The following is a 55748-nucleotide window of genomic DNA, read 5'->3' on the forward strand; positions in this document are numbered from 1 at the left end:
GGAGTCCTGCTCGGCCATCGCCGCAAGATGCTGCGTGCGATCGCCAATTTCAATCAAGCCGAACTGAGCGTCGAGCCGGCCTTGCCACACGACGCCGAGCGCCGCCATCTCACGGTGATGTTCTGCGATCTGGTCGGCTCGACGGCGCTCTCCGCGCGTCTCGATCCCGAGGATATGTGGGAGGTGATCCGTGTCTATCGGGCGGCCTGCGCGAGGGTGATCGCAGCCTACGATGGCGTGATAGCCAGATTCATTGGCGACGGGATCCTCGCTTATTTCGGCTATCCCTGCGCCCACGAGGATGACGCGGAGCGCGCGGTGCGCGCTGGCCTCGACGTCATCGCGGCCATCGGCACGCTCGAGACCCGCGCGAAAGAAGAAGTCGCGGTACGGATCGCGATCGCGAGCGGGCTCGTGGTGGTTGGCGACCTCGTCTCCGGCGGCGCGTCGGAGGAGCAGGCGCTGGTCGGCGACGCGCCGAACATCGCCGCGCGGCTGCAAGGACTGGCGGAGCCGGGCGTGGTCGTTGTGGCCGCCTCGACGCGTCGGCTGCTTGGCAATCTGTTCACGCTGCGCAACCTCGGCCGCCGCGAGGTCAAGGGCATCTCCGAGCCGATCGCGGTTTGGGCGGTGGAGGGCGAGCCGGCGTCGGAGAGCCGTTTCGAGGCGGTGCGCACGGCGCGCTCGATCGGCTTCGTCGGGCGCAAGGCGGAGATCGAATTTGTGCTCTCGCGCCAGCAGCTGGCGTGGCAGGGGCAGGGGCAGGTGGTGTTGATTTCCGGCGAGGCGGGAATCGGAAAATCGCGCATCGTGGCGACGCTCTCCGAAAGCCTCGAGTCCGGGACGCACCGCCGCGTCCGGTACCAGTGCTCGCCCTACCACACGAACAGCGCGCTGCATCCCTTCGTCGCCCAGCTCGAGCGCGCAGCCGGTATCAGGTCGGAAGATGCGCAGCGACAGAAGCTGGACAAGCTTGACGCCATGCTCGCGCTTGGAAAGCAACAGGTGGCCGCGGCGGCGCCGCTGATCGCGGCATTGCTATCGATTTCAACCGGCGACCGCTATCCACAGCTGGCCTTGAGTCCCGTGCAGCAGCGACGGCAAACCTTTGCCGCGCTGCTCGACCAGCTCGAGGGGCTGGCGCGGCAGCAGCCCGTGCTCGTCATCTGCGAGGACATGCATTGGGCCGATGCCACCTCGCTCGAGTTGCTCGACCTCGCGGTCGACCGTATCAGGAGCCTGCCGATCCTGATGCTCATGACATTCAGGCCCGACTTCGAGCCGCCTTGGGAGGGGCTTGCCAATGTCAGCCTGCTGCGGCTCGATCGACTCGACCGGCAGGACACGCGCGCGCTGATCGAGCAGGTGACCGCCGGTCGGCTGCTGCCGGGCGAGATGGTGACGCGGATCATCGAGCGGACCGATGGAGTCCCGCTGTTCGTCGAGGAACTGACGAAGATGGTGCTGGAGTCGGGTCTGCTCGTCGAAAATGCCGGGCGGTATCGCCTCGACCAACCGCTGCCGGCGTCTGCGATCCCGGCGACCCTGCAGGACTCGCTGATGGCCCGGCTCGACCGGCTGGCGCCGGTCAAGGAGGTGGCGCAGATCGGTGCGGCGATCGGCCGTGACTTCTCCTATGCGCTGCTGCGCAATGTGGCTGGTCGCGATGACTTAACGCTCAGCGCCGCGCTTGCACAGCTCGAGGAAGCCGAGTTGCTGTTGCGCCGGGGTACCGCGCCGGACGCGAGCTACAGCTTCAAGCACGCGCTGGTTCAGGAGGCGGCCTACGCGAGCCTGCTCAAGAGCCGCCGGCAATTGCTCCATAAGCGGATCGGCGACGTCCTGCGCGACAAGTTCGCGGCCATCGCCGAGACTGAGCCGGAAGTCGTCGCCTACCACTTCACCGAAGCGGGGCTTGGCGAGGCAGCGCTGGCGTGGTGGCGCAAGGCGGGTCAGCTGGCGCTGAAGCGCTCGGCCTATTCCGAGGCGATCGCGCATCTCGGCAAGGCAGTCGCCATCGCCGATGAGCTGCCCGACGAGCCGGGCCGCATGATCAACCGGCTCCACCTGCAGATCGCCTATGGGCGCGCGCTCCGCGGCAGCCTCGGGCACAGTGCCCCCGAAACGGTGGCGGCGTGGACGCGCGCGCGGCAATTCGCGTCGGACATCGATGATCCGATCGAACTGGCGCCGATCCAGTCAGGCCTTTTCAATGCCTGTTTGACCCACGGCGAACTCACGCCGATGCGCGAGCTGGCGGAGACCATCAAGGGCGTCGCGGAGCGGCATCCGGATTCGCCGGTGGCAGCCATCGTCGCGCGCTGGAGCAGCGGCGTGACCTGTTGGTTTGCGGGGGACTACCTGAACGCACGCACCCATCTCGAGCAGGCGCTCGCGGCTTACGCGAGCGAGCCGGATCCGGTGATCTTCAAGGCGTCGACGCTGGACTTGCCGTTCGTCATCATGAGATTTCTGGCGCTCGTGCTTTGGCCGCTCGGCGAGATCGATCGAGCGCGGCAGCTCGCCGGCGCGGCCGTGAACGCCCCCGGGGAGCATCGCGCACTCGCCCGTGCCAATGCGCTGGTTCACAAGGCTGTCTTCGACGGGCTGTGCGGGAGCAGGTTGCAGCAAACCGAGACGATCCTTGCCCTTGGGCTGGCGCGCGACCACACGATGCCGCTCTACGTCGCCGCCGGGACCTATCTCAACGGTCTGGCGAAGTGGCGTGCCGGCGAGGGAGCGGTAGGCCTCGCCGAGATGCAACGCGGCTGGACATTGCTTCATGAGAACGACTGCTACCTCTGTGAACCGTTCTGGGGGATGCAAATTGCACTGGCGAATGCGCAGGCCGGACAAATCGAGGCGGGGCTCGACATCCTCAGGGGGCTGATCGGCGCGGGTGAGCAGTCCGGGCAGCATTGGCTGGATGCCGAATTGTTGCGCGTGCAGGGTGAGCTGTTGTCGCGTCGTAATCCTCCCGACGTTTCCGGCGCCGAGGATGCCTACCGCCGCGCTCTCGGGATTGCCCGAAGCCAGGAGACGAGGACGTTCGAGCTGCGCAGCGCGCTGGGACTTGCACGCCTGTATAACGACGATGGCCGGGTGGACGCGGTATCCGAGCTGCTCGCGCCGGTGCGCGCCCGTTTCGATGCGGGGCAGGATCTCGCCGAAATCGCGGATGCCGACGAACTGCTCGGACAGACGCATTGGCCAGTCCGCCACTCCCGTGCGTCCTGACTGGTGTCGGTGCTCTTGGATTTCGGGCAATGACCGGCGCAGTCGCGAGGAGGCCGACAATGGAAGCGGTTTCTTGCTTGAGTCACTACTGGTTGCGGAGGAGATGCCATGACTGAGATCAGGTTGGCCTCGCTGCAGGGCGAGGCGGTGACGCTTGGAAGCGATGCGATTGCGGCCCTTCGCCAGACGTTACGCGGCGATCTCTGCCTGGCCGGGGAGCCGGGCTATGACGAGGCGCGCACGATTTGGAACGCGATGATCGACCGTCATCCCGGTGCGATCGTGCGCTGCAAGGGGACCGCCGACATCATCCGCGGCGTGCGGCTTGCGCGTGAGCACAACCTGTTGCTGGCCGTTCGCGGTGGCGGACACAACATTGCCGGCAATGCCGTTTGCGAGGGTGGGCTCTTGCTCGACCTTTCGCCGATGCGTTCGGTCAGGGTTGATCCGTTCCACCGCACGGCACGGGTCGAGCCGGGCGCAACGCTCGGCGAATTCGACAAAGAGGCGCAGGCTTTCGGCCTCGCCACCCCGCTCGGGGTCAACTCGACGACAGGCGTCGCCGGGTTGACGCTCGGCGGCGGCTTCGGATGGCTGAGCCGCAAGTTCGGGCTTAGTGCCGACAACCTGATCTCGGCTGACGTTGTGACCGCCGAGGGCGAACTCGTGCACGCAAGCATCGCCGAGAACGTCGAGCTGTTCTGGGCGTTGCGCGGCGGCGGCGGCAATTTCGGTGTGGTGAGTTCATTCGAGTTCCGCCTGCATCCGGTCGGTCCAATGGTTTTGGCGGGACTCATCGTCCATCCCTTTGGGCGGGCCAGGGAGCTGCTTGCGGGCTATCGCGAGGTCGCCGCGAAAGCGCCCGATGAGCTGACGGTCTGGGTGGTGCTCAGACAGGCGCCGCCGCTGCCGTTCCTCCCTCCCGAGGTTCATGGCAAGGAGATCGTCGCGTTCGCCGCCTGCTATGCGGGTGAGGAGAACGAGGGTAAACGCGCACTCGAACCCTTGCGCGCGCTTGGAGAGCCGATCGCCGACGTGATCGGCATGTCGCCTTATTCGGCCTGGCAGACCGCGTTCGACCCGTTGCTTGCGCCAGGCGCCAGCAATTACTGGAAGTCGCACAATTTCGCGGAGCTCAGCGATGGCTTCCTCGATACTCTCATTGATCAAGTGGCGAGCCTGCCGACCGGGGAGTGCGAGATCTTCATCGGTCAGCTCGGCGGCGCCACCAGCCGCAAGGCGATCGACGCCACGGCCTTCCCGCACCGCGATGCCAACTTTGTCATGAACGTCCACACGCGATGGCGCGATCCGGCCGACGAGCAACGCTCAATCGCCTGGGCGCGGAAACTCTTCACCGACGCTGCGCCGTACGCGACCGGCGGCGTTTATGTCAACTTCATGCCGGCGGACGAGACCGATCGCGTGGCCGGCGCGTACGGAGAGAACTACGCTCGCCTGGCCGCGCTGAAAGCCAAGTACGATCCGGGTAACCTGTTCAGGCTCAATCAGAACGTTCGGCCATCGGGCGTGCAGCGATCGGCGGCCTGAGACGACGGGGAGCTGACCGCCGTGGGTGCACGTCGGCCGGTCTGCCGTGCAATGCGCTCGAGGGCAGCTTCCGGCATTGCCGCCGGGGGTTGCATTTCTGCAACTACCACGCCCTGCGCGCGATCGAGCCGACCCGATTGGGAGACTCGCGATACCCGCGTAATCCCGTGCAGCGTCTGCCATTTCCGCCATGGAACTTCCGGGTTCCCATGATGCTACCATACGATCCCATGTGCATTTTCTTGTTGCGTCCGGCGGCGCATTTGCATCTAACAAATGCTGCGTATCGAAATTCCGTCTTGACCATCTGGAGTTGGTTTTTTGAAACGGTATTTAAGTGAGTTGGTTCTCGTTGCGCGTCGCTTCACTACGGGCCTCCGCTAGTGAATCTACCAGGCGCAATCGGTAATCGCCTTCTCGCAACACTGCCGGCGGCGGACCTCGATCTTCTGAGGCCCGAATTGGAGACCGTCGCGCTCGAGCAGGACGCGGTCATCTCGCGAGCGGGTGACCAAATCGACCAGGTTTTCTTTCCACATAGCGGCGCCATCTCGCTCATGATCGAAATGGCGGATGGACGCACCGTTGCCACCGGGGTCATCGGGCGCGAGGGGGTTGTGGGCAGTCTCTCGGTGCTCGGGTCGTCACTGTCGGCCATTACCGCGCTCGTCTGCACGGCGGGCTCGGCGTCGCGGATTCCTGCGTCACGATTCTACATGGCGTTCGGCCGCAGTCCGGCAATCCGGCAGGCGATCCGGAATCACGTCAGGGCAATGCTCATGCAGTTCCAGCTCGGTTCAGCCTGCAATGCGCTGCATCCGGTCGAAGCCCGCATGGCGCGCTGGCTGCTCCAGCTTCGCGACCGCGTCGACAGCGACGTCCTCCCGCTGACCCAGCAGGCGTTGTCGCAGATCCTCGGTGTGCGACGAACGACAGTGACGCTGCTGATGCGCAATCTGCGCGCGAGCGGCGCGATCAGGTCCGATCAACGAGGCCGGATCGAGATCGACCGGTCGCGGCTATCTGCGGTAGCGTGCGAGTGCCACCGCGTCATGCGTCTAGAGGCCGAGGAGATCTTCTCGAACCATAAGAGCCGATCTCGCGCGGCGGCTCTGCCTGACGATCCGCGCATCCCGGAGATCGAAGCGGACGACGCGCTGTAGGAATGTTTCGGGCGTGACCATCCGCGGCGGGAGGATCAAAGCTCCCGTGCGGGTCCGGACGCCGTCTCGAGCTTCGCAATCTCGCGCAGCACTTTCGCCGTCTGGCGCAACTCATTGCGCTCGGGGCCCGGCTTCAGCCGTCGTGCTTCCTTGAGAAAATCCTTGGCCTGGAGCAGCCAGGCGGACGTTTCGGTCGAGGTCTGCATGCGCGCCATGGTGTCCCTCCATCGCGATCATCAATGCTCTGTATCGAGGTTCAGGCGGGTGAGCCGCCGCCGCACGCCGATGCCCGGCTCATCGACCCAGGCATCCTTCGCGAACCAGGAGTGATCGGTACGGCAGAATGGGCACCGGGTGCGCGAGAAGAACACCGCGCTGCGTCCAAAGCTTTCGCGATCAATCTTGATTCCGGTGGGAATCGCGTGCGCGGTCTGCGGACATTTGACCATGAGCATGCCCATCTGGGCCCTCCCTCGAGATTGCACCTTTTTATTTGCAGAAAGTACCGGCCGGTTGGACCCTGTAGGTGCGACCACGTTGGGGGGCATCGCACACCTGCGGCGTTGATGGAGCATGGGGCAGGGGGGCTGCATGCTCGTCACTGCGCCAGTTCCAACCGGCCGGATCCCTCCTCAATGAATCCTCGACGTGAATTGTGCGCCGTTAGCCAGCCGGCTTCGTTGAGGACCTTGGCGGAGCGCTGCCGACCGGCGCCATTTCTGTCGCCAGGTCGCATATCGCATTGCACGAATACGTTTCGCCCAGGGCCTCGGTGATCTGTTCGGCCGCACGCGCGCGGCAACACCCGACTCGGCAGGATTCCCGGTCATGCCGGGCGCCGCGATCGGGAAGCTCAACCACGACGTGTCGTTCATCAAGGCTGCCATTTCCCTTTCACTCAAGGCACAATTCCCTTCTCGAGCGAAAGCGTTCCTCGCAACGCTCGCGCGCGTCGCGGGAGCTGACGCTCCGTGTCCGGTTCAAATTCTGGGTAAGATTGATCCAGCCCGAGCTTACTTTGCGGAAGGAAAGCAGGACTGTCGGTTCGGTTTGCGACTCTCGCGAAGAAATTTTTTCAAAATTGTCAACCCAAACCTACGTATATTTACGGGCGCCGCTGTGCATAAGGGGGATATCGTGAGCAACCGAAAGATTCTCCCTCAGCGTAAGGTTGTGCGAGGCGCCGAGCATCGCGGCCACCCCGCCGCGAGTACCCAGGTAGTTTGCCGCAAACAACGTTCGCCGACTATCGCATAGATAGCAATCAAGATTGATACAATCGTGCGATCGAGGTTGCGACGCACTCGGCCCTGGGACGGCCATGTGCGCGGTGACTTCGGATCAAATGCGATCTCCTCGGCTCATTGGAATCATTTTCCAGCCCTGGCCCTTAGGGCGCCGCAATTTGGGATATTTTTGTGTATGCAAGAGCCGTAACATCACACGCCAAGAAACAAGAAAATCGAAAGTGGAGGAACGCCGATGGGTCGAACGGCGCGCTTCGTTTGGGCATCCCTCGCATCCAGATCCCGGCTAACTGAACATCTGCTGGACTACGGGCCGGCCGAAAAATAACCGATGGTCGCCCGGGCGACATCGGGTTCCGATCGCGCACGCTCGGCGCGATGCGGCCGGGTTGTGCTTGCCAGCATGCCGCGGTCGCTTGCGATTGGGCTGATCGCTTTCGGACTTGCCCTCGTGCCCCATTTCGCCGCGGCGGGCGATGCCTTGCAGGTCACGAACGCTCGCGTGCCCGCGTCGGACGAGATCGGTGTCAACCTCCCGCTGCTGATGACGATCAGGAACGAGGCCACCGAGGCGGATGCCATTCTGCGCGTCCGCTGTCCGTTTGCCAATTTCTCCGAAAGGCACACCGTCGATCGTGGCGAGGGCGCTCCCGCAATGCGTGAGGTCAGATCGATTCCGATCCCGCAGGGACAGACGACCGACCTCAAGCGCGAGGGATATCACGTGATGCTGCTGCAGACGCGGCAGAAACTCGTCGACGGCGAGAAGTTCACATGCGTCGTCGTCTTCCAGAAGGCCGGTACCAGAGAAACGGAGGTGCAGGTTACCCGAACGCCCTGATCGCGACAGCGGACCTTTGGCCCGCTGGAGGAGGCTTTCCAAGCCGAACGCCCGGATGTGCCGGACGCTCGAAACAACAAGAACTTGTCAAGGAGGACATTGATCATGGAGCGCTTATCAGGCCACGCAAGAGTCTCCTCGCGAGCACGGCTGCTCGCCGTCGTCGTTGCCGCCGGAGGCATACTGGCCGTGACGCCGGTCTCCGCGGCCGACGAGGTCACCCAGGACCGTCTGCTCAATCCCGGCAAGGAGGCAGGCAACTGGATTCATCATCACCAGAACTACTCCGCGCATCGCTTCTCCAGCCTGAAGGAGATCAACCGCGATACGGTGAAGAACCTGAAGGTCGCCTGGACCATGCATCTCGGCGGCATCGAGCCCGGGGGCATCTGGAGCCATGGCGGACTGGAAGGCACGCCGATCGCCGAAAACGGCTTCCTCTACGTCACCGACGGCTGGGGCTCCGTCTACAAGATCGATGCGCATGGCGGGCGCGGTACGCTGGCCTGGAAGATGGATCCCAAGACCGACCGCGACTGGGCCGGCGCTGTGGCGTGCTGCGGCGTCGACAATCGCGGCGTCGCATTGTGGGGTGATCTGGTGATCTCCCACACGCTCGATGGCCGCTTGATCGCGACCAACAAGGAAACCGGGCAGGTTGCCTGGCAGCGCAACGTGGCCGATCCCGACAAGGGCGAAGTGATCACCGGCGCGCCGCTGATCGTCAAGGACATGGCGATCACAGGGGTGGCCGGCGCCGAATACGGCATCCGCGGCTGGATCGCCGCGACCGACCTCAAAACGCAGAAGGAAGTCTGGCGCACCCATACCATTCCAGGCAAGGGGGAGCCGGGCAGTGAGACCTGGAAGGATGCCAATAATTCGGCGGCCGCCGGCGGCGGTTCGACTTGGGTGACAGGCAGCTACGATCCCTCGACGGACACCATCGTCTGGGGCGTCGGCAACCCGGGACCGGACTGGGACAATGCGTACCGGCCGGGCGACAACCTGTACACCGACAGCTCGCTGGGGCTGGACGCCACGACCGGCAAGATCAAGTGGCATTATCAGCACACGCCGAATGATCCCTACGACTACGACAGCGTCGCGGAGAACGTGCTGGTCGATATCCCCGGTCCCAGCGGTCCGCTCAAGCTTGCGCTCGAGGCCGACCGCAACGGCTTTGCCTATGCGATCGACCGCTCCAACGGCAAGTTCGTCTGGGGCCTTCCGTTCGTAAAGAAGGTCACATGGACCAAGGGGCTCGATGCCGAGACGGGTAAGCCGATCGAGTATGACTCGAGCAAGCAGGTGCAGACCTACGTCGCGTCGGTGACACCGAGCCGCACCAACATGGAAACCGACATCTGTCCGGGCAACATGGGCGGCAAGAACTGGCCGCCGACGGCGTACAATCCGGACCTGAAGCTCTGGTACATCCCTGTCATCGAGAGCTGCAACCGCATCAAGGTCGAGGTCGCGACTCCCGACAAGCTGAAGCCGCGCGAATTCTGGACCGGCGGCGGCCCTAGCCAGCCGTTCACGATCACCGGCAGCGTGACGGCGATCGACGTCACCACCGGCAAGGTCGCCGGCAAGATGGAAACGCCGTTCCCGAACCTCGGCGGCATCCTCGCAACTCCCGAGCTCGTCTTCTCCGGTCAGCCCTCCGGAGAAGTGATGGCGCTTGATGCGAAGACGTTGCAGAAGCTCTGGGAGTTCAACACCGGCGGCGGCGTCAACGCCCCGCCGATGACCTTCTCGGTCGACGGCAAGCAGTACGTCGCCATTCTGGTCGGCCTCGGCGGCGCCTGGGACAAGTGGTTCATCGACGCGACGCCCGAGCTGAAGAAGATTCAGCCGGGATCGATGCTCTACGTGTTCGCGCTCTGAGACCCATGACAAAGGAGGGCCCGCAAAGGCCGGGCCCTCCTGCCTCCTCAACAAGAGATGGAAATGATGAGCTTCAAATCAGCTCGGACGGCGGCGTCGATGCTGCTCGCAAGCGTCGTTGCGCTCAATCTTTCGATGCCGGGCGTGGCCTACGGCCAGTCGTCGCAGGCGCCGGCGTCCGATCCGACCAGTGCCGGCAAGGCGGTTTTCGCCAAAGCCAATTGCATGGGCTGCCACAAATGGCACGGCAATGGCGGCGGCGGGTATGGCGGTGACGCGCTGTCGCTGCGCAAGACCGAGCTGACGCGGGAGCAGATCATCGAAACGGTCAGCTGCGGACGGCCGGGCACCGGCATGCCGTTCTTCATGCGCGGCGCCTATGACGAGACCAAATGTCACGGCATGAATCGGCGGGAGGCGAGCGCGCAAATGCCGCCCGAAGGGGGCACCTTCCTGCGAACGAAAGATGTCGAGGCGGTCGCCGACTATGTGATCGCGCACATCAAGGGCGCCGGCGAGCCGACCTACGCCGAGTGCGTTGCCTTCTTCTCCAATACGTCACGGGTCTGCGACATCTACAAGACACAGGCACAGAAGCCGGAGGACGCAGCCGTCGGCGCTGCGAGAAGCCAATGATACGCAGGCTGAGGCTTTCAGGGATTGCCGCCGTCGTTCTCGTCGCCTTGCAGGTGCTCGCGGGCGCTCCCGCGCATGTCGAGGAACTCAGCGGCAATGATCTGCGCGACATCCGTCTTGGAATGGCCGCGAGTGATTTGCCGGAAGCCGGTTATGTCGGCTTCTACTGTGCGACAGACACCGGCCATCTCCTGGCCGGCTGGAGCAAGTGGCGCGACTGTCCGCCCGACGCGAACGGGATGCGCGCGATCCGGTTCGGATACGATCCTGCGACCAGCCGCGACGGCACGATGGTGGCGGGACACCCGGCGATACTCACGTTGTTGATCGACGACACCGGCCATGTCGCCGGCCTGCAGATCGTGACCGATCCGAAGGCGCGGCTCTATATCCGCAAGAAAGCCTTTCTCCTGGGAATGCAGGCCCGGTCGCGCTACGGCGCCGAGGGCTGGGCATGCAGCGAAGGTCAACCCGGCGCGGGCGACCAGCCGGTCGGCGGCGTCTATCTCAGGGAACGCTGCACCAAGACGGTCGACGGCCGCTCGCTCACGGTCGAGCGCAGGCTATTCCGCCGGGCCGATCAGGACCTCAAGGATTTCGTCGACGAGACGCGGATCAGCATTTTGCGGGCAAGGAACTAAAGCGTGATCCGGAAGAGTGCGTAACGGTTTTCCCTTGCGACAAACGCGAAGCATTTGCGCGGAGATCATGCGCAAACGACAAGGTAAAGCGCGATGATGCTTCATCCTGATCTCATTGCGCGTTAACTAGCGGCGGCGCCGGTGCAAGGCGGCGTTCGTCCAAACAAAAACCCCGGCATCGCCGCCGGGGTTTCGCATTTTCTGGATCGCTGGAAAGCGGGACCTTAGAAGTCCATGCCGCCCATGCCGCCGCCCGGAGGCATGGCGGGACCGGCAGCGGCCTTCTTCGGCACTTCGGCCACCATCGCCTCAGTGGTGATCAGCAGCGCAGCAACGGAGGCTGCGTTCTGGATCGCGGTGCGCACGACCTTGGTCGGGTCGATGATGCCCTTCTTGACGAGATCGGCATATTCGCCGGTCTGGGAGTCGAAGCCGTGGTTGTACGACTTGTTCTCCAGGATCTTGCCGACGATCACCGAACCGTCCTCGCCGGCATTGATGGCGATCTGGCGGGCCGGGGAGGAGAGCGCCTTGCGCACGATCTCGACGCCGGTCTTCTGGTCGTCGTTCTTGGTGCGCAGGCCCTTGAGCTGCTCGGAGGCACGCAGCAGGGCGACGCCGCCACCCGGGACGATGCCTTCCTCGACCGCCGCGCGGGTCGCGTGCATCGCGTCATCAACGCGATCCTTGCGCTCCTTCACCTCGACTTCGGTCGCCCCGCCGACGCGGATCACCGCGACGCCGCCCGCGAGCTTGGCGAGACGCTCCTGCAGCTTCTCGCGGTCGTAGTCCGAGGTGGTCTCCTCGATCTGCGCCTTGATCTGGGCGACGCGGGCGTCGATGTCGGCCTTCTTGCCGGCGCCGTTGACGATCGTGGTGTTCTCCTTGTCGATCATCACCTTCTTGGCACGGCCGAGCATCTGCAGCGTGACGTTCTCGAGCTTGATGCCGAGATCTTCCGAGATCGCCTGGCCGCCGGTCAGGATCGCGATGTCCTGCAGCATGGCCTTGCGACGATCGCCGAAGCCCGGAGCCTTGACGGCCGCGACCTTCAGGCCGCCGCGCAGGCGGTTGACGACGAGGGTGGCGAGGGCTTCGCCTTCGACGTCCTCGGCGACGATGACGAGCGGCTTGCCGGTCTGCACCACGGCCTCGAGCAGCGGCAGCAGCTCGTTCAGCGAGGAGAGCTTCTTCTCGTTGATCAGGATGTAGGCGTCGTCCATTTCGACGCGCATCTTGTCGGCGTTGGTGACGAAGTAGGGCGAGATGTAGCCGCGGTCGAACTGCATGCCCTCGACGACGTCGAGCTCGGTCTCGAGCGACTTGGCTTCCTCGACCGTGATCACGCCCTCGTTGCCGACCTTCTTCATCGCGTCGGAGAGGAACTTGCCGATTTCAGCGTCGCCGTTGGCCGAGATCGTGCCGACCTGGGCGATCTCCTCGTTCGAGGTGACCTTCTTGGAGTTTTTCTGCAGGTCCGCAACCACAGCTTCGACCGCGAGGTCGATGCCGCGCTTTAGGTCCATCGGGTTCATGCCGGCGGCAACCGACTTGGCGCCTTCACGGACGATCGCAGCGGCGAGCACGGTGGCGGTGGTGGTGCCGTCGCCGGCCGCGTCCGCGGACTTGGAGGCGACTTCGCGCACCATCTGGGCGCCCATGTTCTCGAACTTGTCCTCGAGCTCGATCTCCTTGGCGACGGTGACGCCGTCCTTGGTGATGCGGGGAGCGCCGAACGACTTGTCGAGCACCACGTTGCGGCCCTTCGGACCGAGGGTGACCTTCACTGCGTTATTGAGGATGTCGACGCCGCGCAGCATCTTGTCGCGCGCATCGACGGAGAACTTGACTTCTTTGGCTGCCATCTGAGTTGTTCCTTGAGAGATTTACCTGGGAGGGAAAGAGGCGCTCAAGCGGCCTTCTTCTTGGAAGCGGGAACGTCGAGGACGCCCATGATGTCGCTTTCCTTCATGATCAACAGGTCTTCACCGTCGATCTTGACCTCGGTGCCGGACCACTTGCCGAACAGCACGCGGTCGCCCACCTTGAGGTCGATCGGGATCAGCTTGCCAGCTTCGTCGCGGCCGCCCGGGCCGACGGCGATGACTTCGCCCTGGGAGGGCTTTTCCTTGGCAGTGTCCGGGATGATGATGCCGCCAGCGGTCTTCTCTTCGGCGTCGATGCGCTTGACCACGACGCGGTCGTGAAGCGGACGGAATTTCATGCAGTCCTCCTAAACATTTGCAGATGTTGTCGAATTTTTGGAGTGTTAGCAGTCTGGACTACCGAGTGCTAGTCCAGCCGCGCTGGAGATAGGCCACTCCCGGCTCGCCGGCAAGGGCTTCTAGCAGAAAAATTGGCACTCAGAGCAGATGGTTGCCAGCATCGCCGGTCATCCTTAACGGCACCCGACGAACCTGCCGACCCCGTATTAGCACGTGCGGTAAGCTGCTGCTAACGCGCGAAATTTCAACAACTCATTAAACATTTGGGCTTGTGATGGGTTAGTCGCGTGCGTCACATTTCAATCATGTGAGTGCATCTATTGCCGGCGTGGCCCCGGCACGTCGGCCACCTCGCGCAAATGCGCTCCGTCACAGGAGGTTGGCATGGTCTCGCGAGTTGGTCGGGTAGTTTCCGACGATTTCCGGAAGCAGTTGCTGGGGTACGGGCTGACGACGGCGCAAATCCTTTACCGGATGCCGGATCATCCCTCGTTACTGCAGACCTATGTCTGGCAGAACTACGATCTCTTCCCGAAATTTCCGGCGCTTCAGGATTTCCTCGCGTTCTGGCAGGAGAAGCTCGAGGGCCCGCTGTTTTCGGTCACGGTGGCGCATTCCAAGCTCATCAAGCCGGCCGAACTGCGCGCTGTCGACGGCGTCTTCCGGCTGCACTGAGGCATCAGGCCTGATTGCCGCTGCGCCCGACTGTGGATAACCTCGCGCAGGTCGCGTCCGCGCCTCGCGGACGCCCGCACGATCAGGGAGGTCGGCAATGGCAAAACAAAAGGCGACATCAAGACCTTCGGCCAAGACCGCGGTGAGGAAGAAGTGGACGGGACATCTGACCGCCGACAAATCCACCGCGCGCAAGACCATCAAGTCCAAGGGGCGCGTCTCGACGACGAAGGCGAAGACGCCGAAAGCGCGGCCGAAGCAGCGCATCGCCATCAGCCATCACCGCGAAGAGGATTTCAAGTGCGATGGCCTGCGCGCCTACGCGCAGTATCGCGACCTCGGCATCGCGGACGCCACCCATGGTCTGGCGCGGGCGCATGTGATCCGGCTGGTGGGGCCGTGCAATCCGGAGGAAGTCTCGAAGCTGCACTACCACGATGTCGAGTTTCAGATGGTCTACGTGCTCAAGGGTTGGGTGAAGACCTATATGGAAGGCGTTGGCGAGACGATGTTCCAGGTTGGCAGCGCCTGGACACAGCCACCCAGGATCCGGCACCTGATCATGGATTATTCTGATGACGTCGAACTGCTCGAAGTGATCCTGCCGGCGGAGTTCAAGACGGTGGAGCTGACGACGTAGTCCTCACCGTCACGTCAACACCCCCACGATCGCGCCCATCAGGCAGGTCGTCAGCGTGCCGGAGACGATCGACTTCAGCCCGAGTGCGTTGATCTCTTCGCGCCGCTCGGGCGCCATGGTGCCGAGGCCACCGATCATGATGCCCAGGCTCGCGAAGTTCGCGAAGCCGCACATCGCGTAAAGCATGATCAGCCGCGAGCGCGGATCGAGCGCATCGGTGCCGAGCTTCGCGAGATCGACATAGGCAATCAGCTCGTTCAGCACGGTCTTGGTGCCCATCAGGCTTCCCGCCGTGACCGCCTGCGGCCACGGCAGACCCATCAGCCAGCACACCGGCGCCATCAGATAACCCAGCAGCCGTTGCAGCGAGATCCTGGCGCCGCCGATCTCCGGCAACAGGCCGATGATCGCGTTCGCGAGATAGACCAGCGCAACCAGCACCAGCAGCATGGCGACGATGTTGAGCAGCAGCTCAAGCCCCGTGGTGGTGCCTTTGGCAATCGCGTCCATCGTCGAGGACGCTCCGACTTCGGGATCGGCAAGCAAGGCGCCGGTGCGCTTGTCCGATGTCTCCGGCACCATGATCAGGCTCACCAAAATGGCGGCCGGCGCGCCCAGCACCGAGGCGATGACGAAATGCGCGGCCGCATCCGGGATCAGCGGCGCGAGCAGGGTGGCGTAGAGCACGAGCACCGTGCCGGCGATGCCGGCCATGCCGCCGGTCATCACGAGGAACAATTCGCTGCGCGTGAGTTGCGCGAGATATGGGCGGATGAACAACGGCGCTTCCACCATGCCGAGGAAGATGTTGGCCGCGGTCGAGAGCCCGACCGCGCCGCCGGCGCCGAGCGTGCGCTCGAGCAGCGAGGCCATGCCGCGCACGACCGGCGGCAGCACACGCCAATAGAACAAGAGCGTCGTCAACACGCTCATCACGAGGACGATCGGCAGCGCCTGGAAGGCGAGGATGAAATCGGAGCCCGGTATCTTCGGATCGAAGGGCAGGGGGGCGCCGCCCACATAGCCGAACACAAAGGCAGTGCCGGCGCGGGTGGCAGCGGCAATGGTCCCGACGGCGTCGTTGATCGCCCCGAAGACTGTTGTCACCAACGGCACCTTGATCAGCACCAGCGCGGTCGCGATGGTAACGGCAAGCCCGATTGCCGCCTGGCGGACCGATACCGCGCCGCGGTTTTCGCTGAGCGCCCAGGCGATCGCCAGCAGCGCCGCTACACCGAACGCCGATTGTAACTGCAGCATCAAGCCCCCGAACAAGTCCCGCGGGATTATGGCAGGGGCCGCACGCAGCGCAATGCCGTTGCGTCTCGGGAGCCATCGCCATTGACAAGTTGCCGGCCGCCGTCCACGGCTCCAACATGTCCCACACAAAGCCGGTCCGGGCCCGCGATCTTCTCGTCCAGCGGCCGTTTCTTTTCTTCCTTTCGTCGCGCAGCCTGTCGCGCTTCTCCAGCCAGATCGGCGCGGTCGCGATCGGCTGGCAGGTATACGAGCTGACTGGCAGCGCGTTCGATCTCGGCATGGTCGGCCTGGTGCAGTTTCTCCCCACTGCACTGCTCGTGTTCGTCGCCGGCCATGCAGCCGACCGGTTCGAGCGCAAGCGCGTGGTTCAGGCCTGCCAGCTCGCCGAGGCGCTCACTGCGCTGTTCCTCACGGTGAGCACCTTTGCCGGCACCATCTCCGAGGTGCAGATCTTCATTGCGACCTTCGTTTTGGGGATCGCCGGCGCATTCGAGAGCCCGGCGACCGCGGCGCTGCTGCCGCTGATCGCCCCGCAGGGGTCGCTGCAGCGGGCGACCGCGATCTCGAGCGGCGCCGCGCAGGTCGCGACCATTACGGGCCCGGCGCTCGGCGGTTTCGCCTACGCCGTGATGCCAGGGCTGCCCTATGGCGTCATGGTGGTGTTCTGGCTACTCGGCGCGATCCTGACCGGCGGCATCGGCCGCTTGCAGCAGGCGGCGGTCAAGGACACGGCATCATCCGATGACCTGTTCGCCGGCGTCACCTTCGTGCGCGGTAATCCGGCGATCCTCGGCACCATCTCGCTTGATCTGTTCGCGGTGCTGTTCGGCGGCGTCACCGCGCTGCTGCCGATCTATGCCCGCGATATCCTTATGACAGGCCCGCTCGGCCTCGGCATCCTGCGCGCCGCACCCGCGGTCGGCGCGCTGTTCATGACGGTGGTTTTGGCGCGGCACACCATCAGCAGCCATGTCGGCTTGCGCATGTTCCAGGCGGTGATTGTGTTTGGCGCCGCTACCGTGGTGTTCGCGCTGTCGCAATGGATGTGGCTGTCGGTGCTGGCGCTGGCGGTGCTGGGCGCGGCCGACACGATCAGCGTCGTGATCCGCTTCTCGCTCGTGCAGCTCTCGACGCCGGACGAGATGCGTGGTCGCGTCGGCGCGGTGAATTTTCTGTTCATCAACGCCTCAAACCAGCTTGGCCAGTTTGAGAGCGGCGTCACCGCGGCGCTGTTTGGCACAGTGCCGGCGGCCGTGCTCGGCGGTGTCGGCACCATCGCGATCGCGCTGCTCTGGATGAAACTGTTCCCGGCACTGCGCAACGTGGAGAGGCTGGAGTAGGGGACGAGCAGCGCCTGTCCCCGTACCTCGTCCCGCTTGCGGCGAGAGGTTGGATCGCATCGTCAGATGCGATCCAAGTGAGCGGGAATCTCCGCACGTTAGTTGCTTACCTTCTTCGCGGGCCCGGCCCCTCACCCCGACCCTCTCCCCGCAAGCGGGGCGAGGGAGAAGAGAGATCGCTAGCCCCGGCCCACGAACGGCATCTTGCTCGCCATGACCGTCATGAACAGCACGTTGGCGTCGAGCGGCAAGCTCGCCATGTAGGCGACTGCATCGCCGACCGCCTTCGCGTCCATGCGCGGCTCCGGCATCTTGCGGCCGTCGGGCTGCAGCACGCCGTCGACCATGCGATCGGTCATCGGGGTTGCGGCGTTGCCGATGTCGACCTGGCCGACCGCGATGTCGTACATCCGGCCGTCGAGATTGGATGCCTTGGTGAGGCCGGTGATGGCGTGCTTGGTCGAGGTATAGGCTGCCGAGAACGGCCGCGGGGCGTGCGCGGAGATCGAGCCATTGTTGATGATGCGACCGCCACGCGGCTTCTGGTCCTTCATGATGCGGAAGGCGTGCTGGGTACACAGGAACGGGCCGGTGAGATTGGTGTTCACCACCGCCTGCCATTGCTCGAGCGAAAGATCCTCGAAATTGACCGGCGGCGCGCCCATGCCGGCATTGTTGAAGAGCACGTCGAGCCGGCCGTAGGTGTCCTTCACCTTGTCGAACAGCGCGGCGATCGAGGCCGGGCTCGTCATGTCGGCGGAGACGCACATGCTCTTGCCGACATTGTCCCCGAGCTTCTTGGTCTCTTCCAGCATCTCCATGCGCCGTCCGGCGAGCACCACTGTGAAGCCTGCGTTCATCAGAGCGAGCGACGCCGCCCGCCCGACGCCTGTGCCAGCTCCGGTGACGACGGCGATCTTGTTGGTTGCTTCGGCCATTTGGTTTCCTCTGTTTATTGGGCTTTTGATTCGGTTTCGGTTTTGTAGGGTGGACGCGGAATATTCTGATGCGCCGCGCGCAGCGCTGCGGACCAGCGCGAGCGCAAGTCGTGAAAATAGGGCTCGCCGGCCTCGATGCGGTGGTTGAGGTCGGCCTCGCAGGCATCCGACCGCACCACCAGCACGTCGATCGGCAGGCCGACGCCGAGATTGGAGCGCATGGTGGAATCCATGGAGATCAGGCCGGTCTTCAACGCCTCATAAAGCTCGACGTCGTAATGCATGGCACGGTCGAGCACGGGCTTGCCGTATTTGTGCTCGCCGATCTGCAAGTAGGGCGTATCGGTGGTGCATTCGATGAAATTGCCGGCGGTGTAGATCATGAACAGCCGCATCCGCGAGCCCTTGATCTGGCCGCCGAACAGGAACGAGACGTCGAAGGAGACGTCTTCCGACCGCAACGCGTCGCCTTCGGTGGCGTGCACGGCGCGGATCGCGCGGCCGATCCGCTGCGCGGCCTGGAACATGGTCGGCGCATTCATCAGCGTTTCGAGCTCGCCGGTTTGCGGATCTTCCATCCCTTCGGTGAGGGTCGACAGCACCGACTGGCTGATCGCCAGATTGCCCGCGCTCGCGATCGCCATGATGCGCTCGCCGGGCTTTGAGAAGATGTGCAGCTTGCGGAAAGTCGAGACGTTGTCGAGGCCGGCATTGGTGCGAGTGTCGGCGATCATGACGAGGCCGTCGCGCACCAGAATTCCGCAGCAATAAGTCATTTCCAGTCCCCAAACGGCCCGAATTTTCGCCGAAGAACTAGTAGCCAATTTCAGGGTCTCATCCAACCCCGATTCCCTGCCGCGGAACAGGCTGCGAATGAGTAAGAACCCGGGAAACCTAGCTTTCGAGGAAATCCAGCAGTGCCGTGTTGAACAGGAGTGGGTCCTGCAGCAACGCGAAGTGGCTGACGTTGGGGAGGATCAGAAGGCCGGCGCCTGGAATCGTCGCAGCCATGTATTCGGTATGCTCGCGCTTGATGCCTTCGTCGTGCTGGCCGTCTGCAATCAGCACCGGCGTTCGGATCGCGCGCAGCTGCTCGTCCGTCCAGTTCGGCTGCGTCTCCCACATCTTCTCGATCTCATGCAGAAACTGTTCGTATTCGTTCGGCGTCGGCGAGTTGCGCGCGTACTCTGAGCGTGCACGCGCAATGTATTGCGCAAATGTTGGGTCGTTGTCGTAATCCGGGTTGAGACCTGAGGTTTGGGTGTTGGCGCCGAAGGCGAATACGCGGCTGACCCGGTCGGGATGACGCATCGCCATATCAAGCCCGATGATGGCGCCGTCGCTCCAGCCGACGATCGACGCGCGCGGAATCTGCAGATGATCGAGCAGCGCGACGACATCGTCCGCCATCAGGTCGTATCCGAACGGCTGCGCGTCGCGCGTGCTGCGGCCATGGCCGCGGCTGTCGACGAGGATGACGCGGTGCCGGCGTGCGACCTCGGGCGCCTGAAGGCCGAAATAATCGGAATTGGCTAGCCCACCGTGCAGAAAGACCACCGGGCTTCCGTCGCCGAGATCAACATGGAACAGGTTGATTCCGTTCACCTCCGCTGGTGCGCTGCGCCCGACAACCGGAGCCGGCGTCGCTGGCAGGGATTGCCATCGATCCAGCGCGACGGCGCGGGCCATGGGAGTCAGGCTGAAGAGGGCAGTCGCGAGAAAGAGACGTCGGTCCATGTGTGCTTCTCCTCGAGCCCGGCGCAGGATAGCGGCAACAGCCGGGCGTTTCACCCGGGCACTTCGTTTCCAGCCAGGCGGCATCCGAGCAAACAGGCGACCGGCTACGGGATGATTTCGAGGATCAGGCTTTTGATGACATTTGTCGCGTGCGGCTCGTTGTTCCGAGCCTGTCGTTCACCCCCTCAAGACGCGGTTTTGCCTCGTTCGGACGAGGGATCTCTGTTGTCTCTGTGACGCCTTTGACTACGACTGCGACTGACTCTGCCACTGGCCTGGTCGACCGGCCTGGTCGACCTTCACCGCAACCGTCAACGTCTCCGTCCCGCCGCCATAGCGGGTGCCGCGCACCGGGGCGGCGCCGAGGTAGTCGAGGCCGATCGCGACGCGGGCATGGGCGTCCGTGGTGCAGATGCCGTTCGCGGCGTCGAAGCCGACCCAGCCGAGATCAGGCACATAGGCTTCCGCCCAGGCGTGGCCAGCCTGCTGATTGACCATGCCGTCGGAGCGGAGGAAATGGCCGGAGACGAAGCGGGCAGGTACGCCGCCGGCGCGCGCGCAAGCGATGAGAATATGCGCATAGTCCTGACAGACGCCGCTTTTCAGCGCGAAGGCCTCGGACGCCGAGGTGGCGCTGTTGGTCGGATCCTCGTCGAAGGTCATGTGCTCGTAGATATGCACCATCAACGCGTGCAGGAAGCCGAGTACGTCGCTGCCCGCTTCCGCGCGCAGTTCGCGCACGAAGCTCGTCATTGTCGGATTGACGTCGGTAAGGGGCGTCGCGCGCAGGAACAGGCTCGGCGGAAACCGCTCGTCGGAGCCCCGCAGAACGCCGCCAGTGTCGTGAGTTTCGACCAGGCCCTCGACATGGATGGTGAGGTCGGCGATCGATCCATGCGTCAGCACATGCGTGACGTTGCCGAACGCGTCCTCATGGACATCGAGCCGCGAGTCGGTCGAGACGTCGATCTGCCATTGCGCGACGTACTGCCCGTCATGGTTGCCCGGCGTCATCCGCAGAATCTGAATCACGCCCGAGGCCGGCGGCTCGTAGCGATAGGTGGTCGTATGGGCTATCCGAAGGCGCATGGCTGACCAACAGGAGGTTGGGTTGTCATGCCCGGCCTCGTGCCGGGCATCCACGTCTTTCGTCCTTATCGCCTCTCAAAGCAAGACGTGGATGGCCGGGTAAGCCCGGCCACGACGGGATTCTTGTTATTCGGGCCGTGTCGATTCCATCAAATCAGATACTGCTTGGTGATGATCTCACCCAGCCGCGAGTTGTCCGCGATGAACTCCTGGATGAACTCGTGCACGCCGTGCTGGAAGATATCGTCCATATGGCTGTGTTCAAGGCGGTTTCTGACGCCGCGGGCGTGGCGCTGGGAGGCGCCTTGCCGGCCATAGGCGACGCCGATCTCGTCCAGATTGCGCACCAGATTGCTGTAGCAGCTTGCAAGCGATCGCGGCAGCGTGTCGTTGAGGATGAGCAGATCGGCGATCAGCCACGGCTTCAGTGTTTCCCGGTAGACCCAGTGGTAGGCCGTCAGCGCCGAGACCGAGCGCAGGATCGAGGTCCACTGATAGTAGTCGAGCGGGCCGCCGACATGCTCCTCTTCGGGCAACAGCACGTGATATTTTACGTCGAGAATGCGCGCGGTGTTATCGGCACGTTCGAGATGCAGCCCGAGCCGCGAGAACCAGTAAGCATCGTTGCGCAGCATGGTGCGGTAGGCCGAGCCGTCGAAGCGCAGCGAGGTTTCCTGCACAAAGCGCAGGAATTTCGCCAGCTCCTCGCGGTTCGCGGTGCCCTTGCTCCAGGCCGCCTGCAACTCGATCCAGGCTGAGTTGATGGTGTCCCACATCTCCGACGTCAGCGCGGTACGCACCGAGCGCGAATTGAGCCGCGCCGCCTCGATGCAATTCCTGATCGAGGAGGGGTTGGCGGGGGAGAAGGAAAGATATTCGACGACGTTCTGCTCGTTGGCTTCGTCATATTGGTCGTAGAAGCTTGCGCCGACGCCCGCGGTGAGCAGCGCGGAATCCCATTCATTGGTCTTGCCGACATAAGCGGCCGGAAGCGCGGTGACGCGCAGCGTCGCGTCGATCGTGCGCGCGAGATATTCGGCGCGCTCGACATAACGGGCGAGCCAGAACAGGTTTTCGGCAGTGCGCGAAAGCATGCTCTCACCTACTCACTCAGTATCCAGGTGTCCTTGGTGCCGCCGCCCTGGCTCGAATTGACCACGAGCGATCCCTCCTTGAGCGCCACGCGGGTCAGCCCGCCCGGTACGATGGTGGTGTGCTTGCTGCCAGTCAGCACGAACGGCCGCAGATCGACATGACGCGGCGCGAGCCCCTTCTCCGTGCAGGTCGGGCAGGTCGACAGGGCGAGCGTCGGCTGGGCGATGAATCCCTCCGGCTCGCGCTTGAGCTTGTCGCGGAATGCTTCGATGGTTGCCTTGGTAGCGGCCGGGCCGATCAGCATGCCGTAGCCGCCCGAGCCGTGCACTTCCTTGACCACGAGGTCGGCAAGGTTGTCGAGCACGTAGGCAAGATCCTGCGGCTCGCGGCAACGCCAGGTCTGCACGTTCTTCAGGATCGGCTCCTCGCTGAGATAGAACTTCACGATGTCGGGCATGTAGGAGTAGATCGCCTTGTCGTCGGAAATCCCGGTGCCGACGGCGTTGGCGAGCGTGATGTTGCCGGCCGCATAGGCCGACATCAGCCCGGGTACGCCGAGCGCGGAATCCGGACGGAAGGTCAGGGGGTCGAGGAAATCGTCGTCGACGCGGCGGTAGATCACGTCGACGCGTTTGAGTCCCTCGGTGGTGCGCATGAAGACCTCATCGTTCTTGACGATCAGGTCGCGGCCCTCGACCAGCTCGATGCCAAGCTTGTCGGCGAGAAAGGAGTGCTCGTAATAGGCCGAGTTGTAGACGCCCGGCGTCATCAGCGCGACCGTCGGCTCGGCCGCGGCGCTCAGGGGGGCGACCGAGCGCAGCGCGGCCAACAGCTCGTCCGGATAGCGTTCCACCGGAGCGACGCGGTGGCGGGCGAACAAGTCCGGAAACAGCCGCATCATGATCTCGCGGTTTTCCAGCATATAGGACACGCCGGACGGCGTGCGCGCATTGTCCTCCAGTACGATGAAGTTTTCCGGATCGGTGCGGATGATGTCGATGCCGGCGATATGGACATAGACGTCGTGGGGCACGTCCTGGCCGTTCATCTCGGGACGGAATACCGGGTTTTGGAAGATCAGGTCTTCCGGGATGACGTTGGCGCGCAGGATGTCGCGGCCGTGGTAGATGTCCTTGAGGAATATGTTGAGCGCTAGCACGCGCTGTTTCAGGCCTTTTTCCAGCAGCGACCATTCCATGGCCGACATGATGCGCGGGATGACGTCGAAGGGAATCAGCCGCTCCTGGGCTTCGGCGTCGCCATAGACGGCGAAGGTGATACCGATCCGGCGGAACAGGAGCTCCGCTTCCTGGCGGCGGTATTCGAGCGCATCCGGCGGGGTCTCCTTGAGCCAGCGGGAGAGCTCCTGGTAGGCCGGGCGCAGGTCGTCGCCGAGGCCGCTCATTTCATCGAACGCGACTGCCATAAATCCCGACCGCCCTCCGAAGCCATCCGACAGAGTGCATGACTTGAAGGGATGGTAGCAAGGGGCGGGCCAGCGCGATATGCATTGGCTGGCGGCATTTGCCAGGGATGATCCGCCACGCTGCCTGAAAAACCGGCTGCGGCCTGCGTATTTCGGCGGCAAAATCCCGTGACATCAAGGCATTGCGTCGGCAATGTCGGGGGCCAGAGTGAGGAAATGAGACAATGAGCGAGATCGTCACGGCGGGGATTCTGGTGATCGGCGACGAAATCCTGTCCGGCCGGACCAAGGACAAGAACATCGGCTTCATCGCCGAATACCTGACGAATATCGGCATCGACCTGAAGGAAGTGCGCATTGTCGCCGACGACGAGGCGGACATCGTCACCGCTCTTGATGCGCTGCGGCATCGCTACACCTATGTCTTCACCACCGGCGGGATCGGGCCGACCCATGACGACATCACCGCGGACAGCGTGGCGAAGGCCTTCGGGGTCGGGATCAGTCACCATCCCGAGGTGGTCGCGCGGTTCAGGGAGCGCTGGAGCGAGCAGGATCTGAACGAGGCGCGGTTACGGATGGCCCGTGTGCCCGACGGCGCCGAACTCATTCAGAGCGCGACCATCCTCGCGCCCGGATTCAAGCTCGGCAACGTCATCGTGATGGCGGGCATCCCTTCAATCATGCAGGCGATGATGGACATCGTGGCACCGCGGCTGAAGTCCGGCGTGAGGATGCTTTCGGATTCCGTGCGCGCCGACGCGCGGGAGGGCGACATCGGCGGCCCGTTGCGGGCGATCGCAGTGGCGCATCCCGACACCATCATCGGCAGCTATCCGTTCCAGGACGAGAACCAGAAGCCGAACACCAATCTGGTGGTGCGGTCCCGCGATCCGGAAAAGCTCGCGGCGGCAATGGCAGAGGTGAAAGAGATGCTGAAACAGCTGCACGCCGTGCACAACAAGCCGGCGGCGGGTTGATGCGCCATGGTTGATAGAAGTTCTGAACTGAGCGCGCAGGAGCGGGCAGGCAAGGCCTTTCCGGTCTCGTGGGATCAATTTCATCGGGACTGCCGGGCGCTGACCTGGCGGCTCAACGAGGTCGGGCCGTTCCACGCCGTGATCGCGATCACCCGCGGCGGGCTGGTGCCGGCGGCGATCGTGGCGCGCGAACTCGGCGTGCGCGTGATCGATACCGTTTGCGTTGCGAGTTATGACCACGACAAGCAGGGCGACCTGAAAGTCTTGAAAGGCATCTCGGACGACACGGCAAAACTCGGAGGCGGTACCGGCAAGGGTCTTCTGATCGTCGACGATCTCGTCGACACCGGAAAGACCGGGAGACTGGTGCGGCAGTTGCTGCCGGAGGCGCATTTCGCCACCGTCTACGCCAAGCCGAAGGGGCGGCCGCTGGTCGACACCTTCATTACGGAGGTGTCGCAGGACACCTGGATCTTCTTCCCATGGGACACCGCGCTGTCATTCCAACCGCCGATCCGCGACGACGCGGCGTGAGGTCACCGTCATTGCGAGCGAAGCGAAGCAATCCATCGCGCGGCATGCGTGGACGTATGGATTGCTTGGTCGCTGCAGGGCAAAATTGCTCTGCAATTTTGTCGCGAGCTCCTCGCAACGACGATTGCGGCTAGGGCGAGCCGTGCCCCTGCAAAACCGCGTCACGCCGACAGGCGACATCATCGCCACCGAACATCGTGGCACCTTCACCGGCAATCGCGGCATCATCCACGACCCTGCGACGAAGACGCTCTTGACCAAACGCTGGTCGACGCCCGCCTGGATCACCTGCCTGTGCGAGTTCAGGGGATGGCGGCGCAGCGTGATGAGCAGGCGGAGCTGGACCGAAATGTTCTTCCTCGATGAAGCCACCGCGTTCGCCGCCGGTCATCGTCCGTGCTTCTTCTGCCGTCGCGCGGACGCAAAACGGTTTCGCGGCTGCTGGGAGCGGGGCAATGGCGTGACCGGCCTCAGTGCCAAGGCGATGGACGCGGTGTTGCACTCTGAAAGGCTCGAACGCGGCCGGAAGCGGTTGCATCCGCTGCCGACGGCGCTGCTTGAGCTGCCCGATGGTGCGATGGTGCAGGCGAACGGGGAGAGCTACCTCGTCACCGGCGGCAAGGTGCTGCGCTGGTCGTTCGCTGGCTACAGCCATGCTGACATGACCGGCCCACCCATGCTGCTCACGCCGCCATCGACGATCCGCGCGTTTCAGGCGGGTTACCGGCCGATGCTGCATCCGAGCGCGAATTAGCCGCAGAAGTCTGTCAGCGAAGTGGCTTGCCCTGCTCGTCGACGCTCATGCGGGAATCCCTGAGCGTCCATTCCTTGATGATCTGCCGGCAGCGCACAATCTCCGGCGGGTCCTGTGTCGCAGGTGATTGCGCCGTGCGTGCGATCGTGTCCCGGCAGGCATTGAGCTGGTCGCGCTCGCCGGCCTGTGCCGGCCAGGTCGCGGCGAGCAGCGCGGCCGTCGTTGCGATGCGAAGGACGGTCGCCATCAGGCCAGCCGCTGCCTTGCCAGCTTTGCACCTGCGCCGAGCGCCACGAGCTTGGCTTCCGCGATATCCCGCCGCATCGGCGCCATGCCGCAATTGGTGGTCGCAACGATATTGCTCTTGGGCACGAATTTCGCGACCGCCTCGATCACCTTGACGACGTCTTCCGCGGACTCGACCTCGTCGCTGGCGACGTCGATCACTCCGGCCTGCACGACCTTGCCGGGAAGTGCCGACAGCAGTTCCAGCGGCACCTTCGAATTCCGACACTCGATCGCAACCTGCTGGATCGTGCTCTTGTCAATCACGGGGAACGTTTCTTCGTACTGCCGCCACTCGCCACCGAGCGTCTGCTTCCAGTCGGTGTTGGCCTTGATGCCGTAGCCGTAGCAGATGTGCACGGCGGTAGCGCAGGTCAGCCCTTCGGCCGCGCGTTCGAGCGCCTTGACGCCCCAGTCGCGCACCTCGTCCATGTAGACGTTGAAGGCAGGCTCGTCGAACTGGATCATGTCGACGCCGTCGGCCTGCAGCGCCTTTGCCTCGTCGTTCAACAGCTCGGCAAAGGCAAATGCCATTTTGATGCGGTCGCCGTAATATTTGTCGGCGATGGTGTCGATGATGGTCATCGGTCCGGGCAGGGTGAATTTCAGCCTGTTCCTCGTATGCGCCCGGGCGACGCGGGCCTCGCCGGAATGTACGCGGCCCTTGAGCCGCAGCGGCGCGACCACCTGCGGAACCATGGCCTTGTAGCGATCCTTCCGGATGCCCATTTCGACCTTGTGAGCGAAATCGATGCCCTCGATCTTCTCCAGGAAGCCGTGCACGAAATGCTGGCGTGCCTGCTCGCCCTCGGTGACGATGTCGATGCCGGCATCCTCCTGCAGCTTGACTGCGAGCACGGTGGCGTCCCGCTTGGCGCGTGCGAGTTCGTCGCCTTGTGGCTTCCAGGGCGCCCACAGGACATTGGGCTCGGCCAGCCATTCCGGCTTGGGTAGGGAGCCTGCGATGGTGGTTGGAAACAGCATGGGAGCCTCCGGCCGCGGTATCATTGAGGGCCTGTCTGCCATGTCTTATGCTCGAGGTACAGAACAACAAAAGTCTGCGTGACCCGCAATCAAGGAAACCCATGATCGACCTTCACTACGCGCCGACGCCGAACGGATGGAAAATTTCGATCATGCTGGAGGAGTTGGGGGTGCCCTACCGGGTCATCCCCGTGGATATCCGGGCCGGCGAGCAGTTTCGCCCCGAATTCCTGGCGATCAGTCCCAACAACCGGATTCCGGCGATCGTAGACCATGAGCCCGTCGATGGTCGCGGGCCGTTTTCGGTGTTCGAGACCGGCGCAATTCTGATCTATCTTGCCGACAAGACCGGCCGTTTCCTGCCGCAGGAGTTGCGGGAGCGGTCCACCGTCGTTCAATGGGTAATGTGGCAGATCGGGGGCTTAGGTCCAATGCTCGGCCAGCACGGCCATTTCGCGCTCTACGCGCCCGAGAGGATCCCTTACGCGATCGAGCGCTACCGCGACGAGGCGGCCCGGCTCTACGGTGTGCTCGACCGTCAGCTCGGCAGGACCGGCAGCTACATTGCCGGCGACTATTCGATCGCCGATATCGCCTGTTTCCCCTGGACCATGACCCACAAGGCGCAAGGTTTCACGCTCGACGACTATCCGAACATCAAGCGCTGGTACGCGGCGGTGCGCGCCCGGCCGCAGGTGCAGGCGGGCCTTGCGATCGGCAAGTTCGTCAAGGAGCCGTTCGACGAGGAGGCGCGGAAGAATATGTTTGGCCAGCGCGCGAAGGAGCTCACCGGAAGGAAATGACACTCTGGCTCATGGTGAGGAGGCGCGAAGCGCCGTCTCGAATCATGAGGCCACAGACAGGCTTTCATCCTTCGAACGCGCATGCCGCGCTCCTCGGGGTGGGGGGTCAAGAGCAACCACAATACAAGGAAATGCCATGATCGAATTCTTCTTCGACTGTTCCAGCCCGTGGACCTATCTTGCCTTCCACAACATTCAGCCGCTTGCGAAGGAATTCGGTGCCGAGATCATTTGGCGGCCGATCCTGGTCGGCGGCATCTTCAACACAGTCAATCCATCGGTCTATGCCCAGCGCGAGACTCCGGTGCCGTTGAAGGCGCGCTACATGTTGAAGGATCTTGCCGACTGGGCGCGCGCGGCAGGGCTCGCCATCAAGATGCCGCCGACGGTGTTTCCGGTGAACAGCGTCAAGGCGATGCGCGGCTGCATCCTTCTCGGCAACGACAGGATGGTGCCGTTTGTGCGCGCCGTGTTCGAGGCCTATTGGGGCGAGGACAGGGATATCTCGCAGGACGCGGTCCTGTCCGAGATTTGCGGCAAGGTGGGCATCGATCCGGCAAGGTTCTTCGCCGGGATCGGCGACCAGGCGATCAAGGACCAGCTCAGGGTCAACACCGAGGAGGCGGTGGCGCGAGGTGGCTTCGGCTCGCCGACGATTTTCGTCGACAAGACCGACATGTATTTCGGCAATGACCGCCTGCCGCTGATCCGCGAGGTGCTGGCGCGCCGCAAGGCGAGCGCAGCTTGATGCCGAGAGCCGTCGTCTGCCGCGAGCTCGGGCCGCCCGAGCACCTGCACCTCGAGAGCTTTGCGTCCGTTCCGCTGCAGGCGGGCGAAGTGCGCGTCGCCATTCGTGCCGCGGGCATCAATTTTCCCGACATCCTGATGGCGGCCGGCGAGTACCAGCTCAAGCCGCCGCTGCCGTTCACACCGGGCTCGGAAGCGGCCGGCGACGTCGTCGAGGTGATTGATGCCGCCGGTGTCGCTGAAGGTGACAAGGTGATCGTGAAGATGCGCTTCGGCGCCTATTGCGACGAGGCCGTGGCTGTGCCGTCACAGCTCGTGCCGCTGCCGTCGACCTTCGACTATGCAGAGGGCGCGACCTTTCTTGCCGCGCACGGCACCGCCTATCACGCGCTGATCGACCGCGGTCAGATCAGGCCAGGCGAGGTGCTGTTGGTGCATGGTGCCGGCGGCGGCGTGGGGCTGGCCGCCGTCGAGATCGGCAAGCTGCTCGGCGCCACCGTGATCGCCGCGACGTCAAGCGAGGAGAAGCTCGCGGTTGCGAGCGCGCGCGGCGCCGACCATCTCGTGCTCTATGCACGGGAGCCTTTCCGCGAGGCAGTCAAGCGCCTTACCGATGGCCGCGGCGCCGACGTTGTATTCGATCCGGTCGGCGGCGAGGTGTTCGAGAGCTCGATGCGCTGCATCAACTGGGGCGCGCGGATTCTGGTGATCGGCTTCACCGGCGGCATCGGCCTCGCGCGCACCAATCTGTTGATGATCAAGAGCGCGAGCGTTCTCGGCGTCCGCGCCGGCGAGGCAGTGCGAAAAAATCCCGCCCTCGGCGCGACCAGGATCAAGGCGCTGAGCGAATGGGCGGAGGCCGGCAAGGTCCGTCCGAATATTTCGCATCGCCTTCCGCTCGAGGAACATGCGAAGGCGATGCGGTTGCTCATCGAGCGCAAGGCGATCGGCCGGGTGGCGTTGATGATGCGGTAGTTCCCGTCGTTGCGAGCGAAACGACGAAAGCTAAAGCATGATCCGGAAAAGTGTGTAGCGGTTTTCCGAAAAGATCATGCGCAAACGACAAGCTAAAGCGCGATAATGCTTCATCCTGATCTCATCGCGCTTTAGGGCCTTGTGAAACGCCCATCTCTCAAAAATGCGATCGTCTGCGCGATCGCCTCGCCGTTACGCACCAGCCAGGGATGCGAGCTGCGGACCACGATGTGATCGGCCATGCCGTCGAGTCTGGTGTTGGCAACCGACACTCGCCCGTCGTGCGGCCGCGGCAGCATCGCCGAGGCGATCGGATAGATCGAGCGGCTTCCGGCAATGATGCCCGCGGAGTAGTCGACCGTAGGCAGCATCGCGCTGGTTGCGGCATCACGCCTTGTGACGAGCTGCTGGCCGGCCGGGCCGAAGAGCGCGCGATAGGCTGCGACATTCCTCAGGCGATCGGCGATCTCGCTGCCGCCGTTCGGTGTGCCCAGCATCACCACGCGGCCAAGCCGCGTCGGGCGATGCCTGGCGAGATAGGCCCGGGCAAGCAGGCCGCCCATGGAATGGCAGACGAAGTGGACGGAGCCCTTGAGGCCGCCTGCAAACAGCTCGATCGCCGGATGGATGTCCTCCACCAGCGCGCCGAGCGCTTTCTTCCTGCTGTCATAGTCAAGATTGAGCGTGGCAAAACCTTGGGCTCGCAGCGCCAGCTCCATCTTGCGGAACGAGCGCGCCGTCCTGATGATGCCATGCAGTAGGACGACCCCGTCAGACACCGGCGTCGGAGCGGTCCGGTCACTCACGTATAGTCGCGCTCTTGCCACCACGGGAAATAGTCGGGCATATCTGACGAGACCTTGTTCTTGAACACGGCCGGTCGCTTCTCAAGGAACGACACCACGCCTTCCTTGACGTCGTCTGAGCGGCCGCGCGCATAGATGCCGCGGCTGTCGACCTTGTGAGCCTCCATCGGATCGTCGGCGCCCATCATGCGCCACATCATCTGGCGGATCAGCGCCACCGACACCGGCGCGGTCTTGGCCGCAATTTCCTTGGCGAGGGCGCGCGCGGCCGGCAGCAACTCGTCCGGTGGCACCACCTTGCTGACGAGGCGGCCGGCGAGCGCTTCCTGCGCCGGGAACACGCGGCCGGTGTAACACCATTCAAGCGCCTGCGAGATGCCGACGATGCGCGGCAGGAACCAGCTCGAGGCCGCCTCGGGGACAATGCCGCGCTGGGAGAACACGAAACCGAACCGCGCGGCTTCGGAGGCGATGCGGATATCCATTGCGAGCTGCATGGTGACGCCGATGCCGACCGCGGGCCCGTTCACCGCGGCGATCACCGGCTTCAGGCACTTGAAGATGCGCAGCGTCACCTGGCCACCGCCGTCGCGCACCTGCGGATCGCTGTAGTCCACCGCACCGCTCGCAAGCCGCTTCACCGGCCCGCGCCGCGCGTCGCGGTCGAAAGTGTCCGCGCCGGACGAAAGGTCCGCGCCGGCACAGAAGCCGCGGCCTGCGCCGGTCACGATGACGGCTCTGACGTCGTCGTCCTTGTCGGCCTTGTCGAACGCGTCGATGAGCTCTCGCTGCATGGTGGCGTTGAAGGCGTTGAGCTTGTCGGGCCGATTCAACGTGATGGTAAGGATTTGCTCGGCGACCTCATATTTGATCGTCTCGTACGCCATGTTTCCCTCCTGCGTGTTCTCTTATTGCCCGTTCACGGAACTCGTCATGCCTCCGGGGTTGACCCGGGCCATCCACGCTTTTCTGTTCGAGCGGAGTGTGAATGCGTGGATGGCCGGGTCAAGCCCTGGGCCATGAGGACGGTGCGGCTACGGCTGCTTCTTTGGCGGCGCGGGCCACGGCTTCTGTGCGCCACGCAGGCCCTCGAAGGCCTTGCCCATCGCGAGCACGCCGATGTCGTCGAAGCGGCGGCCGATGATCTGCACGCCGATCGGAAAGCCGCGCTTGTCGTAGCCGCCATTGATGGACAGGGCGGGGTTCTCCGACATATTCCACGGCACGGTATAGCAGATGTGCTCGAACGGCTTGGCCGGGTCATTGAGCGGTGCGGCGAATTCCGCCGGGAAGTTCACGACCGGAGAGACCGGCGAGATCACATAGTCGAACTCGCAGAAAAGCTTGGCAGCGGCAGCGCGGATCGCCATCGTCATGTTGAAGCCGCGCACCACGTCCACGCCAGACAGCCTGGCGCCGGCTTCGCCCCATTTGAGGATATAGGGCAGTGTCTTTTCGCGTTCCGCGGCGGGGAGTTTCGAGAGATCGTCCCAGATCCGCGCGCGCCAGAAATTGTCGAGGCCCTCGAGCATCTCCTGGGTCAGAATGCCGTCGGTCTCGGTGATGACAGCACCGGCGGACTCGAACGCCTTCGCGGCCTTCACGGCAACGTCGCGAACTTCCTTCTCCAGCTTCTGGCCGACACCGAGATCGAGCATCAGCCCGATGCGCAGCTTGCGTGGCGATTTCTCGAGGGCCTTCCAGTTGACCTCGAGTGCTGGCAGGCTCATGCCGTCGCGGCGGTCGGGGCGTGACAGCACGCTCATCATCAGTGCGGCGTCGTCCACGGTGCGGGTCATCGGGCCTGCGACGCGGCCGACATAGGGCGGGTCGATCGGAACGCGGCCGAGACTCGGCTTCAAGGCGACCAGGCCGCACCAGCAGGCCGGCAGCCGTACCGAGCCGCCGATATCGGTGCCGAGATGCAGGGGGCCATAGCCGGCCGCGCCGGCCGCACCCGCGCCCGCGCTCGATCCGCCCGGATTCCTGCTGGTGTCCCAGGGGTTGCGTGTGAGGGGATGGAACGAGGACAGCCCCGATGACAGCATGCCGTAATCGGGCATCGTGGTCTTGGAAAAGATCACGCTGCCGGCTTCGCGCAGTCGCGCAGCGGGCGGCGCATCCTTCGACGCGGGCACGAGCTTGACACTCGCCGCACCCAGCGGCACCGGCTGGTCCCTGGTCGCGATGTTGTCCTTGATCGTGACGGGAACGCCGTCGAGCGTGCCCATCGGTTCGCCTCGCTGCCAGCGATCGGACGAGGCCTGCGCGACCTTGCGTGCCTCATCGGGATCGTAGAGGTAGAGGGCCTTGATGTGCGGCTCCCACGCCGCGACATGCGCGATGACCTCCTCCAGGACTTCCGATGGCGAGAATTGCTTCGCGCGATAGCCGGCGATGAGGTCGACGGCGGAGAGATCGTGCAGCGAGGTGACGGCGTCCTGTTCGACCTTATGCATGGGCACCCACCGGCATGCGTTTCTCGATGATGCGGGCGAACATGCTGGCGCCGATCGGCAGGATCTTGTCGTCGAGGACGTAGCCGGGGTTGTGCACGGGGACCGACCCATCATGGCCGACCCAGAAATAGGCGCCCGGAACCGCCTGCATCATGTCAGCGAAATCCTCGCTGCCCATCTTCGGCGTCGAGCGAGTCAAGACCTTGTTCGGATCGACGACGGTGCGCGCGACTTCCTCGACCACGCGCGACTGCTCATCCTGGTTGATCAGTACGTTGAACGTGTCGCGGATGTCGGCCGTGATCTCGACGTCGAAGGTCGCGGCGATGCCGGCGCAAATCGAGCGCATGCGCTTGCGGATCAGCGCGCGGGTCTCGTCGGAAAAAGCGCGCACCGTGCCGCACAGCCAGGCTTCGCCGGGAATGACGTTGTAGGCGGAGCCGGCATGGATCTGCGTGATCGACAACACCGCCGCCTGCAGCGGATCGACGTTGCGGCTGACGATCGATTGCAGCGCCTGGCCGAGCGTCATCGCGATCACCACCGCGTCCTTGGCGCGCTCCGGCATCGCGCCGTGCGCGCCGTAGCCTTGGATCCTGATGTCGAAGAAGTCCGCGCCGGCCATCGCCGGTCCCGGCAGGACCGCGATCTCGCCATGGTTGAGGTCGGGCGCGTTGTGCAGGCCGTAGATCTCGTCGCAGGGGAATTTGTCGAACAGGCCGTCCTTGATCATGGCGCGGGCGCCGCCGAGACCTTCCTCGGCCGGCTGGAAGATGAAGTGCACGATACCGTCGAAATTGCGCGTCTCGGCGAGATAGCGCGCCGAGCCGAGCAGCATGGTAGTGTGGCCGTCGTGGCCGCAGCCGTGGAAGCGGCCGGGAATGGTCGAGCGCCACTTGAGATTGGTGTTCTCCTCCATCGGCAGCGCATCCATGTCGGCGCGCAGGCCGATCCGCCTTGCGCCGTTGCCCTTGCCCTTGAGCACCCCGACCACGCCGGTGCCGCCGAAGCCGCGATGCACTTCGATGCCCCAGCTCTTCAGCTTGTCGGCGACGATGCCGGAGGTGCGGACCTCTTCGAAGCCGATCTCGGGATGCGCGTGCAGGTCCCTTCTGATAGCGGTGAGTTCGTCGGCAAAGCCGTCGATGCGGTCGATGGTAGGCATGGTCTCTTATCCGGTTGTGCGTGAAGAGGAAGAGGGCGTGAAGGCGGGGCCGTTCGGCTTGATGCGGATGCCGGGACGCAAATGCTTCCACGGCAGCGAGGCGGTGTCGGCCGGCATCGCGCCGGGGGCGGCGCAGATCAGGAGCTTTTCGGCAATCGGCTCGAAATCGGCGCGAAAGTGCACCGAGCTCTTGTTGACAAGAATTGCCTGTTCCATCGGCTCGATGCCGACGTAGCGATACATCGACTGGTCCGCGAGCTGGGCCTTGTAGGAGCCGACGACCACCCGCACGCCGCCGATGCGGAGGCAGGCCGACGGCCCCATGTCCATGTCGCGACCGCCGTAATAGGGGCCGGGCGCGACGAACCTGCCGTCCGAGAGCTTTTCGACGACGAAGGTCTCCCTGTACGGCGCGTCGCCCGAAATCCCCGACTTGCCGCCAAGATCGAGCGTGACAATCGCGCCGACGCCCGCGGCGTACGCCGTCTTCGCGGATTGCGGGTCGTAGATCACGCCGGTGGCGGCGCGAACGGCGTTGTTGCGCACCAGTGCGCGCAGCATGCCGGTGGTGTCGGAATCGCCGCCGGCGCCAGGATTGTCCTGGGTGTCCGCGATGACGATGGGCCTGGTCGCCGATTTCGCCAGCTCCATCGCGAGCCGCACGCCTTCGTCGGGCGAATAGATGCGGCCGTCGAAATCGTCCTCGTGGCTCTCGACCAGCGCGACGATCCTGTCGGCCGCGGCATCGGCGTCGGTCTGCGTGCGGCCATACGCGAACACGCTTGGTCCGCAATCGCGGAAATCGGCCGCCGGGAATCCCGGCGCAAAGGACAGCGTAGGCACTCCGTCGTTTTCGAGCGCCGCGAGTTTCTCGTAAATGTCCTTGGCCGGCTGGTCGTTTGTACACTGCCAACTGATCGGGATCAGGAACGGCAACTGCCGGAACGCCTTCGCCAAGCGCTGCCTGCTCCTCAGCAACAGCGCAAGGTGTTGGGCACATGCGCGGCCGGTGTCGGCCATGTCGACGTGCGGATAGGTGCGGTAGGCGATCAGCGCGTCGGCGTGCGCGATCATCTCGGGCGAGACGTTGGCGTGCAGGTCGAGGCTTGCGACCAGTGGCAGGTCCTTGCCGATCACCTTGCGTACGCGCGCGAGCACTTCGCCCTCTCCGTCGTTGTAGTGCTCGGTCACCATCGCACCGTGCAGGTCGAGATACACGGCATCAATCCGTCCCGCGCTCGCGATGCCGTCGACCATCTCCTTCACGATGCGCTCGAATGCGTCCCTGGTTACATGCGCCGAGGGGCTTGCGGCGGCCGAAACGGTCGGGACCAGCTCCCAGCCATTGGCTTCGGCGGCCTCGACAAAGCCTGCCAGGCCAACATTGATCCTGCGCATGACCTTGAGCACGTCGGCGCCACGCGCCATCGACGGCCAGCCGCCGCCATGCACGAAATCGTCGTAAGTGGCCTTCGTTGGCGCGAAGGTGTTGGTCTCGTGCAGGAAGCCGCCAACGGCGATACGGATCATCAAGTCAATCTCGGCACGTTTCTTAGCGGGCGACGTTAAGCGCGTCGTCGCGCCAAGCGCAAGCAAGTAATCAATTCCGGATTTGCATGCCGCATGGGCGTCGGGAAGTGGCCCGAGCCGTGGTTACCAGTCATGCTTCGTCGCCGCAGCATCTGGCAATGATGGAGAGGCGAACTACTCCGCCGCTTCCGAAACCGGTCGGAAATTCGCAAAATCCCAACCGCGTCCGGGGGCGGCATCGAGCAGGGCGCGGGTGTAGGCCTGCTGCGGATTGGTCAATATCTCTGCCGCCGGCCCCTGCTCAACGACGCGGCCATGCTGCATCACAGCGACGTCGTCGCAGATCTGTGCCGCGACGCGCAAATCGTGGGTAATGAACAACAGCGCGATACCGAGCCGCTTCCGAATTTCGTCGAGCAGATCCAGCACCTGCGCCTGCACGGAGACGTCGAGCGCTGACACCGCCTCGTCCGCCACCAGCACATCAGGGTCAAGTGCGAGCGCCCGCGCGATCGCGATGCGCTGGCGCTGGCCGCCGGAGAACTGGTGTGGATAGCGCGAGATCGCGTCGGGTGGCAAATGGACCAGTTCGAGCAGACGGCGCGCCTTTGCGAGCGCGTCCTTGCGCGGCATGCCGTAATTGATAGGACCCTCCGCGATGCTCTCGCCGACGGTGACGCGCGGATTGAGCGAGCGGTAGGGGTCCTGGAAGATGATCTGAATCTTTTTGCGATGCGGCTGCAACAGCCGCCGCGACAATTCGGAAATTTCGCGGCCCGCCAGCCGCACGCCACCGGATGTCGGGTCGATCAGGCGGACGATGCAGCGCGCCACGGTGGATTTTCCGGAGCCGCTTTCGCCGACGATGCCGAGCGTGCGGCCCTTGCGCAGGGTGAGGGTGACGTTCTGTGCGGCCGCGACCTCGCGGGCCTTACCGAACAGCGACCGTTCGCGATAGACCTTGGTGAGCTCGATGGCCTCCAGCACCACCGGCTCCGTCGTTTCCTCGCGCGGCGCTCGCGGCACGAGACTCGGGACCGAGGACAGGAGGTTGCGGGTGTAATCCATCTTCGGTGTACGCAGCACGTCGTCGAGCGGACCGGTCTCGACCAGGCGGCCGTGACGCATCACCGCAACGCGATCGGCGATCTCGGCGACCACCCCCATGTCATGGGTGATGAACAGCACCGCGGTGCCGTGATCACGCTGCAGGTCGCGGATCAGGGTGAGGATTTGCTTTTGGGTCGTGACGTCGAGCGCCGTCGTCGGCTCGTCCGCAATCAGCAGCTTTGGTTCCAGCACCAGCGCCATCGCGATCATGATGCGCTGGCGCTGGCCGCCCGAGAGGCGATGAGGGTACGAGGAGAAGATGCGCTCAACATCCGGCAGCCGCACATGTTCCATCATCGCCAAAATCTTCCGGCGGCGCGCGCGGGGGTCGAGATCGGTGTGAACGCGCAGCACCTCGTCGATCTGGCGGCCGACCGGCACGACAGGATTGAGCGCGGTCATCGGCTCCTGGAAGATCATCGCCATCCGCGTGGCGCGCAATTGGCGCAGTCGCCGGTCGGTCGCGCCGAGCAACTCCTCGCCGACCAGCCTGACGCTGCCGGCGGACGGCACCAGCGCACCTTTCTGGAGCAGACCCATCACCGTCAGCGAAGTCACGGATTTGCCCGAGCCGCTCTCGCCGACAAGGCAGAGCGTTTCCTGCTCTTTCACCTGCAACGAGAGATCGTCGATGATGCGCGCGCTGCCTGCCTTCTTGCCGAGGCTCACGACGAGATTGTTGATGTCGAGGACGATATTGGTCATGCGGTCTTTCTGCCGTCATTGCGAGCCGATGGGTCGCGCGAATGCGCGCCCGATGACAGGCTCCGCGGAAGCAATCCATCTCGCCGAGAGCGGAAAGAATGGATTGCTTCGTCGCTGTCGCTCCTCGCAATGACGGTTGGAATGTTTCCTCTCATTTTCCCTCACGCTGTTTCATGCGGGGATCGAGTGCGTCCCGGGCGGCGTCGCCGATCAGGTTGACGCTGAGGATCGCGATCGACAGCAGGAGGCCCGGCCAGAAGATCAGCGACGGCTTGATCTGAAAATACTGGCGGCCTTCGGCCATGATGTTGCCCCAGGTCGGCGTCTCCGGCGAGATGCCGGCGCCGAGGAACGACAGGATCGCTTCGGTGAGGATGGCCGAGGCGCAGACATAGGTGCCCTGCACGATCAGCGGCGCGATCGTGTTCGGCATCAGATGCCGCCACATGATCTTGGGCAGGCTTGAGCCGACCGAGATCGCGGCCTCGACATAAGGCTCCTCACGCGCGGTCAGCACCACCGAGCGCACCAGCCGTGCCACACGCGGGATTTCGGGGATCGTGATCGCGACCATCACGGTCCAGATGCTGGCACCGGAGAGCGATACCACCGCGATCGCGAGCAGGATGGCGGGGATCGCCATCAAGCCGTCCATCACGCGCATCATCACGGCGTCGACCCATCTGAAGAAGCCGGAGACGAGGCCAATAACAAGTCCGATGCCGATCGAGAATATCGCGGCGCCCAGCCCGACCAGCAACGAGATGCGGGCGCCGTAGATGACGCGCGACAGGAGGTCGCGGCCATAGGCATCGGTGCCGAGCAGATATTGCGCGTTGCCCGGCTTCAGCCGTTGGGCCGGAGCCAGCAGCAGCGGATCGTGGGGGGCCAGCAGCGGCGCGAAGATCGCCATCAGGATGATGAGGACGAGGCAGATCGTCGCAACCGCGATGATCGGCGTCGCCGTGAGGAAGCCGAATCTCAGCCGGAACGGCGAGGTGACCGGGATTGATGGCTCGGGGAGGGTGTCGATCGCCATCGTTCAGTACCGGATACGAGGATCAAGCAGGGTGTAGGCGAGGTCGATCAGCAGGTTGACCGCGACATAGACGCCCGACGTCAAAAGGATCATCGCCTGGATCACGGGATAGTCGCGCGCCAACACCGCATCGACGGTGAGGCGCCCGATACCCGGCAAATTGAACACGCTCTCGGTGACGACGACGCCGGAGATCAGCAGCGCAAAGCCTGTGCCGATCACGGTGACGACCGGAACGGCGGCGTTGCGCAGCGCGTGGCGCAGCAGAACGCCGCTCTCGCTGATGCCCTTGGCGCGGGCGGTGCGAACATAGTCCTCGCCGAGCACGTCCAGCATCGAGGCCCGCGTCATGCGCGCGATCAGCGCCACATAGATGAAGGACAGCGTGCATGTCGGCAGGATGATGCGCTCGAAGAACGGGCCGAAGCCGGCCGTGATGCTCTTGAAGCCCTGCACCGGCACCCAGCGCAGGTCGATCGCGAAGATCTGGATCAGCACATAGCCGATCACGAATACCGGCACGGAGAAGCCGAGCACCGACAGCCCCATCACGAAGCGGTCGATCCAGGTGCCGTGCTTCCACGCCGCGATCACGCCGAGCGGTACCGCGACCAGGATCGAGAGGATAATGGTGGCCAGTGCGATGGAAATTGAGGGCTCAAGGCGAGGGCCGATCATCTCAAGGATCGGCTTGTTCGAGATCAGCGAGACGCCGAGATCGCCGTGCAGCAGCTTGACGATCCAGGTGTAGAACTGAATGTAGATCGGCTCATTGAGACCGAGCGAGGTGCGGATGCGCTCGAGCTGCTCGGGCGTTGCGTTGTCGCCGGCGAGGATCGCCGCGGGATCGCCTGGCGTCAGCCGCAGCAGCAGGAACACGAACAGCGCGACCACGCCCATGACGGGGATGGCGGCGAGGATGCGGCGAATGAGATAGCCAAGCAAATTGGATCCGTTGGATTGTGGTGTGGTCTATGGTGTCCGCAAATGTCTTGGAGACGGTAACACTTGAGCAAGTCCCGTGCCACCGGAGCCGCGTTTTTTGCGTTGCAGCTAGGCGCCCGGGCAGGAATTGATCTCCGGCCCATTGCGAGCGGCGCAAAGTGGGTACGTGTGGAAGCATGGATACTTCGTCGCCACCTCCAAATGACGACGTGCCTATTCCAATGTTGCCAGAAGTCCCGCCATCAGCCGGCCGCGTTCGGCGAGGCTGTCTACCTCGATATGCTCGTTCAGCGTGTGCGCATCGGCGCCGCGCACGCCGAGGCCGTCGAGTGTGGGGACGCCCATCGCACCGGTGAAATTGCCGTCCGAACCGCCGCCTGCGCTGCCATGCGGCAGGTCGAGGCCCATGTCGCGGGCGAGACCCTCGGCCTTTTCATACAACGCCATGGTGCCAGCGCCCGGTTCCCAGACCGGACGGGTGACGCCCCGCGCCACCTTGAAGGTGACGTCGTTGGCCGTGCCCGATAGCGCCAGCATCCGTTCGACCCCGCGATCGAGATCGGCCTGGCGCTTGGCCATGCTGAGCGCTTCGCCGGTGCAGGTCGTGGCAACGCAATTGACCCATTGGCCGCCGTGCACGATGCCGACCGAGAAGGTGCAGTCCTCAGTGGTCATACCGTCGATGGCGAGGATCTGCCGCGCCATCTCGCGGATCGCGGAACGGCCGGAAGAAAGCGTTGCGCCGGCATGGCTCGGCTTGCCGGTCGCTTCCAGATTGAAGCGGGCGATCGCGTAGCGTCCGGTGACGACGCCGTTGTTTGGCCGGCCCGGTTCCGGCACCAGCACATATTTGTTGCGTGCGGCCTCGGCCTCGATGATGTCGCGCGTCGATGGCGTACCGACCTCCTCGTCGGGCGTGAACAGCACGGTGATCGGCAGCGGGGTGATGAAGGATGCACGTGCCAATTGCCTGATCGCCTCGAGCGACAAGTAGTTGCCGCCCTTCATGTCGAAGATGCCGGGGCCGAAGCATTTGTTGCCTTCGCGCCGCCATTTCAGCTTCTCGATGGTGCCGACCGGATGCACCGTGTCCATGTGGCCTGCTATCAGGATGCCGGGCTGGCCCTGTTTGGGATGCGGAAAGCGCGCGCGCACGCAGCCGGCAAAGCCCTGCCGGCCGGCGATGCGCTCGATCGTCGCACCCATGATCGCCATCTCGCGCGCGGCGAGGTCGAGCATGCGCTCGACCGCGCCAGCATCCCAGGTCGGGCTTTCGCATTCCACCCAGCCGCGCAGGCCCTGCAGCATCGCATCGGAATCAAAGGGAAGGTTGGCTGGGTTCATGGATTCCTCTCTCGCATTGTCCGGCGCGCCCGTATCGCGCGCCCTTACGAAAGTCGCTAAGGGAGATTTTGTAAAGTCGAATACTGACCTTGCCCATCGTTCATTTGCATACATTCGATCTCGGCCAAAATCGATTGACGCGCTGCGCGCTTGATGCAAGTCTCGATTTCACAGGCCCTGCAGCATGTTAGTCCGCCTAAATAACGAACCATATGCATAGCGAATAAGCCGGCTTTGGCCAGTTTGACGTCAGGAGAGATCGAATGTTCCACATCTCGCGTTGGCAGCGTCGCTCGGCGGCCGCCGCGCTCACCGCAATAGCGCTGTCGTTCGCACCCCAGGCGATGGCCGCGGGCAAGACGATCACCGCGGTGATGCATTCGGATTTGCGGATCATCGATCCGATCTTCACCACCGCCTATATCAGCCGCGACCATGGTTACATGGTCTACGACACGCTGCTCGCGACGGACTCCAACTTCAAGATCCAGCCGCAGATGGCGGACTGGAAAATCTCCGATGACAAGCTGACCTATACTTTCACGCTGCGCGACGGCTTGAAGTGGCATGACGGCGCCCCGGTGACGGCCGAAGACTGCGTCGCCTCGCTGAGGCGCTGGGGCAAGGCCGATGGCATGGGCCAGAAGCTGATGGATTTTGTCGCGAGCCTGGAGGCGACCGACGCCAAGACCATTACGCTGAAGCTGAAGGAGCCCTACGGCCTCGTGCTGGACTCGATCGGCAAGCCGTCCTCGCGCGTCGCCTTCATGATGCCGAAGCGCCTCGCCGAGACGCCGCCGGACAAGCAGATCCCGGAGCAGATCGGCTCCGGCCCCTTCAAGTTCGTGCAGTCCGAATTCCAGCCCGGCGTGAAGGCGGTCTACGAGAAGAACACGGACTACGTGCCGCGCAAGGAGCCGGCGAGTTGGACTTCGGGCGGTAAGGTCGTCAAGGTCGACCGCGTCGAATGGATCACGATGCCGGATGCGCAGACCGCGGTGAACGCGCTGCAGTCCGGTGACATCGACTTCATGGAGAACCCGTCCTTCGAGCTGCTGCCGATCCTCGAAGGCAACGCGGACCTAAAGGTCGAGACGCTCAACAAGTTCGGTTTTCAGACGCTGGGCCGCATGAACTTCCTCTATCCGCCCTTTGATAATCCCAAGGTCCGCCGCGCCGCGCTGCTTGCCGTCAATCAGAAGGACGTGCTCGATGCGCTGGTCGGCAACCCCAAATACTACAAGACCTGCGTCGCATTCTTCATCTGCGATACGCCGTTTGCGACCGACGTCGGCGGCGACAGCCTGTTGAAGGGCGGCAGCGCGGCCGACGCCAAGAAGGCGCTCGCCGAGTCTGGCTATGACGGCACGCCCGTTGTGATCATGGCGCCGGGTGACGTGGTGACCCTGAAGGCGCAGCCGGTCGTCGTGGCCCAGCAACTGCGCAACGCTGGCTTCAAGGTCGATCTGCAGGCGACCGACTGGCAGACGGTCGTGAGCCGCCGCGCCAGCCAGAAGCCGCCGAAGGAGGGCGGCTGGAACATGTTCTTCACCAACTGGGTCAGCGCCGACGTATCGAACCCGATCGCCAACGTCTCAATCGGCGGACAGGGCAAGAACGGCGGCTGGTTCGGCTGGGCGGAGAACGCCAAGATCGAGCAGCTCAAGGACGCCTTCGTGCGCGCGCCCTCGCTCGACGAGCAGAAGAAGATCGCCGCCGACATCCAGAAGGAAGCCTATGACCAGGTGATCTACATCCCGCTCGGCCAATACCAGGCCCCGAGCGTATGGCGGAAGTCGCTGACGGGCGTGCTCGATGGCCCGGCGACGCCGATCTTCTGGAATATCGACAAGTCCGAGTAGGGGACGCGATCGGAGACGTTTCGAATGTGCTCATGATGGCCGGGGCAAAGCTCCGGCCATTTCGCTTTGAGGCGATTAGCGGCCGCCGTGCAAGACGGTCCTGGCTAATTCGCGCCGGTCGGTTTGGCCGCGCTGCCAGCCGACTGGCTCGTGATCTCCATCATTCCGTTGTTTGCGCTGCCTGTCCATGCAAGCGTGCCCGCCGCCAGAAAGACCACGGCGTAAAAAGTGATCGCGCCGCGGACCCATCGCCGATAGATCGCGCGTTCCTGAGTTGCGTCACGGAATCTCTGCGTCTTCGATCCGTTGCTGAAATGAGCAGCATCGTGATCCTGCTCGATCATCATGATCTCCATCAGCCCTTTGGCGATACCGGTCGGGTCTTACGGACACGCCGTCGCCGACGCGAACTCGCCAAGCGCCATACCTGGCGATGTCGAGGCCCAATACAGTGCGAGCAGCAGGAGCGTCGCGGCCATGACGTAGGCAAGTATGATCGACGCGTCACAGTCACCCGCTTTGCCGCGGGTCATCTGATTGAGATCGGTAACGGCCATGGGTCTAATCTCCAATCGAAATATATATTGGGATATAACGGCGCGAAATATGCACACGTGGCCCGCACCGAAGTTACGACGCGGGGCGGTTGCGGTCTGTGAACGAGGCCACAGCCGCCGGACACAATGAGGTGATGCGAGGGTGCAATCCCGCGCGACCACTTGCGAATCCCTGTTGTACAACCCCTGAGCGAGGCATCCAACTTGCCTGAAACGTCCGCAAGCTCTATGTCAGGTTGCGCCCCAATGTGGCCGCATGATTCAGGGACTCGCGGCAACTCCATGGCCGAAGACCGTATGAAGCCCGCGCCGATGGGTGGGCAACACCTGTCGCCGACGAAGGAGCGGCGCAGCATGCCGCGCCGTCGCGTGCTGAAGACAGGAACCATCGAGTTCGGCAGCGAGCCGATCCCATGCATCGTCCGGAGCCTCTCGGCGGAGGGGGCCCGCATTGAGGTCAACTCGCCGCTATGGTTCCCCGATCGCTTCGTCCTCGCCATCGATGGCGAACGGCGATCCTGCCGGATCGTGTGGAAGAAGGAGAAGAGGCTGGGATTGGCGTTCGAATGATGCGCGGGGCGCGCCCGGTGCCGGCAGCAGGCGGCCAGAAGTCAGCCTGGGTCGGTCGAAGCTCGCAAGTTTCCGATTGCGCGTGGTGCGGGCGGTGGGACTCGAACCCACACGACGTTGCCATCGAGGGATTTTAAGTCTTTTTCGAGCATTTTCGGTCGCTCAACTATTTCAATGGCTTGCCGTAAGAAATTCAAGTTATGCCAATGGCTTAACCCCGTTTCGAGGCCTTCTCGTGCACCCTTCGCTTGCCTTCCAAAATCGGTTAACTTACGTTTCATATGTTGACTTTTTGTTGACCGTTTTAAGGGGACAACCGAGGGACTTTCATGCCCGAGCGCCTCACCGACCGCGGCATTGCCGCCCTCAAACCATCCGAAACATCCGTCCTGCTCTTCGACAGCAAGGTGTCTGGTCTCGCCCTCCGCGTCTATCCGACCGGGCGCAAGGTTTTCGTTTTCGACTGGCGCGATAACGGGCGGCAGCGCCGAGTCACGATCGGTCAGTACCCTGCCTGGACGATCGGCAAGGCACGCACCCACGCCAGCCGCCTCCGGCGCAAGGCCGATGTGGGCGAAACCATCACGCCCGGGCGCGGCAGCCGTGTCGTCGACCTGATCGAGGAGTGGCGCACCGTCGTCAAGCTCACCCGCAGGCCGAGCACCGCAAAAAGCTATTGCCGCCTGATCGACAGTCACATCCTGCCGCATTTCGGCAAGGGCGAGCCGAAGGGGATCACTCGCAACGCCATCGAGACTTGGCATGGCGAAATTGCGAAGCGCACGCCCTATGAGGCCAACCGCGCACTTGCGGTTCTGTCGGCTTTCCTGTCTTGGCTGGAGAACGACCACAAGATCGACCGGAATCCGGCCAAGGGTGTGAAGCGCCGCTCCGAAGACCAGCGGCATATCTTTCTGGATGCGGACGAGATCGAGACCGCGCACAGAGCCTTGAGCGGCGATAACGACCGCTCCTCGGGCCTCGCGCTGCGACTCGCCTTGTTAACCGGCGCACGTATCGGCGAGGTGTTGCTGCTCGAAGCAGCCCAGATCGACGCCAAGCGCCGGATATGGATCAAACCCTCCGCGCACACTAAGCAGAAAAAATCACACATCGTGCCCCTGCAGGTCGAAGCGCTCGCCCTTGCCAAGGAAATCCTGCGCATCGGCTTGCCGGATTATGACGCCTGCCGCCGCGCGTGGTCGCGGGCCCGGAAGATCGTCGGCCGCGAGGATGTTCGGATCCACGATCTGCGGCATTCCCGCGCCTCGGCACTGGCCCGCAACGGCGCCAGCCTGCCGCAGATCGGAAGGGTGCTCGGCCACACCGCGCCGGCGACCACGCAGCGCTATGCGCATCTGGTGGCGACCGATTTGGTCGATCTGATCGAGCGTTCGTAATGGGGCGGCGTCCGCGTCCGATCCGGGATGCCCTTGAGTTCGGCTGGCTGGTCGAGCAGGAACGTCTGCAGTCACCCCGCCTCAATCAAGATGCCCTATTCCATAAGGTTCGCCGCGCCGGCCCCCAGCGCTGGGGCTCGCGCGCCACGATGTACCGGCTGTGGAGTATTTATCGAAAGCAAATGGAGACCCGGCGCCAGCAGCTCGAAGCCGACATGCGGGCGTGGGCCCGACGTCCAAGCAAGCTGCTGGAAGTACCCTTGGGCGAAGCCGATACCGGACCCCTCAAGGCGAACGATAAAAATCGATAAATGAGACTAGACCGTCTCTGCGTGCGCCTCTTCGGTAGCAAGACACCGAATAGATGACACTAGATTCGGAAAGTGACCGACTTTTACTGAGACGGGGATCCGCCGCACCTTTCCGGGGCCAACCAACACGAGGTGGTCCCCGATGCCGCACGAACCCCCCGAGCCCGGCTACCTGCTCAATGAACTCGGCTATTTCGACGAGCCCGAGACGGCGGCCGCCCTCGCTATCACCCCGAAGACGCTGATCGAATATCGCAAGCAGGGTATTGGCCCGGTTCACATCGAGCTGGCGCGCAAGATCATGTATTCGCGCGCGGCGATCGCGGAATGGCTCGCCGCCGGTGGCACCCGAGCCAGGGAGATTGTCGAGAGCTGAACGTGAAGGGGTGGCTGTCAGGAACCACCCCTTTCGATTTCTAGCGACCCATCACCGCCAAGCGAGGAGTCCGCCCGTGCTATATGCCCCCAACGTCAAACCACCGCAAGTCGTCCGCTCCCGTTGTCGGAAGCTGCGCTGCGGCAGCATCCTCAAAACTCCAACCGCCGATCTCCGTGCTGCATTCTGCTGCGCCGCCTGCGAGCGCGTTCATTACGCCACGCACTGCCAGGTCTGCGACGCGATGATCGGCAAGAAGTCGCGGCGCCCGAGTGTCTGCTGGCGCTCGCAATGCCGCCATGAGCTGCAGCGCCACCCCGAGAAGTACCGGCCGCGGATCGGTCAGAATGCGACAAAAACCGTCGCCGCTACCCACCCAGCGGGGGTGGGTCACAACGCTCAGGAAAATCCAGCAAAATCAACGTCAAAAACGGGCCTCAAAACAGGTCGAGCCTGCCGCGTTATCGCTGATCCCACGGCCAATCTCCATCCGATCAATTTGTATGACTTCGCGGCCAAGGCGGCGCCGCGGACCGGTCGCTCAGGGCCTGTTGTGTTCGTACGATCGACACCGCCACGCAACATCATCGGCGGATTCAAGTTCCCAGGCGCGCCCTCGATCGATCGTGTGTTCGGGCCCATCCCGGCCAAGAAGGACTAGCGCATGCGCAAGATCCTCCGCGAACTCCGACGCGAGTTTCCCGACGTCGAGATGCGCACCACCGGCAGCAACCGCTATCGGATCATCCTGCCCAACGGGCGCTCGGTGATCGTGTCGAACAAGCCGGGCTGTCAGAGCCTGATGCGCAACGTGCGCGCTGACGTTCGCCGGCAGATGAAAGAGGAACCACGATGAGCAAACGATTACCCAACAAATTCCCGGAGCGCCCGCTCGATTTCTTCCCGACGCCGGAGAAGGCGTTGTCACCGTTGATTCCGTTTCTAGCACGCGATCATATCCGCAGGTTTGCCGAGCCGTGTGCCGGCGACAGCGACTTTGTCCGGCATCTCCAGGCGCGCGGGCTGATCTGCGTCTACCATGGCGACATCAGGTTCGGACAGGACGCGCTCGAGCGAGCGAGTTACGGTGACATTCACGGCATCATCACCAATCCGCCGCACACCAAAGAGCTGTTACTGCCGCTGTTGCTGCATCTCCAGAACATCGCGCCGGCATGGCTGCTGCTGACGTCGGACTTCCTCATTAACCAGTACGCGGCGCCGTACCTGAAGCGCTGCTCTGACGTCGTCGCGATTGGCCGACTGAACTGGGTCAAGGGCACGGAGCAATCCGGTTACGACAATTTCGTTTGGGCTCGCTTCGACATTAATCACCGTGGCAACACTGCCCTTCATAATGATCGCGACGTGTGCGCGCCGATGTCAGATCCGCTGACGCATAACCCGCCAAGCGTGCGCCATTCCCGGCAGGCGACACGCGGTCTCCCGATCTGCCGGCGCAAACCTGGAGGACACGATGTCAGAGAAGTCCAACGAGAAGCCGAAGCCGGAATTCCGAGTCATCAAGCCGACTTTCTCGGAGCGATTCAAATCGAAGAACGCGCCCAGCATCTCCGGCGTCGAGACGCTGCTAACGGCGCTGCCGATCCTCAAGATCGGCGATGTCAACGATTGGACCCGGCTGCATCCGTCCGAGGACGAGTACTGGACTCCGGAGCTTTGCGCCGTGTCGGTGCCGATCAAGGGCACGAAGCGCGACATGCTGCATCTGATTGATGACGACCTCGCGGTGCAATACCTGCCGGCGAAGAAGATCAAACGCAATCGCCTGGCGCTGGCATGTAAGCCCCACGACGTGTTCTTCTTCTGCATTGTGCCGAGCCAGAACCTCGACAACGCCTGGAATGCTGACGCACTCACCGCCTGCAACCGCGCGCAAACATACTGGTTGCAGGCGATGTCACGACGCTCCGAGAATGCCGAGGGCTACGAGATCAAGTTCGCGCTGGATCAGGATGCCTTCCCGGCGCCGAAATGGCCGACGCGTTCACTCGACGAGTTGCTGGAAGTTACGTTCCGGGAAGCCAACATCGATCACGACCATCACCCCGGCCTGCTGCGTTTGATCGGAGCCAAGCAGGATCTGGCATAAATGGCGAAGCGGGGCAGGTATTTCCGCCGCACGATCGTCCTCGATTTCGAGTATGAGATCGAGGACGGCGGTCTGCCGAACGTGCTCTGCCTGGTCGCCTATATCCTCGACTGCAATTTGCAGCACATCGAGATCGTCCGGCGCTGGTGCGGCGAGTTCGGCACCTCGCCGCCGTTTCCGATCGACGACGACACGCTGGTAGTGGGCTATTCGTTGTGGGCGGAAATGCTCTGCTTCATGCAGCTCGGCTGGTGCTTCCCGGTTTACGTCTACGACCTGCACACCGCCTATCTCGCGGTTAGCAACATCCTGCTGCCCTATGATCCCGAGACGAAACGCATCAAGCCGCGCAAGGGCCTGTCCTATGCCTGCTGTGCCTATGGCATCGACGGTTGGGAGAGCATCGACAAGCCGGACATTGCCAAGGCGATCGGTGAGGGCCGCTGGCGTGAATACGGCCAGCCGGCGGTGTTCGACTATTGCGAAGAAGACGTTCGCAACTCTGCCGAGCTGTTGCGGCGCCAGCTCACCGGCTATCGCCATTTCGTGCCGATCGATCCGCAGTTGGTGATGCACTGGAGCACCTACAGCGCAAAGACGATCGCGAGGATCCAGGCCAAGGGTATGCCGATCGACATGACGACATGGAATCTCGTGCAGGAGAACAAGGCGCGAGTGGTCGCCGCGCTGATTGCGCGGTTCGATCCGAGCCAGGGCAGCGAAGATCCGATCTATTCTTCCGAGGGAGAATTCAGCAGCTGGCAGTTCGAACGCTGGCTGGTCTACGCCGCCGTTACCTACTGGCCGCGGCTGGAATCCGGCGCGCTACAACTCGACGGCGACGCCTTCCGGATGATGTATGGCGCGCATCCGGCGATCGAGGGTCTGCACGCGCTGCGCGACAGCCTCAGCGTCATCACCCGCGCCCGGATTCCGATCGGACCAGACGGCCGCAACCGTCCAAGTTTGTTTCCGTTCGGGACGACGACGGGACGCAATGCGCAGAGCAAGTCGCTCTACAACGCGCACGCCGCGATGCGGTCATTCATGAAGTTTTCCTCCGACAAGATCGGGCTTTATCCCGATTGGCGAACGCAGGAAGTCGGGATTGCGGCAGCGCGCAGCGGCGATCCGATGCTGGCCACGGACTATCTGGCCGGCGATATCTACCATGCGTTGGCGGTGATGTGCGGCCTGACCAACCTCGACGCCAGGAGCTGGAAGGCCACCGACGAAGGCAAGGAACAGCGCCAGCGCATGAAGGCGCTGCAACTCGGCATCAATTACGGGATGAGCGTTCCCTCGCTGGCGCGCGGACTCGGCCGGCACCCGATCATCGGCAGCGAGGTGATCATCCGGCACCAGCAACGCTATCCGACATTCTGGAAGTGGCGCGCCAACATGCTCGAACGCGCCACGCTGGAGCGCGTGATCACCTCCGAGTTCGACGGCTGGCCGCTGCATCTCAGCCACTCGCCGAACAAGCGCGCGTTGTACAATTTCCCAATGCAGAGCGGCGGCGCCTCGATGCTGCGGTTGGCCGCCAATCGATTGTGCGATGCCGACCTGGTGCCAATCATGCTGGTGCACGACGGCATCCTGTTCGAGCTCGACAACGAGGAGCAGGTCGAGCACGCCAAGGAGATCATGCGCGCCGCCGGCAGGGAAGTCTGCGCCGGACTCGAGATCGGGGTCGACGAGGACCAGAAGCTGATCGGCGGCGCGCGCTATCGCGACAAGCGGCCGCTGGCGGTCAAGATGTGGGCGACGGTGATGGAGACTTTGGCCGAGATCGGTGCGCTGACAAAGGCGGCGACATGATGCGGAGCACGGTGCGGAAAGCGGCGCATGGCGTGGCGCTTCGGCTGGTGCGTGCGCTCGGGCGGTGGGCGGATCGGTTCAACAGTTGGGCCGCCCGGCTTTTCGTGGCGACGAACGAGTGGCGGTGAAATGCACGGAAAGCAAAGCTTCTCGGAGCGGTTCCGCAGCAAGCCCGAGAACGCGGCGAAGGCGGCGGCCGAGACGGCCGCTCGCACGAAATCTCGCGTCAAGCGCTCGGACCACTATTACGTCAAGCTGCACATCGCTCACCTCGTTCAGCTGATCGAGATGCGGGACCCGGTCGCGTTCATGCTGTTCGACATACTGCTGGGGGAAAGCTTTGCCCGCCGCGGTCAGCCATTCGAGCTTCCAATCCACGCCTTGCGGCAAATGCCAGGACTGCGAAGCAGGACGCGGCTGCGGTCCCGACTGCGCGACCTGGAACGGCGGGGCCTGATCTCGATCTTGGCCCGCGGTGCGCCCCGGCCCATGCTGATCAAGGTGCCATTGAGCCTCTAGCGGCTCATCATTGAGCCGCCAGAGGCTCATTAGATTGAGCCGGAATTACAAAGAAAACCGCTGCGGCACAGGTACTTCTCGGGTTTGGCGACAAGCCGTCCCTTCTCTTATTTCTCTTATAAATCTATATGAATCCTTTATCTTGGTAGAGGGTAGGAACCCCACCTATGGCCAGGCTAATTCCGCGATATCCGGCGCGTGAATGGGTGCGGTTGTGCGCGCTGTACTTTCCGGAAGAGCGCCGGCACGAGTTCACATCGGAGCCTTGGGACGGTGTCAACTTCCGGCATTTCCAGGATCCAAGGGTCGTCTGCATCGAGCATTTCCAGTCCGAGGATCGGCCAATGTCGCCGGTTGGCCGGAAGCCAGGCCGAAAGCCGGCGGCGTGAGGTGTATTTCGGTCTGGTGCCATTGTGGCGCAGTCCGGTTGTGCTGCCGGGCAAATAACAACGCGGGCCGGAGCCATAGGTTGGCGCGGTCGAGGCTATCGTGGGAATGATCAAAGGCGTAACTTCGCGTTGTTTCCGGGCGACTAAAGTCACGGTGCTCAATGGAACAGCGACCGCGCAACACCAACGGCACGTTAAGGGCGTGGTGAGTTTCCGCAGACAATGGGATTCAATTTGGTATGCCAAATGTTTCCGACGCGCTCGAACTGCCGCGCCTGCACGAGCCCCAACCGGGCCAGCGCAAGCCGAAACCTGGCACGTTTGGCAGTGAGCGGCGGTCTCCCGGACGCACTCGGGGCAGCGGAAACAAAATTCCCCGCGACTTGAAGGTTGCAATCGTCGACGCCGCTTCAGCCTATGGCAGCGATGGCAAAGGCAAGGGCGGTCTAGTCGGCTATTGTTACTTTCTCGCTGCGCGACATCCGAAAGCATTTTGCGGCCTGCTTGGAAGAACGCTGCCGTTAACGGTCGATGGTCACATTGCCAGTACGGTCACGCAGATCGGCATCGTCAGCATTCCCGCGGATCATTATCTCGCGCCGGACGAAGTCGCGAAGGTGTTGCAGCCGTCGTTGCAGATCGAGGGCGAGGCGATCGGGGGCGAAAACTCAGCCGAGCCCGAGCCGGCGGAATCCGACGGTGTGAGGTAAATCGCGTCCGTCAATCCTGCCTAACGACGGGATCGACAGCGGCCGTCGGCATCGCGGATGTACCGGTGCCGGCGGCCGCGAGTACAGCTAGATCTCAGACCAGCCGACTGATCAGGCTGTGATGGACGTTGTAGCTCCGCGCAATCGCGGTTACCGACTCCCCGGCATGGCGCCGCGCGAGGGCCTCGTGGCGTTGGTGATGCGTCAGTTTCGCCGGCCGGCCGAACACCACCCCTTGCGCCAATGCGCGCTGACGGCCTTCCCCGGTGCGCTGGACGATCAGCTCGCGCTCGAACTCCGCAATACCGGCGAGCACGGTCAGGATCAGCCTGCCGTGCGCGTTGGTGGTGTCGGCCCAGGTTTCCTTCAGCGACTTGAATGAAACTCCTGCATCATTGAGCTGTCCGACGAGGTTCAGGAGGTCGCGCGATGATCGCGCCAATCGATCAAGACGCGTCACGATCAGCGTGTCGCCTTCGCCCATCGCCTTGAGCACACGCTCCAGCTCCGCGCGCTCGCGGTTCTTGCCGCTGATCTTTTCCTGAAAAATCTTCCTGGCTCCGGCGGCCTTCAGCTCCGCGAGCTGGGCTTCGAGCGATTGCCCGTTCGAAGAGACGCGGGCATAGCCGTAGACGGTCATTTTGAGCTCTCCATTCGCACCTAACTTTCGCACCAAAATAACACTTGTTATTCAGTGGTCAATAGTTTGGTGCGAAAGTTATAAGTTTCGCACCAGCACGAGTTGCTTCCTCGGGCGGCGCAAGCCTGAAATGACGAGAGAGTCCCCGGGGGGGGGGTGGTTGCACATCCAGGCTCCTCAACCATCGGTGGCGCCACCCTCCCGAAGTCTCCGGCATGTCCTGCTGGTACGCGCTACGTCACACGAAAAGCCTCGGCCAATATTTTCCACGATTTGCCGACACTGGCCGGCGGCGGCGAGGCCCCTTTTGCCCGCGCCCCATTCGGTGTGGCATACCAATCAAGCTCCGATGGTCAGTTCAGCGGCGCTGCGGAGCGCCCATTTTTTCGATGATTGCATCAACCACGTTCTGCGCATACCCGCGCGAGATCCGGTCGGCCGCAATGACACGCTCTGCGAGCCGGTTGGGCTCCCAATCGAACAACCATTGCTCGACCGGGTCTTTCATCCGGCTCGGCTCCGGCACGGCCGGCTCGGGATCTTTAAGGCGATCGAAATGAGCCGCCGGGGCCTCGCGGTCCCACGCGTTGTTGATCTCGGCACGGCGCCGAGCCGCCCGCAAGTCATTCGGGTGAGGTTGCGCGTTTGTCGCTGGTTCATCGCCCAGAAGTTTGTAGCCCATGCGAGGCGGCTCGGTCCCGAGGCTGACTGATCTTATCGCCCGCACCGCTTCCGCGACGTCCCTGTGGCTAACGTGATCGCCTTGCTGTGCGCGTGCCAGCATTTGCTCGCGGACTGAATTCGGCATTGACCTGGTTGCGAGCGCATAGAGCGCCTTGGCATCGATGGCCAAATCCGCAACAGTTGCGGATTTGCCAGACAGCATCCCGTGGACCGATATGAAATTTTGGGCGGTGCGTTCGCTCCACCCGAACTCGCGCGCAAGCAATGGCAGCCATTGGCCGTGACCGAGCTGCGCCTTGCACTCGGTTAGCAGCCGCCCAATTTCGACAATGTCGCCGACGACGCGCTTGCCGCGCGTCCGAATTTCATCGGCGCTTCTGCGCAGGAAAGCTTCGCGCGCTGTCAAAGTCACGGTACAATAAGTTGTCATGAATCCGCCTCCTACGCGGGTTGGACACGCGCCGAGACTCCGCTGCAACGGACCGGCGCTTTTTTGCGTTCAAGGTGCGCGACAGCACGGCCGCCGCACGCGGTTTATTTTGGGGATCGTGGTCGATGCCCGACTTCGTTGGCCGCTGGCCTTGGACTTGGCCTCAAAGGCGCTGTGTCCGTTTGGCTCTCGGCGCTCTGGCGCGGGACGCCCGCTCGCTCGACCTGGCAAAAAGTTACCACCGCATCGGGCGGCTTGCAATTCGGAACGACTGCTGTCGCTTAACCCAGTGATCCGAGCGCTTGTCACCGCGCCCCTCAGGCGTGGCCCTTACGCGGGTTGTCCGCAACCCGCGCCAGCGCGAGGACTGCGTCTTGCTCACGTCGATGTCGGAAAGCTTTGGCGTCAATGGTAACACGGCGCTATCATTCAAGGCCTCCGTGCTCCTTCCATTGGTCGACGTCAGCCAGCAGGCCACTTCCCGGTGACCCATTCGTTGAATCCGGCGGCGGGTATGGGTCAGCCCTCCAAAGAGCGCGCGCGCTCGATCTCAGCATCGCGCTGAGCCCATAGTCTGCGATCGAACTAGGCGCGGATGTTGTCCTCGATGGCCGCCTCGATGACGGTTGCCGGCAGCAATCGGCTTCCCTAGCACCAGTTACCATATTCCATTCCGCAACGAATGCTCTCGAGTGGCTGTCGCTGGGCTTGACCTCGAGCCGCTCAAAGACGCATTTCGCCATGCTCATGCAATGAACCTGCACATTGCGACGAAACCGTCGAGTGCGCGATGGCTTTTGAATCGCTTAACATGGTAGGCTGCCAGGGGCACTCGACGACTCCAAACCATGCTATGATCGGTAACTGTTGCGGCGAATGTGGTGTGCATTGAATTTCGAAGCCGCTGCCGCTTCACTAGGAATTCTTCTCGCGACATGTGGAGCAGTAGTGATGACTGACCAGCATGATGGAACGAAGCGTTGGGCATTAATCGAAGGGCCAAAGGCTGGCGATGCTCAATTCTTGGGGGGGTGGCTGTTAGCGGCAGCCAAGGCCGATAAAATCCTCCAAGAGCAATTCGAATTAGATCCCGGCTTTAAGCGCGCGGTTGAGCGACTTGAATGCGTGTGCGCATTTGTGTTCTCCCCGACGGCTACCAAGTTCGTCGAATTATTGATGGGAGATCTTACCGCCTTTCCATTATCGGTGATTGATGAGCCATTAGGGGAGAGCTTTGTGGTGATGGCGGAGCTTGGCTTCCTCTTTCAAACGGGCGATCGTTTCCAAATGACGGTTCCGAAGGATCTGCGCTCCGAGAAGATCAAAGCAGCCCTTCTGCGTCTTGCAAACACTGAAGATGAAGACTTTGTTCTACATCCAGAGGAGCTGGTCCATTGTATGGAGCGGTGCGATGTTCTCGCTTGGCAAGCGCGCCTCAACCGTATTCCCCATTGTCAAAGAGTGGCGGATAGAGCGATTTTGTTAGACGAAGGCAGTTGAGATCTGACAAAAAACTGATTTCGGCTTGATGCGGAATCGTTATTCTGGCGCCGCCAAATTCCGCTGCATACCACGGTAACAATTCGGCCAATCATCACGGGCACCGCGGTTCATCAACCCATACCCCCTAATTGCCCCAAGGCTTGAGCACGAAACCGAGACGCCCTATCCAGCAAATCCAGGGAAGTTGGGCGCTGCGGGCGCGACTTTGGGCTCATCCTGCGCGTCATCCATGATCCGGCGATGCGGGCAGCCGGCATGACAGGTTAACACATTCCCTATACGTCTCGTCGATGATCGTCCTGATGGTGCGCGCGCAGCGGCCGCATTCGGCGCTGCAGCCAAGGCAATCATAGATCTGTTTGGCATTGCGCAGCGCATCGTCGGCCGTATTTACGGCGTGGCGAACATCGTGGTCGCTGATGACATTGCAGGAACAGACGATCATGAAACGCGAAAAAGACCTTCAGCGATGCGGCGACATCGATATGGGACGCCGCGAGCGCGCGTTGGAGGCTCCAAACAAGCGGGAGATGATTGAGTGGCGTCCGCCATGGGAAGTCAGCCTTGACCTTTGATCTTTGGATCAGCAGAAATCTGTATGATCACTCGTGGCGACCGCTAGTCGCAGAGGCGACGGAGGACACGGGAACGCCGCTCCATGCCGGCCAAAATTTACACTCTCGGTTAGTGTAGATGACACAACCGGAATCTGTTGGCCCTGAGTAGCAGCCACCACTGCGTTTCGGGTGTTGTTGAAGACCTCCTCGATTCCCCGCAAAGAATCCATCTGCGCAAGAAGAGCGGTCATCAGCTGACTATGTAGTTCATCTGGGTCTTCGACGACCTGGCCAGGCGCTGCTGAGCTCAGGATCAGCGCGTTATCACTCATTTGAATGGGTGCAAGTCCGTGTGAATAAGTCCTGAAGCGTCGCTCGTAAGGATTACGGCGTGAGGCCTCAATGACTACGAGCCTGACGCGTGCTCCGGAATTCTTGAGTTGCGAAAGTAGACGGTCAACGCTTACGCCTTGTCGACGGACATCTTCTTCACTCCAGATCTTCGCA

The 55748-nt window shown here is 63.2% G+C and carries 57 protein-coding genes and 1 pseudogene (2 of these 58 only partly in view); 30 read left to right on the forward strand and 28 right to left on the reverse strand.

What is annotated here, in order from left to right; all coding sequences use genetic code 11:
• From JQ553_RS18285 to JQ553_RS18295, 3 genes are all read left to right on the forward strand, one after another.
• Nucleotides 1-3237, forward strand: partial view of an adenylate/guanylate cyclase domain-containing protein gene (locus JQ553_RS18285; RefSeq protein ID WP_212501363.1) — the 3' portion only. It extends 123 nt beyond the left edge of the window; 3237 of the gene's 3360 nt are visible here — the last part of the coding sequence; the start codon falls outside the window, past its left edge; it ends in the stop codon at nt 3235-3237.
• Between the two features lie 108 nt (nt 3238-3345).
• Nucleotides 3346-4788, forward strand: coding sequence for an FAD-binding oxidoreductase (locus tag JQ553_RS18290; protein WP_212501364.1), 1443 nt, complete (start codon nt 3346-3348; stop codon nt 4786-4788).
• Nucleotides 4789-5171: 383 nt separating this feature from the next.
• Complete coding sequence (locus JQ553_RS18295) at nt 5172-5951, forward strand: Crp/Fnr family transcriptional regulator (RefSeq protein ID WP_212501365.1); 780 nt, start codon at nt 5172-5174, stop codon at nt 5949-5951.
• A 35-nt stretch (nt 5952-5986) separates the two neighbouring features.
• On the opposite strand, the gene JQ553_RS18300 is transcribed toward JQ553_RS18295, so the two are convergent.
• Nucleotides 5987-6166 (reverse strand): hypothetical protein, encoded by a 180-nt coding sequence (locus JQ553_RS18300; protein WP_212501366.1) that lies wholly within the window; start codon nt 6164-6166, stop codon nt 5987-5989.
• 21 nt (nt 6167-6187) lie between these two features.
• Complete coding sequence (locus tag JQ553_RS18305; protein ID WP_212501367.1) at nt 6188-6412, reverse strand: hypothetical protein; 225 nt, start codon at nt 6410-6412, stop codon at nt 6188-6190.
• A 1189-nt stretch (nt 6413-7601) separates the two neighbouring features.
• Here JQ553_RS18305 and JQ553_RS18310 point away from each other — a divergent pair.
• The 4 genes from JQ553_RS18310 to JQ553_RS18325 all read left to right on the forward strand — a co-directional run bounded on the left by JQ553_RS18310 (nt 7602) and on the right by JQ553_RS18325 (nt 11209).
• Entirely contained in the window at nt 7602-8039 is a 438-nt protein-coding gene (locus JQ553_RS18310) for a copper chaperone PCu(A)C (protein WP_212501368.1), read from the forward strand.
• A gap of 105 nt (nt 8040-8144) precedes the next feature.
• The gene (locus JQ553_RS18315) at nt 8145-9932 is read left to right on the forward strand and encodes a PQQ-dependent dehydrogenase, methanol/ethanol family (RefSeq protein ID WP_212501369.1); all 1788 of its coding nucleotides are present in this window, start codon (nt 8145-8147) and stop codon (nt 9930-9932) included.
• A 135-nt stretch (nt 9933-10067) separates the two neighbouring features.
• Nucleotides 10068-10568, forward strand: coding sequence for a c-type cytochrome (locus JQ553_RS18320; RefSeq protein WP_212501483.1), 501 nt, complete (start codon nt 10068-10070; stop codon nt 10566-10568).
• Nucleotides 10565-11209: a hypothetical protein gene (locus JQ553_RS18325; protein ID WP_249144370.1), complete on the forward strand. Its 645-nt coding sequence runs from the start codon at nt 10565-10567 to the stop codon at nt 11207-11209. The genes JQ553_RS18320 and JQ553_RS18325 overlap by 4 nt, the downstream gene beginning before the upstream one ends.
• A gap of 224 nt (nt 11210-11433) precedes the next feature.
• Here the strand turns inward: JQ553_RS18325 and groL are convergent, their stop codons facing one another.
• Nucleotides 11434-13074, reverse strand: coding sequence for a chaperonin GroEL (gene groL, locus JQ553_RS18330; RefSeq protein WP_212501370.1), 1641 nt, complete (start codon nt 13072-13074; stop codon nt 11434-11436).
• A 44-nt stretch (nt 13075-13118) separates the two neighbouring features.
• Nucleotides 13119-13433, reverse strand: coding sequence for a co-chaperone GroES (gene groES / locus JQ553_RS18335; protein WP_212501371.1), 315 nt, complete (start codon nt 13431-13433; stop codon nt 13119-13121).
• Between the two features lie 385 nt (nt 13434-13818).
• Between groES and JQ553_RS18340 the strand changes: the two genes are divergently transcribed.
• Nucleotides 13819-14109: an usg protein gene (locus JQ553_RS18340; RefSeq protein WP_212501372.1), complete on the forward strand. Its 291-nt coding sequence runs from the start codon at nt 13819-13821 to the stop codon at nt 14107-14109.
• Nucleotides 14110-14206: 97 nt separating this feature from the next.
• Nucleotides 14207-14749 (forward strand): cupin domain-containing protein, encoded by a 543-nt coding sequence (locus JQ553_RS18345; RefSeq protein ID WP_212501373.1) that lies wholly within the window; start codon nt 14207-14209, stop codon nt 14747-14749.
• A gap of 9 nt (nt 14750-14758) precedes the next feature.
• On the opposite strand, the gene JQ553_RS18350 is transcribed toward JQ553_RS18345, so the two are convergent.
• Nucleotides 14759-16009, reverse strand: coding sequence for a NupC/NupG family nucleoside CNT transporter (locus JQ553_RS18350; RefSeq protein WP_212501374.1), 1251 nt, complete (start codon nt 16007-16009; stop codon nt 14759-14761).
• Nucleotides 16010-16125: 116 nt separating this feature from the next.
• Here JQ553_RS18350 and JQ553_RS18355 point away from each other — a divergent pair, with 116 nt between their 5' ends.
• Nucleotides 16126-17349 carry an MFS transporter gene (locus tag JQ553_RS18355; protein WP_212501375.1) on the forward strand — a complete coding sequence of 408 codons (1224 nt, stop codon included), beginning with the start codon at nt 16126-16128 and terminating at the stop codon, nt 17347-17349.
• A 179-nt stretch (nt 17350-17528) separates the two neighbouring features.
• On the opposite strand, the gene JQ553_RS18360 is transcribed toward JQ553_RS18355, so the two are convergent.
• From JQ553_RS18360 to JQ553_RS18385, 6 genes are all read right to left on the reverse strand, one after another.
• On the reverse strand, nt 17529-18287 hold the full coding sequence (locus JQ553_RS18360) for an SDR family oxidoreductase (protein WP_212501376.1): 759 nt from the start codon (nt 18285-18287) through the stop codon (nt 17529-17531).
• Nucleotides 18288-18301: 14 nt separating this feature from the next.
• Nucleotides 18302-19063 carry a peptidase gene (locus JQ553_RS18365; RefSeq protein WP_212501377.1) on the reverse strand — a complete coding sequence of 254 codons (762 nt, stop codon included), beginning with the start codon at nt 19061-19063 and terminating at the stop codon, nt 18302-18304.
• Nucleotides 19064-19181: 118 nt separating this feature from the next.
• Nucleotides 19182-20024 carry an alpha/beta fold hydrolase gene (locus tag JQ553_RS18370; RefSeq protein WP_249144371.1) on the reverse strand — a complete coding sequence of 281 codons (843 nt, stop codon included), beginning with the start codon at nt 20022-20024 and terminating at the stop codon, nt 19182-19184.
• 246 nt (nt 20025-20270) lie between these two features.
• Nucleotides 20271-21113 (reverse strand): transglutaminase family protein, encoded by an 843-nt coding sequence (locus JQ553_RS18375; RefSeq protein WP_212501378.1) that lies wholly within the window; start codon nt 21111-21113, stop codon nt 20271-20273.
• A gap of 149 nt (nt 21114-21262) precedes the next feature.
• Nucleotides 21263-22207 carry an alpha-E domain-containing protein gene (locus JQ553_RS18380; protein ID WP_212501379.1) on the reverse strand — a complete coding sequence of 315 codons (945 nt, stop codon included), beginning with the start codon at nt 22205-22207 and terminating at the stop codon, nt 21263-21265.
• 8 nt (nt 22208-22215) lie between these two features.
• On the reverse strand, nt 22216-23634 hold the full coding sequence (locus JQ553_RS18385; protein WP_212501380.1) for a circularly permuted type 2 ATP-grasp protein: 1419 nt from the start codon (nt 23632-23634) through the stop codon (nt 22216-22218).
• Nucleotides 23635-23858: 224 nt separating this feature from the next.
• Here JQ553_RS18385 and JQ553_RS18390 point away from each other — a divergent pair, with 224 nt between their 5' ends.
• The 3 genes from JQ553_RS18390 (at nt 23859) to JQ553_RS18400 (ending at nt 25902) form a co-directional block, all read left to right on the forward strand.
• Nucleotides 23859-24614 carry a molybdopterin-binding protein gene (locus tag JQ553_RS18390; RefSeq protein ID WP_212501381.1) on the forward strand — a complete coding sequence of 252 codons (756 nt, stop codon included), beginning with the start codon at nt 23859-23861 and terminating at the stop codon, nt 24612-24614.
• A 6-nt stretch (nt 24615-24620) separates the two neighbouring features.
• Nucleotides 24621-25148, forward strand: coding sequence for a xanthine phosphoribosyltransferase (gene gpt, locus JQ553_RS18395; RefSeq protein ID WP_212501382.1), 528 nt, complete (start codon nt 24621-24623; stop codon nt 25146-25148).
• Between the two features lie 142 nt (nt 25149-25290).
• Entirely contained in the window at nt 25291-25902 is a 612-nt protein-coding gene (locus JQ553_RS18400; protein ID WP_212501383.1) for a hypothetical protein, read from the forward strand.
• A gap of 13 nt (nt 25903-25915) precedes the next feature.
• On the opposite strand, the gene JQ553_RS18405 is transcribed toward JQ553_RS18400, so the two are convergent.
• Nucleotides 25916-26149 (reverse strand): hypothetical protein, encoded by a 234-nt coding sequence (locus JQ553_RS18405; protein ID WP_212501384.1) that lies wholly within the window; start codon nt 26147-26149, stop codon nt 25916-25918.
• Nucleotides 26149-27171, reverse strand: coding sequence for a methionine synthase (locus JQ553_RS18410; protein ID WP_212501385.1), 1023 nt, complete (start codon nt 27169-27171; stop codon nt 26149-26151). The genes JQ553_RS18405 and JQ553_RS18410 overlap by 1 nt, the downstream gene beginning before the upstream one ends.
• 101 nt (nt 27172-27272) lie before the next feature.
• Here JQ553_RS18410 and JQ553_RS18415 point away from each other — a divergent pair, with 101 nt between their 5' ends.
• The 3 genes from JQ553_RS18415 (at nt 27273) to JQ553_RS18425 (ending at nt 29696) form a co-directional block, all read left to right on the forward strand.
• Nucleotides 27273-27974, forward strand: a complete 702-nt coding sequence (locus JQ553_RS18415) for a glutathione S-transferase N-terminal domain-containing protein (protein WP_212501386.1) — start codon at nt 27273-27275, stop codon at nt 27972-27974.
• A gap of 136 nt (nt 27975-28110) precedes the next feature.
• Nucleotides 28111-28722: a 2-hydroxychromene-2-carboxylate isomerase gene (locus tag JQ553_RS18420; RefSeq protein ID WP_212501387.1), complete on the forward strand. Its 612-nt coding sequence runs from the start codon at nt 28111-28113 to the stop codon at nt 28720-28722.
• A complete protein-coding gene (locus JQ553_RS18425) occupies nt 28722-29696 on the forward strand; it encodes an NADPH:quinone oxidoreductase family protein (RefSeq protein WP_212501388.1) in 975 nt (324 codons plus the stop codon). The genes JQ553_RS18420 and JQ553_RS18425 overlap by 1 nt, the downstream gene beginning before the upstream one ends.
• Before the next feature lie 131 nt (nt 29697-29827).
• On the opposite strand, the gene JQ553_RS18430 is transcribed toward JQ553_RS18425, so the two are convergent.
• The 9 genes from JQ553_RS18430 to JQ553_RS18470 form a co-directional block, all read right to left on the reverse strand.
• On the reverse strand, nt 29828-30502 hold the full coding sequence (locus JQ553_RS18430; RefSeq protein WP_312015161.1) for an alpha/beta fold hydrolase: 675 nt from the start codon (nt 30500-30502) through the stop codon (nt 29828-29830).
• Nucleotides 30499-31389, reverse strand: a complete 891-nt coding sequence (locus tag JQ553_RS18435) for a crotonase/enoyl-CoA hydratase family protein (RefSeq protein WP_212501389.1) — start codon at nt 31387-31389, stop codon at nt 30499-30501. Before JQ553_RS18435 ends, JQ553_RS18430 begins: the two co-directional genes overlap by 4 nt.
• Before the next feature lie 147 nt (nt 31390-31536).
• Complete coding sequence (locus JQ553_RS18440) at nt 31537-32961, reverse strand: amidase (protein WP_212501390.1); 1425 nt, start codon at nt 32959-32961, stop codon at nt 31537-31539.
• A complete protein-coding gene (locus tag JQ553_RS18445; RefSeq protein WP_212501391.1) occupies nt 32954-34126 on the reverse strand; it encodes a M20 aminoacylase family protein in 1173 nt (390 codons plus the stop codon). Before JQ553_RS18445 ends, JQ553_RS18440 begins: the two co-directional genes overlap by 8 nt.
• 6 nt (nt 34127-34132) lie before the next feature.
• Entirely contained in the window at nt 34133-35656 is a 1524-nt protein-coding gene (locus JQ553_RS18450; protein ID WP_212501392.1) for a M81 family metallopeptidase, read from the reverse strand.
• 174 nt (nt 35657-35830) lie between these two features.
• On the reverse strand, nt 35831-37471 hold the full coding sequence (locus JQ553_RS18455) for an ABC transporter ATP-binding protein (protein ID WP_212501393.1): 1641 nt from the start codon (nt 37469-37471) through the stop codon (nt 35831-35833).
• A gap of 151 nt (nt 37472-37622) precedes the next feature.
• Nucleotides 37623-38510, reverse strand: coding sequence for an ABC transporter permease (locus JQ553_RS18460; protein ID WP_212501394.1), 888 nt, complete (start codon nt 38508-38510; stop codon nt 37623-37625).
• Nucleotides 38511-38513: 3 nt separating this feature from the next.
• Entirely contained in the window at nt 38514-39455 is a 942-nt protein-coding gene (locus JQ553_RS18465; protein ID WP_212501395.1) for an ABC transporter permease, read from the reverse strand.
• 213 nt (nt 39456-39668) lie between these two features.
• The gene (locus JQ553_RS18470; RefSeq protein WP_212501396.1) at nt 39669-40799 is read right to left on the reverse strand and encodes a M20/M25/M40 family metallo-hydrolase; all 1131 of its coding nucleotides are present in this window, start codon (nt 40797-40799) and stop codon (nt 39669-39671) included.
• Between the two features lie 263 nt (nt 40800-41062).
• Between JQ553_RS18470 and JQ553_RS18475 the strand changes: the two genes are divergently transcribed.
• On the forward strand, nt 41063-42661 hold the full coding sequence (locus JQ553_RS18475; RefSeq protein ID WP_212501397.1) for an ABC transporter substrate-binding protein: 1599 nt from the start codon (nt 41063-41065) through the stop codon (nt 42659-42661).
• A 104-nt stretch (nt 42662-42765) separates the two neighbouring features.
• On the opposite strand, the gene JQ553_RS18480 is transcribed toward JQ553_RS18475, so the two are convergent.
• Nucleotides 42766-43005 (reverse strand): hypothetical protein, encoded by a 240-nt coding sequence (locus tag JQ553_RS18480; RefSeq protein ID WP_212501398.1) that lies wholly within the window; start codon nt 43003-43005, stop codon nt 42766-42768.
• 39 nt (nt 43006-43044) lie between these two features.
• On the reverse strand, nt 43045-43218 hold the full coding sequence (locus tag JQ553_RS18485) for a hypothetical protein (RefSeq protein ID WP_212501399.1): 174 nt from the start codon (nt 43216-43218) through the stop codon (nt 43045-43047).
• Between the two features lie 297 nt (nt 43219-43515).
• Here JQ553_RS18485 and JQ553_RS18490 point away from each other — a divergent pair, with 297 nt between their 5' ends.
• The 11 genes from JQ553_RS18490 to JQ553_RS18540 all read left to right on the forward strand — a co-directional run bounded on the left by JQ553_RS18490 (nt 43516) and on the right by JQ553_RS18540 (nt 51427).
• Nucleotides 43516-43788, forward strand: coding sequence for a PilZ domain-containing protein (locus JQ553_RS18490; protein ID WP_312015162.1), 273 nt, complete (start codon nt 43516-43518; stop codon nt 43786-43788).
• Nucleotides 43789-44117: 329 nt separating this feature from the next.
• On the forward strand, nt 44118-45188 hold the full coding sequence (locus tag JQ553_RS18495; protein ID WP_212501400.1) for a site-specific integrase: 1071 nt from the start codon (nt 44118-44120) through the stop codon (nt 45186-45188).
• Nucleotides 45188-45499 carry a hypothetical protein gene (locus JQ553_RS18500; RefSeq protein ID WP_212501401.1) on the forward strand — a complete coding sequence of 104 codons (312 nt, stop codon included), beginning with the start codon at nt 45188-45190 and terminating at the stop codon, nt 45497-45499. Before JQ553_RS18495 ends, JQ553_RS18500 begins: the two co-directional genes overlap by 1 nt.
• 142 nt (nt 45500-45641) lie before the next feature.
• On the forward strand, nt 45642-45875 hold the full coding sequence (locus JQ553_RS18505) for a helix-turn-helix domain-containing protein (protein ID WP_212501402.1): 234 nt from the start codon (nt 45642-45644) through the stop codon (nt 45873-45875).
• A 76-nt stretch (nt 45876-45951) separates the two neighbouring features.
• Nucleotides 45952-46536, forward strand: coding sequence for a hypothetical protein (locus JQ553_RS18510; RefSeq protein ID WP_212501403.1), 585 nt, complete (start codon nt 45952-45954; stop codon nt 46534-46536).
• Between the two features lie 3 nt (nt 46537-46539).
• Complete coding sequence (locus JQ553_RS18515) at nt 46540-46731, forward strand: hypothetical protein (RefSeq protein WP_212501404.1); 192 nt, start codon at nt 46540-46542, stop codon at nt 46729-46731.
• Nucleotides 46728-47612 carry a hypothetical protein gene (locus JQ553_RS18520; protein ID WP_212501405.1) on the forward strand — a complete coding sequence of 295 codons (885 nt, stop codon included), beginning with the start codon at nt 46728-46730 and terminating at the stop codon, nt 47610-47612. The genes JQ553_RS18515 and JQ553_RS18520 overlap by 4 nt, the downstream gene beginning before the upstream one ends.
• Complete coding sequence (locus JQ553_RS18525; protein WP_212501406.1) at nt 47563-47988, forward strand: hypothetical protein; 426 nt, start codon at nt 47563-47565, stop codon at nt 47986-47988. Before JQ553_RS18520 ends, JQ553_RS18525 begins: the two co-directional genes overlap by 50 nt.
• Nucleotides 47989-49809 (forward strand): DNA polymerase, encoded by a 1821-nt coding sequence (locus tag JQ553_RS18530; RefSeq protein ID WP_212501407.1) that lies wholly within the window; start codon nt 47989-47991, stop codon nt 49807-49809.
• Nucleotides 49810-49836: 27 nt separating this feature from the next.
• The gene (locus JQ553_RS18535) at nt 49837-50328 is read left to right on the forward strand and encodes a hypothetical protein (protein WP_212501408.1); all 492 of its coding nucleotides are present in this window, start codon (nt 49837-49839) and stop codon (nt 50326-50328) included.
• A 628-nt stretch (nt 50329-50956) separates the two neighbouring features.
• On the forward strand, nt 50957-51427 hold the full coding sequence (locus JQ553_RS18540) for a hypothetical protein (protein ID WP_212501409.1): 471 nt from the start codon (nt 50957-50959) through the stop codon (nt 51425-51427).
• Nucleotides 51428-51521: 94 nt separating this feature from the next.
• Here the strand turns inward: JQ553_RS18540 and JQ553_RS18545 are convergent, their stop codons facing one another.
• Both JQ553_RS18545 and JQ553_RS18550 read right to left on the reverse strand, forming a co-directional pair.
• Entirely contained in the window at nt 51522-52067 is a 546-nt protein-coding gene (locus JQ553_RS18545) for a recombinase family protein (protein ID WP_212501410.1), read from the reverse strand.
• A 358-nt stretch (nt 52068-52425) separates the two neighbouring features.
• Nucleotides 52426-53157 (reverse strand): DUF3102 domain-containing protein, encoded by a 732-nt coding sequence (locus JQ553_RS18550; protein WP_212501411.1) that lies wholly within the window; start codon nt 53155-53157, stop codon nt 52426-52428.
• Nucleotides 53158-54132: 975 nt separating this feature from the next.
• Between JQ553_RS18550 and JQ553_RS18555 the strand changes: the two genes are divergently transcribed.
• Complete coding sequence (locus tag JQ553_RS18555; RefSeq protein WP_212501412.1) at nt 54133-54681, forward strand: hypothetical protein; 549 nt, start codon at nt 54133-54135, stop codon at nt 54679-54681.
• 165 nt (nt 54682-54846) lie between these two features.
• Here JQ553_RS18555 and JQ553_RS18560 read toward each other — a convergent pair.
• Nucleotides 54847-55129 (reverse strand): annotated as a pseudogene (locus JQ553_RS18560) (bacterioferritin-associated ferredoxin).
• Here JQ553_RS18560 and JQ553_RS18565 point away from each other — a divergent pair.
• The gene (locus JQ553_RS18565; RefSeq protein ID WP_212501494.1) at nt 55104-55259 is read left to right on the forward strand and encodes a hypothetical protein; all 156 of its coding nucleotides are present in this window, start codon (nt 55104-55106) and stop codon (nt 55257-55259) included. The pseudogene JQ553_RS18560 and the gene JQ553_RS18565 overlap by 26 nt on opposite strands.
• Nucleotides 55260-55267: 8 nt before the next feature.
• Here JQ553_RS18565 and JQ553_RS18570 read toward each other — a convergent pair whose 3' ends face one another.
• Nucleotides 55268-55748 carry the 3' portion of a caspase family protein gene (locus tag JQ553_RS18570; protein WP_249144372.1) on the reverse strand. It continues 311 nt past the right edge of the window, so only the last 481 of its 792 coding nucleotides appear in the window; its start codon lies beyond the right edge, outside the window — the gene reads right to left on this strand; the stop codon is at nt 55268-55270.

This window comes from Bradyrhizobium lablabi (genome assembly GCF_018131005.1).
GTDB lineage: Bacteria > Pseudomonadota > Alphaproteobacteria > Rhizobiales > Xanthobacteraceae > Bradyrhizobium > Bradyrhizobium lablabi_D.

What these genes read in the sequence shown, in the direction of transcription:
- JQ553_RS18290 (WP_212501364.1), top strand. Translation starts at nt 3,346, where the DNA reads ATGACTGAGATCAGGTTGGCCTCGCTGCAGGGCGAGGCGGTGACGCTT.
- JQ553_RS18300 (WP_212501366.1), bottom strand. Translation starts at nt 6,166, where the DNA reads ATGGCGCGCATGCAGACCTCGACCGAAACGTCCGCCTGGCTGCTCCAG.
- JQ553_RS18305 (WP_212501367.1), bottom strand. Translation starts at nt 6,412, where the DNA reads ATGGGCATGCTCATGGTCAAATGTCCGCAGACCGCGCACGCGATTCCC.
- JQ553_RS18310 (WP_212501368.1), top strand. Translation starts at nt 7,602, where the DNA reads ATGCCGCGGTCGCTTGCGATTGGGCTGATCGCTTTCGGACTTGCCCTC.
- JQ553_RS18315 (WP_212501369.1), top strand. Translation starts at nt 8,145, where the DNA reads ATGGAGCGCTTATCAGGCCACGCAAGAGTCTCCTCGCGAGCACGGCTG.
- JQ553_RS18320 (WP_212501483.1), top strand. Translation starts at nt 10,068, where the DNA reads ATGCCGGGCGTGGCCTACGGCCAGTCGTCGCAGGCGCCGGCGTCCGAT.
- JQ553_RS18325 (WP_249144370.1), top strand. Translation starts at nt 10,565, where the DNA reads ATGATACGCAGGCTGAGGCTTTCAGGGATTGCCGCCGTCGTTCTCGTC.
- groL (WP_212501370.1), bottom strand. Translation starts at nt 13,074, where the DNA reads ATGGCAGCCAAAGAAGTCAAGTTCTCCGTCGATGCGCGCGACAAGATG.
- groES (WP_212501371.1), bottom strand. Translation starts at nt 13,433, where the DNA reads ATGAAATTCCGTCCGCTTCACGACCGCGTCGTGGTCAAGCGCATCGAC.
- JQ553_RS18340 (WP_212501372.1), top strand. Translation starts at nt 13,819, where the DNA reads ATGGTCTCGCGAGTTGGTCGGGTAGTTTCCGACGATTTCCGGAAGCAG.
- JQ553_RS18345 (WP_212501373.1), top strand. Translation starts at nt 14,207, where the DNA reads ATGGCAAAACAAAAGGCGACATCAAGACCTTCGGCCAAGACCGCGGTG.
- JQ553_RS18350 (WP_212501374.1), bottom strand. Translation starts at nt 16,009, where the DNA reads ATGCTGCAGTTACAATCGGCGTTCGGTGTAGCGGCGCTGCTGGCGATC.
- JQ553_RS18355 (WP_212501375.1), top strand. Translation starts at nt 16,126, where the DNA reads ATGTCCCACACAAAGCCGGTCCGGGCCCGCGATCTTCTCGTCCAGCGG.
- JQ553_RS18360 (WP_212501376.1), bottom strand. Translation starts at nt 18,287, where the DNA reads ATGGCCGAAGCAACCAACAAGATCGCCGTCGTCACCGGAGCTGGCACA.
- JQ553_RS18365 (WP_212501377.1), bottom strand. Translation starts at nt 19,063, where the DNA reads ATGACTTATTGCTGCGGAATTCTGGTGCGCGACGGCCTCGTCATGATC.
- JQ553_RS18370 (WP_249144371.1), bottom strand. Translation starts at nt 20,024, where the DNA reads ATGGACCGACGTCTCTTTCTCGCGACTGCCCTCTTCAGCCTGACTCCC.
- JQ553_RS18375 (WP_212501378.1), bottom strand. Translation starts at nt 21,113, where the DNA reads ATGCGCCTTCGGATAGCCCATACGACCACCTATCGCTACGAGCCGCCG.
- JQ553_RS18380 (WP_212501379.1), bottom strand. Translation starts at nt 22,207, where the DNA reads ATGCTTTCGCGCACTGCCGAAAACCTGTTCTGGCTCGCCCGTTATGTC.
- JQ553_RS18385 (WP_212501380.1), bottom strand. Translation starts at nt 23,634, where the DNA reads ATGGCAGTCGCGTTCGATGAAATGAGCGGCCTCGGCGACGACCTGCGC.
- JQ553_RS18390 (WP_212501381.1), top strand. Translation starts at nt 23,859, where the DNA reads ATGAGCGAGATCGTCACGGCGGGGATTCTGGTGATCGGCGACGAAATC.
- gpt (WP_212501382.1), top strand. Translation starts at nt 24,621, where the DNA reads ATGGTTGATAGAAGTTCTGAACTGAGCGCGCAGGAGCGGGCAGGCAAG.
- JQ553_RS18405 (WP_212501384.1), bottom strand. Translation starts at nt 26,149, where the DNA reads ATGGCGACCGTCCTTCGCATCGCAACGACGGCCGCGCTGCTCGCCGCG.
- JQ553_RS18410 (WP_212501385.1), bottom strand. Translation starts at nt 27,171, where the DNA reads ATGCTGTTTCCAACCACCATCGCAGGCTCCCTACCCAAGCCGGAATGG.
- JQ553_RS18415 (WP_212501386.1), top strand. Translation starts at nt 27,273, where the DNA reads ATGATCGACCTTCACTACGCGCCGACGCCGAACGGATGGAAAATTTCG.
- JQ553_RS18420 (WP_212501387.1), top strand. Translation starts at nt 28,111, where the DNA reads ATGATCGAATTCTTCTTCGACTGTTCCAGCCCGTGGACCTATCTTGCC.
- JQ553_RS18425 (WP_212501388.1), top strand. Translation starts at nt 28,722, where the DNA reads ATGCCGAGAGCCGTCGTCTGCCGCGAGCTCGGGCCGCCCGAGCACCTG.
- JQ553_RS18435 (WP_212501389.1), bottom strand. Translation starts at nt 31,389, where the DNA reads ATGGCGTACGAGACGATCAAATATGAGGTCGCCGAGCAAATCCTTACC.
- JQ553_RS18440 (WP_212501390.1), bottom strand. Translation starts at nt 32,961, where the DNA reads ATGCATAAGGTCGAACAGGACGCCGTCACCTCGCTGCACGATCTCTCC.
- JQ553_RS18445 (WP_212501391.1), bottom strand. Translation starts at nt 34,126, where the DNA reads ATGCCTACCATCGACCGCATCGACGGCTTTGCCGACGAACTCACCGCT.
- JQ553_RS18450 (WP_212501392.1), bottom strand. Translation starts at nt 35,656, where the DNA reads ATGATCCGTATCGCCGTTGGCGGCTTCCTGCACGAGACCAACACCTTC.
- JQ553_RS18455 (WP_212501393.1), bottom strand. Translation starts at nt 37,471, where the DNA reads ATGACCAATATCGTCCTCGACATCAACAATCTCGTCGTGAGCCTCGGC.
- JQ553_RS18460 (WP_212501394.1), bottom strand. Translation starts at nt 38,510, where the DNA reads ATGGCGATCGACACCCTCCCCGAGCCATCAATCCCGGTCACCTCGCCG.
- JQ553_RS18470 (WP_212501396.1), bottom strand. Translation starts at nt 40,799, where the DNA reads ATGAACCCAGCCAACCTTCCCTTTGATTCCGATGCGATGCTGCAGGGC.
- JQ553_RS18475 (WP_212501397.1), top strand. Translation starts at nt 41,063, where the DNA reads ATGTTCCACATCTCGCGTTGGCAGCGTCGCTCGGCGGCCGCCGCGCTC.
- JQ553_RS18480 (WP_212501398.1), bottom strand. Translation starts at nt 43,005, where the DNA reads ATGATCGAGCAGGATCACGATGCTGCTCATTTCAGCAACGGATCGAAG.
- JQ553_RS18485 (WP_212501399.1), bottom strand. Translation starts at nt 43,218, where the DNA reads ATGGCCGTTACCGATCTCAATCAGATGACCCGCGGCAAAGCGGGTGAC.
- JQ553_RS18490 (WP_312015162.1), top strand. Translation starts at nt 43,516, where the DNA reads ATGAAGCCCGCGCCGATGGGTGGGCAACACCTGTCGCCGACGAAGGAG.
- JQ553_RS18495 (WP_212501400.1), top strand. Translation starts at nt 44,118, where the DNA reads ATGCCCGAGCGCCTCACCGACCGCGGCATTGCCGCCCTCAAACCATCC.
- JQ553_RS18500 (WP_212501401.1), top strand. Translation starts at nt 45,188, where the DNA reads ATGGGGCGGCGTCCGCGTCCGATCCGGGATGCCCTTGAGTTCGGCTGG.
- JQ553_RS18505 (WP_212501402.1), top strand. Translation starts at nt 45,642, where the DNA reads ATGCCGCACGAACCCCCCGAGCCCGGCTACCTGCTCAATGAACTCGGC.
- JQ553_RS18515 (WP_212501404.1), top strand. Translation starts at nt 46,540, where the DNA reads ATGCGCAAGATCCTCCGCGAACTCCGACGCGAGTTTCCCGACGTCGAG.
- JQ553_RS18520 (WP_212501405.1), top strand. Translation starts at nt 46,728, where the DNA reads ATGAGCAAACGATTACCCAACAAATTCCCGGAGCGCCCGCTCGATTTC.
- JQ553_RS18530 (WP_212501407.1), top strand. Translation starts at nt 47,989, where the DNA reads ATGGCGAAGCGGGGCAGGTATTTCCGCCGCACGATCGTCCTCGATTTC.
- JQ553_RS18535 (WP_212501408.1), top strand. Translation starts at nt 49,837, where the DNA reads ATGGCGTGGCGCTTCGGCTGGTGCGTGCGCTCGGGCGGTGGGCGGATC.
- JQ553_RS18540 (WP_212501409.1), top strand. Translation starts at nt 50,957, where the DNA reads ATGCCAAATGTTTCCGACGCGCTCGAACTGCCGCGCCTGCACGAGCCC.
- JQ553_RS18545 (WP_212501410.1), bottom strand. Translation starts at nt 52,067, where the DNA reads ATGACCGTCTACGGCTATGCCCGCGTCTCTTCGAACGGGCAATCGCTC.
- JQ553_RS18555 (WP_212501412.1), top strand. Translation starts at nt 54,133, where the DNA reads ATGACTGACCAGCATGATGGAACGAAGCGTTGGGCATTAATCGAAGGG.
- JQ553_RS18565 (WP_212501494.1), top strand. Translation starts at nt 55,104, where the DNA reads ATGACATTGCAGGAACAGACGATCATGAAACGCGAAAAAGACCTTCAG.